General features: G+C 60.9%; 54 protein-coding genes and 1 other RNA gene (1 of these 55 cut by a window edge). 20 read left to right on the top strand and 35 right to left on the bottom strand.

Features of this window, described 5'->3' with window-relative positions; genetic code table 11:
- Positions 1-317, top strand: the 3' portion of a protein-coding gene (locus VNV36_RS11010) for a TetR/AcrR family transcriptional regulator (RefSeq protein ID WP_325717777.1). The gene continues 310 nt to the left of window position 1, outside the view; 317 of the gene's 627 nt are visible here — the last part of the coding sequence; the start codon falls outside the window, past its left edge; its stop codon occupies positions 315-317.
- 137 nt (positions 318-454) lie between these two features.
- Here the strand turns inward: VNV36_RS11010 and VNV36_RS11005 are convergent, their stop codons facing one another.
- The 8 genes from VNV36_RS11005 to VNV36_RS10970 all read right to left on the bottom strand — a co-directional run bounded on the left by VNV36_RS11005 (position 455) and on the right by VNV36_RS10970 (position 7,817).
- Positions 455-670, bottom strand: coding sequence for a TOBE domain-containing protein (locus VNV36_RS11005; RefSeq protein ID WP_003229256.1), 216 nt, complete (start codon positions 668-670; stop codon positions 455-457).
- 106 nt (positions 671-776) lie between these two features.
- Positions 777-1,583, bottom strand: coding sequence for an aliphatic sulfonates ABC transporter ATP-binding protein (gene ssuB / locus VNV36_RS11000; RefSeq protein ID WP_325717776.1), 807 nt, complete (start codon positions 1,581-1,583; stop codon positions 777-779).
- The gene (gene ssuC / locus VNV36_RS10995; RefSeq protein ID WP_011336451.1) at positions 1,580-2,362 is read right to left on the bottom strand and encodes an aliphatic sulfonate ABC transporter permease SsuC; all 783 of its coding nucleotides are present in this window, start codon (positions 2,360-2,362) and stop codon (positions 1,580-1,582) included. Before ssuC ends, ssuB begins: the two co-directional genes overlap by 4 nt.
- Before the next feature lie 9 nt (positions 2,363-2,371).
- Complete coding sequence (gene ssuD / locus VNV36_RS10990; RefSeq protein WP_133335804.1) at positions 2,372-3,520, bottom strand: FMNH2-dependent alkanesulfonate monooxygenase; 1,149 nt, start codon at positions 3,518-3,520, stop codon at positions 2,372-2,374.
- Between the two features lie 25 nt (positions 3,521-3,545).
- Positions 3,546-4,520, bottom strand: a complete 975-nt coding sequence (locus VNV36_RS10985; RefSeq protein ID WP_325717775.1) for a sulfonate ABC transporter substrate-binding protein — start codon at positions 4,518-4,520, stop codon at positions 3,546-3,548.
- A gap of 88 nt (positions 4,521-4,608) precedes the next feature.
- The gene (ssuE, locus tag VNV36_RS10980; RefSeq protein WP_186648022.1) at positions 4,609-5,202 is read right to left on the bottom strand and encodes an NADPH-dependent FMN reductase; all 594 of its coding nucleotides are present in this window, start codon (positions 5,200-5,202) and stop codon (positions 4,609-4,611) included.
- A gap of 282 nt (positions 5,203-5,484) precedes the next feature.
- The gene (locus tag VNV36_RS10975; protein WP_325717774.1) at positions 5,485-6,123 is read right to left on the bottom strand and encodes a peroxiredoxin; all 639 of its coding nucleotides are present in this window, start codon (positions 6,121-6,123) and stop codon (positions 5,485-5,487) included.
- Positions 6,124-6,416: 293 nt separating this feature from the next.
- Complete coding sequence (locus VNV36_RS10970) at positions 6,417-7,817, bottom strand: OprD family porin (RefSeq protein ID WP_325717773.1); 1,401 nt, start codon at positions 7,815-7,817, stop codon at positions 6,417-6,419.
- A gap of 364 nt (positions 7,818-8,181) precedes the next feature.
- Here VNV36_RS10970 and tauA point away from each other — a divergent pair, with 364 nt between their 5' ends.
- Positions 8,182-9,171 (top strand): taurine ABC transporter substrate-binding protein, encoded by a 990-nt coding sequence (gene tauA / locus VNV36_RS10965; protein ID WP_325717842.1) that lies wholly within the window; start codon positions 8,182-8,184, stop codon positions 9,169-9,171.
- A gap of 99 nt (positions 9,172-9,270) precedes the next feature.
- On the opposite strand, the gene argA is transcribed toward tauA, so the two are convergent.
- A complete protein-coding gene (gene argA, locus VNV36_RS10960) occupies positions 9,271-10,572 on the bottom strand; it encodes an amino-acid N-acetyltransferase (RefSeq protein WP_016772647.1) in 1,302 nt (433 codons plus the stop codon).
- Between the two features lie 255 nt (positions 10,573-10,827).
- Positions 10,828-11,973: an acetylornithine deacetylase gene (gene argE / locus VNV36_RS10955; protein WP_325717772.1), complete on the bottom strand. Its 1,146-nt coding sequence runs from the start codon at positions 11,971-11,973 to the stop codon at positions 10,828-10,830.
- A 156-nt stretch (positions 11,974-12,129) separates the two neighbouring features.
- Between argE and VNV36_RS10950 the strand changes: the two genes are divergently transcribed.
- Positions 12,130-13,500 carry a CYTH domain-containing protein gene (locus VNV36_RS10950; RefSeq protein ID WP_325717771.1) on the top strand — a complete coding sequence of 457 codons (1,371 nt, stop codon included), beginning with the start codon at positions 12,130-12,132 and terminating at the stop codon, positions 13,498-13,500.
- Positions 13,501-13,593: 93 nt separating this feature from the next.
- Here the strand turns inward: VNV36_RS10950 and VNV36_RS10945 are convergent, their stop codons facing one another.
- Entirely contained in the window at positions 13,594-14,058 is a 465-nt protein-coding gene (locus tag VNV36_RS10945) for an Lrp/AsnC family transcriptional regulator (RefSeq protein ID WP_325717770.1), read from the bottom strand.
- Positions 14,059-14,184: 126 nt separating this feature from the next.
- Between VNV36_RS10945 and VNV36_RS10940 the strand changes: the two genes are divergently transcribed.
- The 3 genes from VNV36_RS10940 to VNV36_RS10930 all read left to right on the top strand — a co-directional run bounded on the left by VNV36_RS10940 (position 14,185) and on the right by VNV36_RS10930 (position 16,788).
- Positions 14,185-14,523 (top strand): ACT-like domain-containing protein, encoded by a 339-nt coding sequence (locus tag VNV36_RS10940; protein WP_325717769.1) that lies wholly within the window; start codon positions 14,185-14,187, stop codon positions 14,521-14,523.
- Between the two features lie 92 nt (positions 14,524-14,615).
- Entirely contained in the window at positions 14,616-16,400 is a 1,785-nt protein-coding gene (gene tfpB / locus VNV36_RS10935) for a type IV pilus assembly ATPase TfpB (RefSeq protein WP_325717768.1), read from the top strand.
- 67 nt (positions 16,401-16,467) lie between these two features.
- Entirely contained in the window at positions 16,468-16,788 is a 321-nt protein-coding gene (locus VNV36_RS10930) for a DUF2388 domain-containing protein (protein WP_172667868.1), read from the top strand.
- A 66-nt stretch (positions 16,789-16,854) separates the two neighbouring features.
- Here the strand turns inward: VNV36_RS10930 and gcvH are convergent, their stop codons facing one another.
- From gcvH to VNV36_RS10890, 8 genes are all read right to left on the bottom strand, one after another.
- Positions 16,855-17,238, bottom strand: coding sequence for a glycine cleavage system protein GcvH (gene gcvH / locus VNV36_RS10925; RefSeq protein WP_085689882.1), 384 nt, complete (start codon positions 17,236-17,238; stop codon positions 16,855-16,857).
- A gap of 49 nt (positions 17,239-17,287) precedes the next feature.
- Positions 17,288-18,370: a glycine cleavage system aminomethyltransferase GcvT gene (gene gcvT, locus VNV36_RS10920; protein ID WP_325717767.1), complete on the bottom strand. Its 1,083-nt coding sequence runs from the start codon at positions 18,368-18,370 to the stop codon at positions 17,288-17,290.
- Between the two features lie 423 nt (positions 18,371-18,793).
- Positions 18,794-20,407, bottom strand: coding sequence for an ABC transporter permease (locus VNV36_RS10915; protein WP_325717766.1), 1,614 nt, complete (start codon positions 20,405-20,407; stop codon positions 18,794-18,796).
- Between the two features lie 141 nt (positions 20,408-20,548).
- Positions 20,549-21,553, bottom strand: a complete 1,005-nt coding sequence (locus tag VNV36_RS10910; protein WP_325717765.1) for an extracellular solute-binding protein — start codon at positions 21,551-21,553, stop codon at positions 20,549-20,551.
- Between the two features lie 239 nt (positions 21,554-21,792).
- A complete protein-coding gene (locus tag VNV36_RS10905; protein ID WP_325717841.1) occupies positions 21,793-23,010 on the bottom strand; it encodes a 2-octaprenyl-3-methyl-6-methoxy-1,4-benzoquinol hydroxylase in 1,218 nt (405 codons plus the stop codon).
- A gap of 108 nt (positions 23,011-23,118) precedes the next feature.
- A complete protein-coding gene (gene ubiH, locus VNV36_RS10900; protein ID WP_325717764.1) occupies positions 23,119-24,306 on the bottom strand; it encodes a 2-octaprenyl-6-methoxyphenyl hydroxylase in 1,188 nt (395 codons plus the stop codon).
- Positions 24,303-25,637 carry a Xaa-Pro aminopeptidase gene (gene pepP / locus VNV36_RS10895; RefSeq protein ID WP_325717763.1) on the bottom strand — a complete coding sequence of 445 codons (1,335 nt, stop codon included), beginning with the start codon at positions 25,635-25,637 and terminating at the stop codon, positions 24,303-24,305. Before pepP ends, ubiH begins: the two co-directional genes overlap by 4 nt.
- Positions 25,638-25,664: 27 nt before the next feature.
- On the bottom strand, positions 25,665-26,225 hold the full coding sequence (locus VNV36_RS10890) for a YecA/YgfB family protein (RefSeq protein ID WP_325717762.1): 561 nt from the start codon (positions 26,223-26,225) through the stop codon (positions 25,665-25,667).
- Positions 26,226-26,350: 125 nt separating this feature from the next.
- On the opposite strand from VNV36_RS10890, the gene VNV36_RS10885 reads away from it, so the two are divergent.
- From VNV36_RS10885 to VNV36_RS10870, 4 genes are all read left to right on the top strand, one after another.
- The gene (locus VNV36_RS10885) at positions 26,351-26,560 is read left to right on the top strand and encodes a TIGR02449 family protein (RefSeq protein ID WP_007911197.1); all 210 of its coding nucleotides are present in this window, start codon (positions 26,351-26,353) and stop codon (positions 26,558-26,560) included.
- The gene (locus tag VNV36_RS10880; protein WP_325717761.1) at positions 26,557-26,874 is read left to right on the top strand and encodes a cell division protein ZapA; all 318 of its coding nucleotides are present in this window, start codon (positions 26,557-26,559) and stop codon (positions 26,872-26,874) included. The genes VNV36_RS10885 and VNV36_RS10880 overlap by 4 nt, the downstream gene beginning before the upstream one ends.
- Positions 26,875-26,904: 30 nt before the next feature.
- Positions 26,905-27,083: non-coding RNA, 6S RNA (ssrS, locus tag VNV36_RS10875), on the top strand.
- 80 nt (positions 27,084-27,163) lie between these two features.
- Positions 27,164-27,769 carry a 5-formyltetrahydrofolate cyclo-ligase gene (locus VNV36_RS10870; protein ID WP_325717760.1) on the top strand — a complete coding sequence of 202 codons (606 nt, stop codon included), beginning with the start codon at positions 27,164-27,166 and terminating at the stop codon, positions 27,767-27,769.
- A gap of 35 nt (positions 27,770-27,804) precedes the next feature.
- Here VNV36_RS10870 and VNV36_RS10865 read toward each other — a convergent pair whose 3' ends face one another.
- Positions 27,805-27,960 (bottom strand): hypothetical protein, encoded by a 156-nt coding sequence (locus VNV36_RS10865; protein WP_007911192.1) that lies wholly within the window; start codon positions 27,958-27,960, stop codon positions 27,805-27,807.
- Positions 27,961-28,157: 197 nt separating this feature from the next.
- Here VNV36_RS10865 and VNV36_RS10860 point away from each other — a divergent pair, with 197 nt between their 5' ends.
- Positions 28,158-28,607, top strand: coding sequence for an EVE domain-containing protein (locus VNV36_RS10860; protein WP_325717759.1), 450 nt, complete (start codon positions 28,158-28,160; stop codon positions 28,605-28,607).
- 85 nt (positions 28,608-28,692) lie between these two features.
- On the opposite strand, the gene VNV36_RS10855 is transcribed toward VNV36_RS10860, so the two are convergent.
- Positions 28,693-29,100, bottom strand: coding sequence for a flagellar basal body-associated protein FliL (locus VNV36_RS10855; RefSeq protein ID WP_325717758.1), 408 nt, complete (start codon positions 29,098-29,100; stop codon positions 28,693-28,695).
- 150 nt (positions 29,101-29,250) lie between these two features.
- On the opposite strand from VNV36_RS10855, the gene VNV36_RS10850 reads away from it, so the two are divergent.
- Positions 29,251-30,228, top strand: coding sequence for an NADPH:quinone oxidoreductase family protein (locus tag VNV36_RS10850; RefSeq protein ID WP_325717757.1), 978 nt, complete (start codon positions 29,251-29,253; stop codon positions 30,226-30,228).
- 309 nt (positions 30,229-30,537) lie between these two features.
- Positions 30,538-31,887 carry a glycerol-3-phosphate transporter gene (gene glpT / locus VNV36_RS10845; RefSeq protein WP_039757430.1) on the top strand — a complete coding sequence of 450 codons (1,350 nt, stop codon included), beginning with the start codon at positions 30,538-30,540 and terminating at the stop codon, positions 31,885-31,887.
- On the opposite strand, the gene VNV36_RS10840 is transcribed toward glpT, so the two are convergent.
- The 7 genes from VNV36_RS10840 to VNV36_RS10810 form a co-directional block, all read right to left on the bottom strand.
- Positions 31,863-32,531, bottom strand: a complete 669-nt coding sequence (locus VNV36_RS10840; protein ID WP_325717756.1) for a gamma-glutamylcyclotransferase — start codon at positions 32,529-32,531, stop codon at positions 31,863-31,865. The genes glpT and VNV36_RS10840 overlap by 25 nt on opposite strands.
- Before the next feature lie 196 nt (positions 32,532-32,727).
- Positions 32,728-33,696, bottom strand: a complete 969-nt coding sequence (locus VNV36_RS10835) for a CDP-6-deoxy-delta-3,4-glucoseen reductase (RefSeq protein ID WP_325717755.1) — start codon at positions 33,694-33,696, stop codon at positions 32,728-32,730.
- Positions 33,696-35,162: a 4-hydroxy-3-polyprenylbenzoate decarboxylase gene (gene ubiD / locus VNV36_RS10830; RefSeq protein ID WP_039757427.1), complete on the bottom strand. Its 1,467-nt coding sequence runs from the start codon at positions 35,160-35,162 to the stop codon at positions 33,696-33,698. Before ubiD ends, VNV36_RS10835 begins: the two co-directional genes overlap by 1 nt.
- Before the next feature lie 80 nt (positions 35,163-35,242).
- Complete coding sequence (locus VNV36_RS10825) at positions 35,243-37,204, bottom strand: acyltransferase family protein (protein WP_325717754.1); 1,962 nt, start codon at positions 37,202-37,204, stop codon at positions 35,243-35,245.
- Positions 37,205-37,342: 138 nt separating this feature from the next.
- Positions 37,343-38,602: a transcription termination factor Rho gene (gene rho / locus VNV36_RS10820; protein ID WP_003229334.1), complete on the bottom strand. Its 1,260-nt coding sequence runs from the start codon at positions 38,600-38,602 to the stop codon at positions 37,343-37,345.
- Between the two features lie 247 nt (positions 38,603-38,849).
- Positions 38,850-39,179, bottom strand: coding sequence for a thioredoxin TrxA (gene trxA / locus VNV36_RS10815; RefSeq protein WP_003206727.1), 330 nt, complete (start codon positions 39,177-39,179; stop codon positions 38,850-38,852).
- Positions 39,180-39,299: 120 nt separating this feature from the next.
- Positions 39,300-40,004 (bottom strand): FadR/GntR family transcriptional regulator, encoded by a 705-nt coding sequence (locus VNV36_RS10810; RefSeq protein ID WP_325717753.1) that lies wholly within the window; start codon positions 40,002-40,004, stop codon positions 39,300-39,302.
- Positions 40,005-40,260: 256 nt separating this feature from the next.
- On the opposite strand from VNV36_RS10810, the gene VNV36_RS10805 reads away from it, so the two are divergent.
- From VNV36_RS10805 to ppx, 5 genes are all read left to right on the top strand, one after another.
- Positions 40,261-41,046, top strand: a complete 786-nt coding sequence (locus VNV36_RS10805; protein WP_325717752.1) for a transporter substrate-binding domain-containing protein — start codon at positions 40,261-40,263, stop codon at positions 41,044-41,046.
- Positions 41,047-41,067: 21 nt separating this feature from the next.
- Complete coding sequence (locus tag VNV36_RS10800; protein WP_325717751.1) at positions 41,068-41,736, top strand: amino acid ABC transporter permease; 669 nt, start codon at positions 41,068-41,070, stop codon at positions 41,734-41,736.
- Positions 41,733-42,383: an amino acid ABC transporter permease gene (locus tag VNV36_RS10795; protein ID WP_325717750.1), complete on the top strand. Its 651-nt coding sequence runs from the start codon at positions 41,733-41,735 to the stop codon at positions 42,381-42,383. The genes VNV36_RS10800 and VNV36_RS10795 overlap by 4 nt, the downstream gene beginning before the upstream one ends.
- Positions 42,370-43,107, top strand: coding sequence for an amino acid ABC transporter ATP-binding protein (locus VNV36_RS10790; RefSeq protein WP_129396004.1), 738 nt, complete (start codon positions 42,370-42,372; stop codon positions 43,105-43,107). Before VNV36_RS10795 ends, VNV36_RS10790 begins: the two co-directional genes overlap by 14 nt.
- Before the next feature lie 205 nt (positions 43,108-43,312).
- Positions 43,313-44,815 (top strand): exopolyphosphatase, encoded by a 1,503-nt coding sequence (gene ppx, locus VNV36_RS10785; protein WP_325717749.1) that lies wholly within the window; start codon positions 43,313-43,315, stop codon positions 44,813-44,815.
- A gap of 162 nt (positions 44,816-44,977) precedes the next feature.
- Here ppx and ppk1 read toward each other — a convergent pair whose 3' ends face one another.
- Complete coding sequence (gene ppk1 / locus VNV36_RS10780; protein WP_325717748.1) at positions 44,978-47,203, bottom strand: polyphosphate kinase 1; 2,226 nt, start codon at positions 47,201-47,203, stop codon at positions 44,978-44,980.
- An 18-nt stretch (positions 47,204-47,221) separates the two neighbouring features.
- Positions 47,222-48,235, bottom strand: coding sequence for a porphobilinogen synthase (gene hemB, locus VNV36_RS10775; protein WP_325717747.1), 1,014 nt, complete (start codon positions 48,233-48,235; stop codon positions 47,222-47,224).
- A 207-nt stretch (positions 48,236-48,442) separates the two neighbouring features.
- Here hemB and VNV36_RS10770 point away from each other — a divergent pair, with 207 nt between their 5' ends.
- Both VNV36_RS10770 and elbB read left to right on the top strand, forming a co-directional pair.
- The gene (locus tag VNV36_RS10770; protein ID WP_325717746.1) at positions 48,443-49,102 is read left to right on the top strand and encodes a DedA family protein; all 660 of its coding nucleotides are present in this window, start codon (positions 48,443-48,445) and stop codon (positions 49,100-49,102) included.
- A gap of 168 nt (positions 49,103-49,270) precedes the next feature.
- On the top strand, positions 49,271-49,939 hold the full coding sequence (gene elbB / locus VNV36_RS10765; RefSeq protein WP_325717745.1) for an isoprenoid biosynthesis glyoxalase ElbB: 669 nt from the start codon (positions 49,271-49,273) through the stop codon (positions 49,937-49,939).
- 105 nt (positions 49,940-50,044) lie between these two features.
- On the opposite strand, the gene VNV36_RS10760 is transcribed toward elbB, so the two are convergent.
- The 5 genes from VNV36_RS10760 to VNV36_RS10740 form a co-directional block, all read right to left on the bottom strand.
- Positions 50,045-50,500: a YaiI/YqxD family protein gene (locus VNV36_RS10760; protein ID WP_325717744.1), complete on the bottom strand. Its 456-nt coding sequence runs from the start codon at positions 50,498-50,500 to the stop codon at positions 50,045-50,047.
- A 134-nt stretch (positions 50,501-50,634) separates the two neighbouring features.
- Positions 50,635-52,533 (bottom strand): FTR1 family protein, encoded by a 1,899-nt coding sequence (locus VNV36_RS10755; protein WP_325717743.1) that lies wholly within the window; start codon positions 52,531-52,533, stop codon positions 50,635-50,637.
- 161 nt (positions 52,534-52,694) lie between these two features.
- Positions 52,695-53,327: a LysE family transporter gene (locus VNV36_RS10750; RefSeq protein ID WP_325717742.1), complete on the bottom strand. Its 633-nt coding sequence runs from the start codon at positions 53,325-53,327 to the stop codon at positions 52,695-52,697.
- 145 nt (positions 53,328-53,472) lie between these two features.
- Positions 53,473-54,054: a mechanosensitive ion channel domain-containing protein gene (locus tag VNV36_RS10745; RefSeq protein WP_325717741.1), complete on the bottom strand. Its 582-nt coding sequence runs from the start codon at positions 54,052-54,054 to the stop codon at positions 53,473-53,475.
- Complete coding sequence (locus tag VNV36_RS10740; RefSeq protein ID WP_325717740.1) at positions 54,054-55,964, bottom strand: ATP-binding cassette domain-containing protein; 1,911 nt, start codon at positions 55,962-55,964, stop codon at positions 54,054-54,056. The genes VNV36_RS10745 and VNV36_RS10740 overlap by 1 nt, the downstream gene beginning before the upstream one ends.
- Positions 55,965-56,020: the final 56 nt, after the last annotated feature.

Raw genomic sequence — 56,020 nt, 5'->3', positions numbered from 1 at the left:
AGATCTATGATGAAGATGCCGCCGCACGGCAATTGATTCTCGCCCAGCACGGGCTGACCGAAGTGACCCAGGCTGACCGCCAGCACGATCTGGAACTGGGCGCCCTGATGCACAAATTGTTCGACCAGCATTTCGAACTGCCGAGGCTGCCGGACGATGTCGATGTGTTTGCCCTGGCGATGGAACTGGGCGACCGGGTTTATGCGCGTTCGGTGCAGCAGCACGGGCAAATCACCCCGCGCATGGCTGAAGAAGGGATGCGGGTTTTTGATGCCTACATTGGCCTGTATTTACCGCCCTATCTACCTAAACGCTAAAAGATCGCAGCCTTCGGCAGCTCCTACAGGGGGAATGCGTTCCAACTGTAGGAGCTGCCGAAGGCTGCGATCTTTTGATCTTCAAAAAAAGAAACCCCGAAGGGCTCACCCTCCGGGGTAGTTTTTGGTTCACCGGCTTACAACTTGGCGATCGACACCTCGGTGGACTTCACAAAGGCGATCACCTCGCTGCCGACCACCAGTTCCAGCTCCTTGACCGAACGGGTGGTGATCACCGAAGTGACGATGCCCGAAGCGGTTTGCACGTCGATTTCCGACAGCACGTCGCCGAGGACGATTTCCTTGATCGAGCCTTTGAACTGGTTGCGCACGTTGATGGCTTTGATAGTCATGATATTTCTCCTGAGGTCGAAATAAGCGGCAAACGGCAAGCTTCAAGCGGCAAGCAAAAGCACATCGCCTCTACTTGCAGCTTGTAGCTTGAAGCTCGCAGCTGCTTCATTGCGCCCAACGCAGTTGCGTAGGCAGGGGTGAAACGGGTTCCGGCGCCGGTGGTTCGCCGGGCAGGGACAGCACACGGTTGAGCACTTCGGTTTCCAGCGCGGCGAGGCGATGCGAGCCACGAACCCGAGGCCGCGGCAGCTCGACGTGCAGATCAAGGCCGACTTCGCCGTTCTCGATCAGGATCACTCGATCGGCAATCGCCACCGCTTCACTGACATCGTGGGTCACCAGCAGCACGGTAAAACCATGTTGCTGCCAGAGCCGTTCGATCAGTTGCTGCATCTCGATGCGGGTCAGCGCATCCAGCGCGCCGAGTGGTTCGTCGAGCAGCAACAGACGCGGCTGATGGATCAGCGCGCGCGCCAGCGCGACGCGCTGCTTCTGGCCCCCGGACAAGGCTGCCGGCCATTCATTGGCGCGATCCGCCAGGCCCACTGCTTCCAGTGCATCCAGCGCTTGCTGGCGCCAGTTGCCCTTGAGGCCGAGGCCGACGTTGTCGATGATCTTGTTCCAAGGCAGCAGGCGCGCTTCCTGAAACATCAGTCGCGTATCGTCCCGCGCTTCGCTGAGCGGCGCAGAGCCGGCGAGCAGGTCGCCGCCAGTGGGTTGATCGAGGCCGGCAAGCAAACGCAAAAAGGTACTTTTGCCACAGCCGCTACGCCCGACCACGGCGACGAATTGCCCTGCGGGAATATGTAGATCGATATCGCGCAGCACCTGGCGCGAGCCAAAGGTTTTCTGCAGGTTGCGCACCGCCAGCGGAATCCCGCGCAGCAGGCGTGGAGGTTGTTGAGCGGTCATGCCGCACCTCCCTTGGCGACCTGATAGGCCGGGTGCCAGCGCAACCACACACGTTCCAGTCCACGGGCGGCGAGGTCGGCGAGTTTGCCGAGCACGGCGTAAAGCAGGATCGCCAAAACCACCACGTCGGTCTGCAGAAACTCACGGGCGTTCATCGCCAGATAGCCGATGCCGGAGCTGGCCGAGATGGTTTCGGCAACAATCAGCGTCAGCCACATAAAGCCCAGGGCGAAGCGCACGCCAACCAGAATCGACGGCAGCGCGCCAGGCAGAATCACCTGCCAGAACAGGCTGAAACCGCTCAGGCCATAACTGCGCGCCATCTCCACCAGCGCCGGGTCGACGTTGCGGATGCCGTGGTAAGTGTTGAGGTAGATCGGGAACAACGTACCCAGCGCCACCAGAAAAATCTTCGCCGACTCGTCGATGCCGAACCACAGGATCACCAGCGGAATCAGCGCCAGATGCGGCACGTTGCGGATCATTTGCACCGAGCTGTCGAGCAAACGTTCGCCCCACTTCGACAGGCCGGTAATGAAACCCAGCACCAGACCAATGCTGCCGCCGATGGTGAAACCGAGTGCCGCGCGCCAGCCACTGATTGCCAGATGGGTCCAGATCTCGCCGCTGCGCACCAGACTGACGCCGGCCTCGATCACCGCCACTGGCGCCGGCAGAATCCGCGTCGACAACCAGCCCGCCGACACCGACAACTGCCACACCGCCAGCAACAACACCGGCAACGCCCAGGGCGCGAGGCTGTGGATAAATTTCTTCATGACCGCGCCTCAGCTCTGCGACGCGGCTTTGGGTAGAATGTCGTTGGCAACCATCTCGCCGAACGGGCTGACATATCCCGCGCTCTTCGGCAGTTCCGGGCGCTCGACGTCAAGATGCGGGAACAGCAGCTCGGCCACCCGATACGACTCTTCGAGGTGTGGATAACCGGAGAAAATGAACGTATCGATGCCCAGATCGGCGTATTCCTTGACCCGCGCCGCCACGGTCGGGCCATCGCCGACCAGCGCCGTACCGGCACCGCCGCGCACCAGGCCGACACCGGCCCACAGATTCGGGCTGACTTCGAGATTGTCGCGGCTGCCGCCGTGCAGGGCGGCCATGCGTTGTTGACCGACCGAGTCGAAACGCGCCAGCGAGGCCTGGGCGCGTTGGATGGTGTCGTCGTCCAGATGCGAGATCAGCCGGTCTGCCGCTTGCCAGGCTTCGGCGTTGGTTTCACGGACAATCACATGCAGGCGAATACCGAAGCGCACGGTGCGCCCGAGCCTGGCGGCTTTGGCGCGAACCTGCGCAATCTTCTCTGCCACTGCTGCCGGCGGCTCGCCCCAGGTCAGGACCATCTCCACTTGTTCGGCGGCCAGATCCTGCGCCGCTTCCGATGAGCCGCCGAAGTACAGTGGCGGACGTGGTTGCTGAATCGGTGGGTAAAGCAGCTTGGCGCCTTTGACGCTGATGTGCTCGCCGTCGTAATCGACGGTTTCGCCTTCCAGCACGCGGCGCCAGATGCGGGTGAACTCCACCGAGGCCTGATAGCGTTCTTCATGGTTGAGGAACAGACCATCGCCAGCCAACTCTTCCGGATCGCCACCGGTGACCAGATTGAACAGCGCACGGCCGCCGGACAAACGATCCAGCGTCGCTGCCTGCCGCGCCGCGACCGTCGGGGAAATGATCCCGGGGCGCAGGGCGACGAGGAATTTCAAACGCTGGGTCACCGGAATCAGCGAGGCCGCCACCAGCCACGAGTCTTCGCAGGAGCGCCCGGTGGGAATCAGCACCCCGCCAAAACCCAGACGATCCGCCGCTTGCGCGACCTGTTGCAGGTAACCGTGATCAACCGCGCGAGCGCCCTCAGCGGTGCCAAGGTAATGGCCGTCGCCGTGGGTAGGCAGGAACCAGAAGATATTGAGGCTCATGGAGTGGTCTCCTTGTAGATTCGAATTACTGGGCTTGAGAGCTTTGGGCCACAGCGGCCGGCGGGGTCCAGATCACATCCTTGATGCTCAACGGCTTGGGAATCAGCTTGAGCTGGAAGAACGTGTCGGCGATTTTCTGTTGCGCGGCGACCACTTCCGGGGTCAGGAACAGCGCGCCGTAACCCTGGCGCTTCACCGAGGTCAGGGTGATGTCTGCCGGCAGGCCGAGCAGTGGCGCGACTTGTTGGGTTACGTCTTCAGGATTGGCTCTGGACCACTCGCCAACGGCGCGCACTTCTTCGACGAGGGTCTTGATCACCTCGGGATTTTTCTGCGCGTAAGGTTTGGTTGCGAGATAGAACTGGTGATTGTCGACGATGCCTTTGCCGTCGCGCAGGGTATGCGCTTGCAGCTGTTTCTCGGCGGCAGCCTGGTACGGGTCCCAGATGACCCAGGCGTCGACACTGCCACGTTCGAACGCGGCGCGGGCATCGGCCGGCGGCAGGAACACCGTTTGAATGTCGCTGTACTTGAGGCCGGCGTCTTCCAGTGCGCGCACCAGCAGGTAATGGACGTTGGAGCCTTTGTTCAGCGCAACTTTCTTGCCCTTGAGATCGGCCACCGCTTTGATCGGCGAGTCTTTCGGCACGAGGATCGCTTCGCTGTTCGGCGCTGGCGGTTCGTAGGCGACGTAGAGCAGATCGGCACCGGCCGCCTGAGCAAAGACTGGCGGAGTTTCGCCGGTCACACCGAAGTCGATCGAGCCCACGTTGAGACCTTCAAGCAGCTGCGGGCCGCCGGGGAATTCGGTCCATTGCACATCGACGCCCTGCGCCGCGAGACGTTTCTCGAGTGTGCCCTTGGCTTTGAGCAGCACCAGAGTGCCGTACTTTTGATAACCGATGCGCAATGTCTCGGCCTGGGCTTGGGTGATGGCGCCGAAGGACACAGCCGCAGCAAACAGAGCGACCAGACCACGACGCAAAAATACAGTGCGCATAGCGCTCTCCTTTTTGCTGTTGGGTTTTGGCTGCACCTGCTTGCCCGTTGGCGGGCGAGTAAGGCCAGTACTTCAAATGTCGGTGGACTCAAATGCTCCAGCGAGCATTCAACAAGCGTTCGTTCAACAGGCCCGGCTCCAGCGGTTTCGGCCGGCGCGCCATGGCGCCGATGAACTGGTCCAGGGCCTCGTGCAATCGTTGCTCCAGTGCCGGCGCCAGTTGCGCGGCGGCACTGCCTTCGCCGTAAGCGATCTGGCTGTCCTCGGCGAAAATGCCCTGGAGCATTTCCTGGGCCTTGAGCGCCGACAGCACAGGTTTGAGGGCGTAATCGACTACCAGCATGTGGGCGATGCTGCCGCCGGTGGCCATCGGCAAGACAATCTTGTGGTTCAAGGCACGTTCGGGCAGCAGATCCAGCAGGGTCTTCAGCGCGCCGGAAAACGAGGCCTTGTACACCGGTGTGGCGATCAGCAGGCCATCGGCGTTTTCAATCTGTTGCAGCAGGTCGAGGACCTTCGGACTGTCGAAGCGGGCGTGGAGCAGATCTTCGGCGGGGAAGTCCCGTACCTGATAACTCACCACTTCCACCCCTTGCTGTTGCAACCAGCGTTGCGAACGCTCCAGCAGCACCCCGGAACGGGAGCGCAGGCTGGGACTGCCACCGAGTGAGACGACCAGCATTGCAGATTCCTTTAAGCGTTACAGGCGATTCGCAGGCTGCGATCTCGCTTCAATGGCAGTGACCTTACCAGCTGATTTATATATCCATAAATCATATTTATTCATTTGGTTATGCATTTAAGAGATATGCAGATCAACAGAATTCAGGCGAAAAAAAGGGCCGTCGAAACGGCCTGAAATCCCCTGCTTTGTGGATGCCTCGAAAAGATCGCAGCCTGCGGCAGCTCCTACAGGGACCGGCATACTCCTGTAGGAGCTGCCGCAGGCTGCGATCTTTTGATCTTAACGATTCGGCTGTGGCGTCAGGCGCAGGTACGGCTTCACCGCGCGATAGCCTTTCGGGAAGCGTTGCTTGATCTCTTCCTCGTCCTTGAGTGACGGGACGATCACCACTTCCTCACCGTCCTGCCAGTTGGCCGGGGTGGCCACCTTGTAGTTGTCGGTGAGCTGCAGCGAGTCGATCACCCGCAGGATCTCGTGGAAATTGCGCCCGGTGCTCGCCGGATAGGTGATGGTCAGGCGGATCTTCTTGTTCGGATCGATCACGAACAGCGAACGCACGGTCAGCGTGTCATTGGCGTTCGGATGGATCAGGTCGTAGAGATCGGAGACCTTGCGATCGGCATCGGCCAGGATCGGAAAATTGACGATGGTGTTCTGGGTTTCGTTGATGTCTTCGATCCACTTGTGGTGCGAGTCCACCGGGTCGACCGACAGCGCGATCGCCTTGACCCCGCGCTGGCTGAACTCATCCTTGAGCTTGGCGGTGAAGCCCAGCTCAGTGGTGCACACCGGGGTGAAATCCGCCGGATGGGAAAACAGCACGCCCCAGCTATCGCCCAGCCATTCGTGGAAACGAATCTTGCCGGCGCTGGAGTCCTGTTCGAAATCGGGGGCGATGTCGCCGAGTCTGAGGCTCATGATGCTGCTCCTGATGAGGGATGGGAGACATCAACTGTAGCTCGGGATTGATCAGCGTGAAAAAGAATAAATAACTAGATATCTAGATCATTAATGAATATTAAAGATCTGTTCATTGGACACAGGCCGGGATCGCGACGAACATCGTTCGCAAGGTTCGAGAAGGCCTTGAGTTGCAGCAAAGAGGGACATCGGGGAAGGCTTACGGGGGTGAGCCGGACTCGAAACGCAAAAGCCCCGTCCGGCGCGATGCCGGACGGGGCTTTTTTTGTCTGCCAATCGAGCCGCGTTATTTACAGCAGCGGGATCGAGTAGCTGACGATCAGGCGGTTTTCGTCCTGGTCGCGTTGACCTGGGATGTCGTTGCGCCAGGTTGCGTTTTTCCACATCAGACCGAGGTTTTTCAGTGGACCTTCTGGTACGACGTAGCCAACAGTCAGGTCGCGTTCCCACTCGGAACGGCCAGTAGCGTTGACGCTGACCTGGTTGTAACCGACGCGACCGGTAGTGTCGATATTATCGCCACGCAGGTAAACCACACCGGCGGTCAGGCCCGGAATGCCCACCTTAGCGAAGTCATACGAGTAGCGTGCCTGCCAGGTACGCTCGCCAGCACGGGCGAACTTCTGGATTTGCATGTCGGTGATGGTGTAGTTGGACGAACCGTCACCCTGGTTCAGCCACGGGAAGTCACTGTTGCCGTTGCTGACCTGATAACCGCCACCGAAAGTGTGGCCTGCAACGGTGTACAGGAACAAGCCACTGTAAAGGTTGTTGTCGACCTTGCCTTTCGTGACGCCAGTGCCGTAGTCACCGGAGGTGAAGTAGTTGGCATCGTGACCGTTGGCACCGTCGTCACGGCTGTTGAAGTAACGGAAGTCCGACTTCAACACGCCCGGGCCGATTGCCCAGTTATGAACCAGGCCGAGGAAGTGTTGTTTGTAGAACTGATCCAGATTGCCGTAGTAGTACTGAGCAGTCAGGTCTTTGGTGATCTTGTAGTCACCACCGGCGTAGATGAACTTATTGCTGTCGCGACCATTCGCGGTACGGCCGTTGGCACCGGCGATGGACAGTTCTTCGTTGTTGCTGGAGTTACGACCTTTCACGTGCTCGATCTGGCCGCCAACAAGGGTCAGATCCTTGATCTCGCCCGAAGTAATCTGGCCGCCCTGGAAGGTTTGCGGCAGCAGACGACCATCGTTTGTGATGATCACCGGGTTTTTGGGTTGCAGAGTCCCCAGCTTCAGTTCGGTCTGAGAGATCTTGGCCTTGGCAGTCAGACCCAGGCTGGAGAAATTATCAACCGCTTCACCATTGGATTTGCTTGGGAAAACAGTGCCGCCATAGGAACCGTAGTTCGTCGCGGTCGCAGGGGAAGCACCGTTAGTGCCACCACCCGAATCCAGACGCACGCCCAGCAGGCCGATAGCATCGATACCAAAACCTACGGTGCCTTGGGTGTAACCGGAGATAAAGCGCAGATCGAAGCCTTGGCCCCATTCTTCTTGCTTGCTCTGAACACCTGCACGCTTGTTGGCAGGAGCGTTGACGTCGCCGTCGCGGTTGTCAGTGTTGATATAGAAGTTACGCAGACCCAGAGTAGCCTTGCTGTCTTCGATGAAACCGGCGGCGCCTGCCTGCTGCGCCATAACCCCAACGGCCACAGCCAGGGCCAAGGTGGACTTGTTCATGTATCGCTCCTCTCGTTCTAATTCTTGTGTTCCTGGTTCGGGGTCGATTTGCCCTGAATCCTAAGATGCGCGATTAGCGCCAGACCGTGACTGACAAGTCAATCGTAACCTTGTATGTCTACGACCATCGTCTAATCGCAAGTGATTTGGTCCCTGCAGCGTAAAGACTTCCTGATAATCCCAAAAAGAATTTATTCATTCTTTTTCATACCATTCGGGTATATGGCCCATTAATGGCCATCCGCGCCGGGAAACAGCGTATCGGCGCCTAAGCTCATTCCTAAATGGTATTTGTTGACCTTTTTTTAGATCGATTAGCTTTGCCGTACTCCCAACACGTCAAATCCCATCGAAAAGGCGACGCATCATGGCGAAACGCGCACTATCTAGTCAATTTGTTACAGTTTGTGTGTCGGCATTATTTTCTTTTTCCGCACACGCCGCCGGTCTGACCGTCGGCTATCAGACCGGCATTGATCCGAGCAAAGTACCGCAGGCCGACGGCGTCTACGAGAAAACCATCGGCGAGAAAATCGACTGGCGCCGCTTCAACAGCGGCCCGGAAGTAGTGACAGCCATTGCTTCGGGCGATGTGCAGATCGGCAACCTTGGTTCGAGCCCGCTGGCTGCGGCGGCCTCGCGCAATCTGCCGATCGTGGCGTTCATTGTTTCGGCGCAGATCAATGCCGCCGAAGCCTTGGTGGTGCGCAACGGCAGCGGCATCGACAAACCGCAGGATCTGGTCGGCAAGACCATCGCCACGCCGTTCGTATCGACCTCCCATTACAGTCTGCTTGGGGCGCTGAAGCACTGGGGCCTGAGTACTTCGCAGGTCAAAGTGGTCAATCTGCAACCGGCGGAAATCGCCGCCGCGTGGAAGCGTGGCGACATTGATGGCGCGTTCGTCTGGTCGCCGGCACTGGGCGAGATCCGCAAGACCGGCAAGACCCTGACCGACGCCGCACAAGTCGGCCAGTGGGGTGCGCCGACCTTCGAGGTGTGGGTAGCGCGCAAGGATTTTGCCGAGAAGCATCCCGACGTCGTGGCGAAATTTGCCAAGGTCACCCTGGACTCGTTCGCCGATTATGCGGCGCACAAAGACAGCTGGACGGCCGATTCGGTGCCCGTACAGAAAATCGCCAAATTGACCGGCGCCAATGCCGCCGATGTGCCGGAACTGCTCGCCGGCTCGGCTTTCCCGGATGCCAAGGCGCAACAAACCACAGCGTTGCTGGACGGCGGCACCGCGAAAGCAATTGCTGAAACGGCGAAGTTCCTGAAGGAACAGGGCAAGGTCGAGACGGTGCTGCCGGATTACTCGCCGTACGTCAGCGCCAAATTTGTAGCTCAATAAAAAGCTTCGCGAGCAGGCTCGCTCCCACATTGGAATGCATTCCCCTGTGGGAGCGACGGTGCGACGATTCGACCTGCTCGCGAATGGTGCGACACGGTTTCACAAAGTCTTTTCGAAGATCTTCGAGTTGCGCTGGTAGTTGTACAGCGAAGCCCGCGCCGCTGGCAGGCGTTCGACGCTGCTCGGTTCGAACCCGCGCTCGCGGAACCAGTGCGCAGTGCGAGTGGTAAGCACGAACAGGGTTTTCAAACCCTGCGCCCGCGCACGGGTTTCGATGCGCTCGAGCAACTCATCCCCGCGACCGCCATGGCGGTACTCCGGATTCACCGCCAGACACGCCAGTTCACCGGCATCGGAATCGGCAATCTGATACAGCGCCGCACAGGCGATGATCATGCCTTCACGCTCGACCACGCTGAATTGCTCGATCTCGCGCTCCAGCACTTCGCGCGAGCGACGCACCAGAATCCCCTGCTCTTCCAGCGGACTGATCAAGTCGAGCAGGCCGCCGACATCTTCAATCGCCGCCTCGCGCACCAGTTCGAATTGCTCTTGCGCCACCAGCGTACCGCCACCGTCACGGGTGAACAGTTCGGTCAGCAGCGCGCCATCTTCGGCATAACTGACGATATGACTGCGCGCTACGCCGCCACGGCAGGCTTCGGCGGCAGCATCGAGCAACTCCGCTTGATAGTTGCTCATGCCCAGACGCTGCAAATGTGCCGGCACTTGTTGCGGGCGCAATTCGCGCACCAGTTTGCCGTTCTCGTCGATCAGGCCGAGCTCGGCACCGAACAACAGCAGCTTGTCCGCACCCAGATCTATAGCGGCGCGGGTGGCAACGTCTTCGCAGGCGAGGTTGAAGATCTCACCGGTCGGCGAATAACCCAGCGGCGACAGCAGCACGATCGAACGTTCGTCGAGCAGACGGTTGATACCCTTGCGATCGACCCGACGCACTTCGCCGGTGTGGTGATAGTCGACGCCTTCGAGTACGCCGATCGGCCGCGCCGTGACGAGGTTGCCACTGGCCACGCGCAGGCGTGAGCCCTGCATCGGCGACGAAGCCATGTCCATCGACAGCCGTGCTTCGATGGCGATGCGCAATTGGCCGACAGCGTCGATCACACATTCCAGGGTCGCAGCATCGGTGATGCGCATGCCGTGATGGTAATGCGGAGTCAGGCCACGGGCGGCGAGGCGGGTTTCGATCTGCGGGCGCGAACCGTGCACCAGCACCAGACGCACGCCCAGACTGTGCAGCAAAACCAGGTCATGAACGATGTTGCCGAAATTCGGGTGCTCGACGCCGTCGCCGGGGAGCATGACGACGAAGGTGCAATCGCGGTGGGCATTGATGTAAGGAGACGCGTGGCGAAGCCAATTGACGTATTCGGGCATGAACCTGGGCCTGTAATAAAGAGCAGCCGAAAAAAGGGGCGAAACGAAAACGCACAGCGGGCTGATGGTTATCGTCGGAACAGGCTTGGTGACACGCGCGCTCTCCTTATGAATACGGGTTGGGTTCCCGCTAATTTAACTGTGCCCTGTAGGAGCTGCCGAAGGCTCGGGCCGCGTTCGGACGATCTTTTGATCTTGATGTCCAAAGCAACATCAAAAGATCGCAGCCTTCGGCAGCTCCTACACGGAATGCGTTCAATCCTTCAGGCAGTAATGTTCAATCAACTGCCGAATCAGATGCACGGTAGGCTGCAAACGTGACATTTCAAGGTACTCGCCGGGTTGATGCGCGCAGGCGATGTCGCCGGGGCCAAGCACAATGGTTTCGCAGCCAAGGCGCTGAAGATAAGGCGCTTCGGTGCCGAACGCCACTGCTTCGGCGCGATGGCCGGTGAGCTGTTCGGCGATGCGCACCAATTCGGCGTCTGCGGCCTGCTCGAACGGCGGCACTTCCGGGAACAGCGGCCGGTAATCGATCCTGACCTTATGTCGCTCGGCTACCGGGTTGAGCTTGCGCAGGATTTCCGCGCGCAGCAGGCTCGGGTCCATGCTCGGCAACGGCCGCAGGTCGAACTCCAGCGAGCATTGACCACAGATGCGATTGGGATTGTCGCCGCCATGAATGCAGCCGAAATTCATCGTCGGCTGCGGCACGCTGAATTGCGGATTGTTGAACTCGCGTTGCCACAACAGGCGCAGGCCGCGCAGTTCGCCGATCGCATCGTGCATCGCTTCAAGGGCGCTGTGGCCCAGACGCGGGTCAGACGAGTGACCGCTCTGCCCGAGAATGTCGATGCGCTCCATCATGATGCCTTTGTGCATGCGGATCGGCTTAAGGCCGGTCGGCTCGCCGATCACTGCCGCACGGCCCAACGGTTGCCCGGCCTCAGCCAGCGCACGGGCGCCGGACATCGAGCTTTCTTCGTCGCAGGTGGCGAGAATCAGCAGCGGTTGCTTGAACGGATGCTCAAGCAGCGGCTGCACGGCTTCGATGATCAGCGCGAAGAAGCCTTTCATGTCGCAACTGCCCAAACCCACCCAGCGGCCATCGACTTCGGTGAGCTTCAGCGGGTCGGTCTGCCACAACGCGTCGTCGTAGGGCACTGTGTCGCTGTGCCCGGCCAGCACCAGGCCACCGGGGCCACTGCCGAAACTGGCGAGCAGATTGAATTTGCCGGGGCTGACCTGCTGGATATCGCAGCTGAAACCCAGGTCGCCCAGCCAACCGGCGAGCAGATCGATGACAGCGCGGTTGGATAGATCGAGGTTCGGTTGGGTACAGCTGACCGAAGGCGCGGCAATCAGCGCGGCGAACTGGTCTTGCATGGACGGCAATGGCATCACTGGCTCCAACTCCCGGATTGAGGCCCACTATAGAACCATCCGGCGCGCGGAATAAACCGCCGCAGGGCGTAGGAAGTTTGACTCCTGTACACTGCACGGCCTTGGCAGCCACACATTCCCCCGGCTGCGCTCCCGATTCTGGATGTTCCGGCCATGCAAAAAGAAACCGAAATCAAACTCCGCGTCAGCCGCGAAACCCTCGCCGCCCTGCGCGAGCACCCGCTGCTGAAAAAACGCAACAAAAGTGGCTGGGAACGCCGTGAGTTGATGAACCAGTACTTCGACACTCCTGAGCGCGACCTGGCCCAGGCGAAAGTCGCCCTGCGCCTGCGCAAGGACGGTGACGAAGTGATTCAGACCCTCAAGACCCGTGGCCACAGCGTCGCCGGTCTGTCCGAGCGTAACGAGTACGACTGGAAGTTGCCCAAAGCCAGACTCGACGTGAAAAAACTCGACGGCGAATGCTGGCCCGAGGCGCTCGCCGAGCTGGACAAGAAAACCCTCAAACCGATCTTCACTACCGATTTCGTCCGCGAGCGCGCGGAAATCGCCTGGGGCCGTGGCAAGAGCAAAGTGGTCATCGAAGCCGCGCTGGATCTCGGTCACGTGGTGGTTGGCAAGCAGAAAGAAGAAATCTGCGAGCTGGAACTGGAGCTGCGCGAAGGCGAGCCGACCGCACTGCTGGAGCTGGCTGCGGAACTGGCCGAAACCCTGGCGCTGATGCCGTGCGACATCAGCAAGGCTGAGCGCGGTTATCGTCTGCATGACGCCAACAGCTATTCGCTGAGCCTGCCGGCGCCGCAACTGACTGCAGAAACCCGCCTGGACGACGCCTTCGCCGCGCTGAGCTGGCACTTGCTTGGCAGCAGCCAGCGGTTGGCCGAACAGTACCGCTTCAACGGCCACTGGCGCCTGTTGCAGGACTGGGTCGAGAACCTTGCAGAAATGCGCGCCCTGCTCAGCAGCCTCGGCCAGGCCGCGCCGCGTCAGTCGACCCACGATTTGCGCGTCGCCCTCGATGCCTTGCTGGAAGATTGGCGCCCACTGGTGCAGGTCGGTATCGAAGACGAAGACGTGCGCAAAGCCGCGCCGGAGCAATTCCTCGAAGAGCTGGAAGATCCGCGCTGGGGCCAGTTCTCGTTGAACGCTTCGCGCTGGCTGCTGGCCCGCACCTGGACCGCCGACCGCAACACCCGCGGAAACCGTCAGGGGGACGCGCAATTGCACAGCTGGTTGCCGCGCCTGCTGGGCGAAGAAGCCACGGCCCTGCAATTGCAGCGCTATCAGCAGCAGCCAGAAGATCTGGCTGAGCAACTGCCGCGTATCGAGCGCATTCAGGTGTGGCTGCACCACGCGCGCAACGTGCTGGATATCCCGGAAATGGATCGCCTCTACGGTGAACTGAACAAACTCGCGCAACTGGCCAACGAGCCGACCATCACCGACGAACTGCTCGATGCGCGCAAACATCAGGCGATTGCGGTGTATCAGAATCGTGCCTGGAAAATGCTCCTGCGCATGTAATACCGCTAAAAGATCGCAGCCTTCGGCAGCTCCTACATTTGGAATTCATTCTCCTGTAGGAGCTGCCGAAGGCTGCGATCTTCTGCTTTTTTGTTAGACCGGCAGGCTCGTGGTGGACTTGATCTCCGACAGCGCCACAATCGAATTCACTTCCTGTATCCCCGGCACCAGCGACAGCTTCTCGAAGAAGAACCGCTCGTACGCCTCGATGTCCGCCGCGACAATGCGCAACAGAAAGTCCACCGCGCCCATCAGCACATAACACTCCAGCACTTGCGGAAAACCACGAATCGCCTCGGTGAACTCGGTGAAATTCGAACGCCCGTGGGCATTGAGTTTGATCTCGGCGAAGATCTGCGTGTTCAGGCCGATCTTCTTGCGATCAAGCAACGTCACCTGACCGCGAATGATGCCCTCCTCCTTCATCCGCTGAATCCGTCGCCAGCACGGCGATTGCGACAGGCCCACCCGCTCGGCAATCTGCGCGCTCGACAGCGAAGCGTCTTCCTGGAGCAAGGCAAGGATCCTGCGGTCATAGGCGTCCAGCTCGCTGTGCATAAAAAATCCTCAAAGATTGATTCTTGTGAATTAACGTGTTCGAAAAACCGCCAATACAGTCGATCATAGCCAAGAAATACCTCACTCCGGATGTAAAAATTTCTCCAGTAATTTTGGAGACCTACCATGCCGCACCTTGAAGCCGTAAACGCCACACCTGCTCGCGCCGATGTCTGGAACATCAATAACGCCCATTGCCTGGCGCAGTACCAAATCCTCGCCGAGGCCGAGCCGGACGTACTGGTGCGGGTGCTGAATCTGTTCGCACTGCAATTTCTTACCCCGGAGCAGGTGAGCGTGCAGCGGCGGGACGATCTGCTTGCCATCGATCTGGTCATGAGGGGCCTGAGCTGGCATCGCGCACAAGTCATCGCGGCAAAACTTCGTAACCTGATCAGTGTGTGCTCGGTAGATCTGCACAACGCCGACGCGGCGTGGAAGACGCCCGCGCAAGCCGCTGGCTGACAAACCCGGCAACGGCTTCGTCGGGTAGTGGCCCAACGGTCAGTGGGGCCACGACTATCCTTTTGTGCATGTCGCTCAAAAAGGAAAGCCGCATGTCCGTTCAATTTGTCACTCAGGACCGCTGGCTCGACCTCAATGATGTGCTGCGTGAGCTGGTTGCCCAAGGCTTCATAGACCAGGACGCGGCGGAACAGGCGCTCAATGCGCGCCGTCGCCATGCCGCCCACGGCCAGATGCATCCGCTGGAATTCATCGCCAGTCAGCAACTCGACGACCTCAGCCGTCCGGGCAAACATCTGGATCTGGAAAGCCTGACCCTGTGGCTGGCGCAGCAGGCAGGTCAGCCGTATTTGCGCATCGATCCGCTGAAGATCAACGTCGCGGCGATCACCCCGCTGATGTCGTATGCCTTCGCCCAGCGCCACAGGATTCTCGCCGTCGCTGTGGATCGCGACGCCGTCACGGTGGCCAGTGCCCAACCCTATGTCACCGGCTGGGAGGCCGACCTGACCCATGTACTGAAATTGCCGATCAAACGGGTCGTGGCCAACCCGGCGGATATCCAGCGTTTCAGCGTCGAGTTCTTTCGTCTGGCCAAATCGGTCAGCGGCGCCAGCAATGCCGACGCGCAGGGCGGCAACCTCGGCAACTTCGAACAACTGCTCAACCTCGGCGCCAGCGATCAGGAGCCGGACGCCAACGACGCGCACATCGTCAACATCGTCGACTGGCTGTTCCAGTATGCGTTTCAGCAGCGCGCCAGCGATATCCACATCGAACCGCGCCGCGAACACGGCACCGTGCGCTTTCGCATCGACGGCGTGCTGCACAACGTCTACCAATTCCCGCCGCAGGTGACCATGGCGATCGTCAGCCGCCTGAAAAGCCTGGGCCGCATGAATGTCGCAGAAAAACGCAAACCCCAGGATGGCCGGGTCAAGACCAAGACCCCCGATGGCGGCGAAGTGGAACTGCGCCTGTCGACCTTGCCAACGGCATTCGGCGAGAAAATGGTCATGCGGATTTTCGATCCGGAAGTGCTGCTGAAGAATTTCGACCAGCTCGGTTTCAGCGCTGACGACCTGCGCCGCTGGCAGGACATGACCCGCCAGCCCAACGGCATCATTCTGGTCACCGGGCCCACCGGTTCGGGCAAGACCACCACGCTCTACACCACGCTGAAAAAACTGGCGACGCCGGAGGTCAATCTCTGCACCATCGAAGACCCGATCGAAATGGTCGAGCCGGCGTTCAACCAGATGCAGGTGCAGCACAACATCGAACTGACCTTCGCCGCCGGGGTGCGCGCGCTGATGCGGCAGGACCCGGACATCATCATGATCGGCGAGATCCGCGACCTGGAAACCGCCGAAATGGCGATTCAGGCCGCGCTCACCGGGCATTTGGTGTTGTCGACGCTGCACACCAACGACGCGCCGAGCGCCATCAGCCGTTTGCTCGAACTCGGCGTGCCGCATTACCTGATCAAGGCCACGGTGCTGGGTGTCATGGCCCAACGTCTGGTGCGCACCTTGTGCCCGCACTGCAAGGCGCCGCTGACGCTGGAGGATGCCGACTGGCAAACCCTGACCCGACCCTGGCAGGCGCCGCTGCCAGGCAATGCGCAGCGGGCGATCGGTTGCCTGGAATGCCGCGACACCGGCTATCGCGGCCGCGCCGGGGTCTACGAAATCATGCAACTGAGCGACAGCCTGAAGGCGCTGATCACCCCGGACACCGACCTCACGGCTATCCGCCGCCAGGCGTTCAAGGAAGGCATGCGCAGCCTGCGCCTGTCTGGCGCGCAAAAAGTCGCGGCAGGGTTGACCACCGTGGAGGAAGTGCTGCGGGTGACACCACAAAGTGAGTTGAAATAATTCGGCACGGAACCGGATTGGGGGATTGGCAATCCAACGCCCTAGTCAATCCCCCAGGAGTCACCTCATCATGCGTCTCAAACTTGCTGTCGCCACCTTGGCCCTGCTGTCGCTTCCCGTTGGTTCGGCCATGGCGGACAGCTTTTGGCGTAACGTCATTTCTTCCGGCGCCACCACCGGTTCGACTTACCTGACCTTCAAGGATCACAAGCTGATCGTCGCTGCTCAGGACGACGCCGGCAGCTTCGTTGCCAGTGACGGCGGCATCCGCGGCCCGTATCTGGAAGCGGCTATGCAGAAAGTCCGCGCCGACAACCCGGGCCTGCAGGCCTCGGACATGGAACTGGCGAACGCGATTCTGGCGAAGAATGCCGTGGCTTCCGAGTAAGCCTTGCCCCATGAAAAATGCCGCTCGATTGAGCGGCATTTTTTTGCCCGGATTTCAGCCAGCGAACTACTCGCCGATGGCAGCCTTGTACGCCGCCGCATCCAGCAGCTTGTCCAGCTCGGCCTTGTCGCTTGGCTTGAGCTTGAAGATCCACGCAGCGTACGGATCGTTGTTCAGCTCTTCCGGCGAACCGGCCAGGTCTTCGTTGACGGCAATCACTTCGCCACCGACCGGGGAATAGATGTCGGAAGCAGCCTTGACCGACTCGACGACACCGGCAGCATCACCGGCAGCGAACACCTTGCCCACTTCTGCCAGCTCGACAAACACCACGTCGCCCAGCGCTTCCTGCGCGTGATCGCTGATGCCCACGGTGACGGTACCGTCGGCTTCCAGACGCGCCCATTCATGACTTTCGGCAAAACGCAGTTCGGCAGGGATATTGCTCATCTTCGGTGTCCTCAGAATTAGGTCAGCGGTCATGCCCGCCGGAAACAGGTTAGATCAAGGTTTTGCCATGGCGCACGAAGGTCGGCTTGACCACTCGCACCGGGTACCACTTGCCACGGATTTCCACTTCGGCGCGGTCGGCAGTCGCCATCGGCACACGCGCCAGGGCAATCGACTTGCTCAGCGTAGGAGAGAAACTACCACTGGTGATCTCCCCTTCGCCAACATCAGCGATGCGAACCACTTGATGAGCGCGCAAAACCCCGCGCTCCTCCAGCACCAGACCGACCAGTTTGTGCGTCACGCCGGCGGCTTTTTCCGCCTCCAGCGCAGAGCGACCAATGAACTGCCGCGAGGCCGGCTCCCAGGCGATGCTCCAGGCCATGTTCGAGGCCAACGGCGAAACGTCCTGGTGGATGTCCTGACCGTAGAGATTCATCCCGGCCTCGACCCGCAAGGTGTCGCGGGCGCCGAGGCCGATCGGGGTAATGCCGGCGCCGACCAGGTCGTTGAAGAAACCCGGCGCCTGATTCGCCGGCAGGCAGATTTCCAGACCGTCCTCACCGGTGTATCCGGTACGCGCGATGAACCAGTCGCCGTCGATGGCGCCTTCGAAAGGTTTGAGTTGCTGGATGAGCGTGGCACGCGACTGGGTCACCAGCTCGGCAATCTTGTGCCGGGCCTGCGGGCCTTGGATGGCGAGCATCGCCAGCTCGGAGCGCTCGTGCAGTTGCACGTCGTATTCGCCGAGCTGGGCGTTCATCCAGGCCAGATCCTGATCGCGGGTGGAGGCGTTGAACACCAGTCGGTACGCGTCATCGAGGCGGTAGACGATCATGTCGTCGACGATGCCGCCGCGCTCATTGAGCATGGTGCTGTACAACGCCCGGCCGGGGCTGTGCAGGCGTTCGACGTCGTTGGCCAGCAAATGCTGAAGCCAGGCCTTGGCCTGGGCGCCGGTAACGTCGATCACGGTCATGTGGGAAACATCGAACACCCCGCAATCGCGGCGCACTTCGTGGTGCTCCTCGACCTGCGAGCCGTAATGCAGTGGCATGTCCCAACCGCCAAAATCGACCATCTTCGCGCCGAGCGCGAGGTGCAGGTCATACAGAGGCGTACGCTGTCCCATGGGTTTCTCCTTCCGGGCGTGGCGAAGGTGCGGACCGCCGCTATACGGCTGAAAGCCTTGCTGGATAAGGCTTTCAGCCGATCCCAGCGCACGGATCTGTCAGACGAACCGCACCGAATGCCGCGCATTGTAGCCGCATGATGTAGGACTCACTACTACGGGGGCGTTCTCAATTGGTTTCCCCACCGCGTTGTCGCCTAAAAGCGAGCCAGGCAAGGCGCAGGCCGCTGGGAATGGTATTCCCTTTTCAAGGCCTGCAACGCAGGCTGGCTCGCTTTTAGGCACAACCCGGAGGGCCGGGCCTGCTGTTGTGCAGGGCTGCGTTGCTCGAAGCTTATTTGGAACAACCAAACCACGCTTCTCGCGTCTTGCCCTGCACAACAGCAGACCCGGCGCGGTGGGGAAACCAATCGAGAACGCCCCCTAGTTTCTGTGCGCTGAACGTCGGATCAGCCCGATGACCGGCAACAGCCCGACCAGCACCAGGGTCAGCGCAGGCAAAGACGCCCTCGCCCATTCACCTTCACTGGTCATTTCAAAGATGCGCACCGCCAGCGTGTCCCAGCCAAACGGACGCATCAGCAGGGTCGCGGGCATTTCCTTGAGCACATCGACGAACACCAGCAACGCGGCGCTCAACGTGCCGGGCAGCAACAGCGGCAGATACACTTTGAAAAACAGTCGCGGCCCACTGACACCCAGGCTACGCGCCGCTTCGGGCAGAGATGGCCGTATACGCGCCAGACTGCTTTCCAGCGGCCCGTAAGCGACAGCGATAAAGCGCACCAGATAAGCCATCAGCAAGGCCGCCAGACTGCCGAGCAGCAAGGGTTTACCGGCGCCGCCGAGCCAGGCGGAAAGTGGAATCACCAGCTCACGATCCAGATAACTGAAAGCGAGCATGATCGACACCGCCAGCACCGAACCGGGCAAGGCGTAGCCGAGATTGGCCAGGCCGACGCCAGAGTTGATGGTTGGGGTCGGCGCCAGGCGCCGGGCGAATGCCAGCAGCAGCGCAACGCTGACGGTGATCAGCGCTGCCATCGCGCCGAGGTACAGCGTGTGCAGGATCAGGCCGGCATAGCGCTCGTCCAGGTCGAAGCGCCCGCGCTGCCAGAACCAGACGAGCAGCTGCAGCACCGGAATGACGAAGGCGCAGGCGAACACCAGTCCACACCAGCTCGTCGCCGCGAACGCCTTGATTCCCCGCAGGTGATACAGCGCTTTCACCCGTGGGCGCTCATTGCTGGCCCGATTCGCCCCGCGCGCGCGGCGTTCGCCGTACAGCACCAGCATCACCACCAGCAGCAACAGACTGGCCAGTTGCGCGGCGCTGGGCAGGCTGAAGAAGCCGTACCAGGTTTTGTAGATTGCCGTGGTGAAAGTGTCGAAATTGAACACCGAGACCGCGCCGAAATCCGCGAGGGTTTCCATCAGGGCCAGCGCCACTCCGGCGCCGATCGCCGGACGCGCCATTGGCAGCGCAACCCGCCAGAACGCCTGCCACGGCGATTGCCCGAGCACCCGCGCCGCTTCCATCAGGCCTTTGCCCTGAACCAGGAACGCGGTACGCGCCAGCAGGTAAACATAGGGATAGAAGACCAGCACCAGCACAATAATCACTCCGCCGGTGGAACGCACCCTTGGCAGGCGCAGGCCCGTGCCGAACCAGTCGCGCAACAGGGTTTGCACGGGACCGGCGAAATCGAGCAGGCCGACGAAGACGAACGCCAGCACATAAGCCGGGATGGCGAACGGCAACATCAGTGCCCAGTCGAGCCAGCGCCGGCCAGGGAATTCGCACAGGCTGGTGAGCCAGGCCAGACTGACGCCCAGCAAGGTCACGCCGACACCGACGCCGAGGATCAGCGTCAGGGTATTGCCGAGCAGACGCGGCATCTGGGTTTCCCACAGGTGCGACCAGATCTGCTGATCGATGGTCTGCCAGGACAGCAGCAGAACGCTCAGCGGCAACAGCACCAGCGCAGCGATGGCGAAGACGATGGGGTACCAGCGGCGTTGGGCGGGGTGGGCCACTTTTGAGTCTCGCGGATAGGTCGTGGAGTGTAGAGACAAAAGCAAAAAGATCGCAGCCTTCGGCAGCTCCTACATTTGAAACGCGTTCCCCCTGTAGGAGCTGCCGAAGGCTGCGATCTTTTGCGCTTTAAGACAGCAGAATCAGTTCCACCCCGCCCGATCCATCATCCGGATCGCCTCGGCCTGGCGCTTGCCCGCTACCTCAACCGGCAAGGTATCGGCAACGAACTTGCCCCACGCCGCCACTTCTTCCGATGGCGCCACCGCCGGATTCGCCGGGAACTCCTGGTTCACGTCGGCAAAAATCTTCTGCGCCTCAGGCGTGGTCATCCATTCAACCAGAGCCTTGGCCGCTTCCGGGTGCGGTGCGTGTTTGGTCAGGCCGATCCCCGACAGGTTGACGTGCACGCCGCGATCGGCCTGGTTAGGCCAGAACAGTTTCACCGGCAGCTGCGGTTTCTGCTTGTGCAGGCGCCCGTAGTAGTAAGTGTTGACAATGCCGACGTCGCACTGCCCGGCGTCGATCGCTTCGAGCACCGCAACGTCATCGGAGAATACGTCGGTGGACAGGTTGTTCACCCAACCCTTGAGGATCTGCTCGGTCTTCTCGGCGCCGTGCACTTCGATCATGGTCGCGGTCAGTGACTGGTTGTAGACCTTCTTCGCCGTACGAAGGCACAGGCGCCCTTCCCAGTTCTTGTCGGCCAGTGCCTCGTAGGTGGTCAGCTCGCCCGGTTTCACCCGCTCGGTGGAATAGGCGATGGTCCGCGCGCGCAGGCTCAGGCCGGTCCAGGCGTGAGTGGACGAGCGATACTGCTGCGGGATGTTGGCGTCGATGACTTTCGAGGTGAACGGCTGGAGAATGCCCATCTGCTCGGCCTGCCAGAGGTTGCCGGCATCGACCGTGAGCAGCAGGTCGGCGGTGGCGTTCTCGCCTTCGGCCTTGATGCGCTGCATCAGCGGCGCTTCCTTGTCGGTGATGAACTTGATCTTCACCCCGGTCTTGGCGGTGTAGGCATCGAACACCGGCGTGATCAATTCATCGATACGCGACGAGTACACCACTACTTCATCGGCGGCCTGGGCAGTGGTGCTGCCTATCAGGGTCAAGGCCAGTGCGGTCAGAAGACGCTTGGGTGCCAACATGGGAGTGGTCTCTCGGTCGGGAAATGTGCGCCAAATGATAAGGACTCACATTTACCACCACAATCGAACACTGGGGGAAGGCGTTACCAGATGTTGCACAGGCTGAATTCACCACACCTTGTGGCGAGGGAGCTTGCTCCCGCTGGAGGCCGAAGGACTCCCGTTTCAGTCATTACCAAATTTGGGGCCGCTACGCAGCCCAGCGGGAGCAAGCTCCCTCGCCAGAGGGTCGTGTAAATTCAGGGCTTTGCCAGGGTCGGGAGATCCCCGGTCAACCCCAGCGCCTCGCGCACAAACAACGCCTTGGCCTCGGGCATCTGCTCCACCAGCTTCAACCCGGTATTGCGCAACCAGCGCAGCGGCAGCGGATCGGCCTGGAACAACCGTTCAAAGCCCTCCATCGCCGCCATCAGCGCCAGGTTATGCGGCATGCGCCTGCGTTCGTAGCGGCTCAGCACTTTCACGTCCGCCAGCCGCTCGCCACGCTCATGCGCCTGCAGCAGCACTTGCGCCAGCACGGCGGCATCGAGGAAACCGAGGTTCACCCCCTGCCCCGCCAACGGGTGAATGGTGTGCGCTGCGTCGCCGATCAAGGCCAGACCTTCAGCGACATAGCGTTTGGCGTGACGCTGACGCAGCGGCACGCACAAACGTGGATCGGCACTGATGACCTCACCGAGCCGTCCTTCGAAGGCCCGCTCCAATTCGGAGCAAAACCCAGCGTCGTCCAGTGCCAACAAGCGCTCGGCTTCACTCGGCGTGGTCGACCAGACGATCGAACACCAGTCCTGCTGACCGTCGCGCTCCAGCGGCAAAAACGCCAGCGGCCCGTGGTCGGTAAAGCGCTGCCATGCCGTTTTGCGGTGCGCCTGGCTGCAGCGCACGCTGGTGACGATGGCGTGATGCAGGTAATCCCATTCCCGGGTCGCCACGCCGGTGAGTCGGCGCACAGCAGAATTGGCACCGTCCGCTGCGATCACCAGCGGCGCGCGCAACGTGCGGCCGTCGGCGAGCGTCAGCAGCCAGTCGTCACCGGAGCGACGCATCTGCTCGAGCCGCGCGTTGGCGAGCATGCCCAGATCACAGTCGTGCAAGCGCTCGAGCAAAGCGTCCTGCACCACGCGGTTTTCAACGATGTGGCCGAGCACCTCGGCATGCACGCTGCTCGCCGAGAAATGGATCTGCCCGGTACCGCTGCCGTCCCAGACGTGCATATCGGTGTACGGGCTGCTGCGCCGCTGGGCGATGCCGTCCCAGACGCCGAGGCGTTCGAGAATGCGCTGGCTCGCCGCCGACAACGCGCTGACTCGCGGTTCAAAAGGCGCATCGACATCGAACGGTTTCACGCTCAACGGGCTACCGTCGAGCAGCAGCACTTCCAGCCCGCTGTCCTGTAGCGCCAGCGCCAGGGCGCTGCCGACCATTCCGGCTCCGACAATCAGCAGATCTGCGCGCATTTCCATGCTTAGGCCTGTCTCGCTTGCGGGTTGCGCCGCACATAAAGGGTTTTACCAAGCGCGTCAGATGACGGCGCGCGCCTGAAAGTGAAAGTGCCGGCCCGCCACTCAAGCATTCGGCCGCGTCCCCAGCCCCATGGCCTGGCGGGCGAACCAGCGTTTGGCCGGCGGCAGCAGGTCGAGGCCGAGCAGGCCGATGTTGCGCCCCAACGACACCAGCGGCTGCGTACTGCCGAACAGGCGCGTGACCTGATCGGAGAAGCCGACGGTAAGATCCTGATCCAGACGCTGGCGTTCACGATAGGCCTGCAACGTAGCGAAATCTCCCGGCGCCTTGTCGCTCGCCAGCAGCGCGACAGCCAAGGCATCGGCATCACGCAGCGACAGATTGAAACCCTGCCCGGCGATCGGGTGCAGGCTGTGCGCCGCGTTGCCGAGCACGGCCAGATGCGAACGCACCTGCTCCTCGGCCTCAACCAGTGACAGCGGATACAGATGCCGCGCGCCGACCTGTTTCAAGGTGCCGAGGCGGTAGCCGAACACGCCTTGCAATTCGCTGAGAAACTCGCGCTCGCTCAACTCGGTCAGGCGCTGGGCGTCCATCCCCAGCCGCGTCCATACCAGCGCACAACGGTTGTCCGGCAGCGGCAGCAGAGCCATCGGCCCTTCGTCGGTGAAGCGCTCGAAAGCCATGCCGTTGTGCGCTTCGCTCGGGGTGATGTTGGCGATCAGGGCGCTCTGGTTATACGGACGCTTGCGCACGTTGATGCCCAGCTGTTCGCGCAACCCGGAACGGCCACCGTCGGCGAGCACCGCGAGATCGCATTCGAGCGTGGTTTCATCGTTGAGGGTCAGGCGATAGCCATCGGCCAACGGCTCCATGCGCGTGACTTCCGCCGGGCAGCGCCAGCTGATCACTTGTTTGTCGAGGTGTTGCCACAGGCACTGGCCGAGCCAGGCGTTTTCCACCACGTAACCGAGCGCCGGCACGCCCTCTTCCATTGCCGACAAGCGTGCAGTGGAAAAGCGGCCACGGTCGGAGACGTGAATCTGTTTGATCGGCTCGGCGCGGCGAGAGATTTCCTGCCACACGCCCAGGCGCTGATAAATCTGTCGCGAGCCGAATGACAGCGCCGAAGAACGTGCATCGTAGCTCGGCTGCCAGCTGTCGCCGGGGGCGAACGGTTCGATCAGGACGATGTTCCAGCCACGGGCCTTGGCCCCGGCCTGCAGCGCCAACGCCAGACTGGCGCCGACCAGACCGCCACCGATGATTGCCAGATTGACTCGACTCATGCCGCGTGTGTCCGTGCCTGCGCCATCAGCGCTTCGATTTCAGCGACGCTTTTCGGTACGCCGCCGGTAAGAATTTCACAGCCCGTTCTGGTCACTACCACGTCATCCTCGATGCGCACGCCAATGCCGCGCCATTTCTTCGCCACGTTCTGATTGTCCGGGGCGATGTAGATGCCCGGCTCCACGGTCAGCGCCATGCCGACCTCCAGCACGCGCCATTCACCGCCGACCTTGTACTCGCCGACGTCATGCACATCCATACCCAGCCAGTGACCGGCGCGGTGCATATAAAACGCTTTATAGGCTTCGCTGGCGATCAGTTCGTCGACGTCGCCCTGCAACAAGCCGAGCTTGACCAGACCCGAGGTGATCACTCGCACCGTGGCTTCGTGCGCCTGGTTCCAGTGCTTGTTCGGTGCAATCTCGGCAAACGCCGCTTCTTGCGAAGCCAGCACCAACTCGTAAATCGCCTTCTGCTCCGGCGAAAACTTGCCGTTGACCGGCCAGGTACGGGTGATGTCACTGGCATAGCAGTCGATCTCGCAACCGGCGTCGATCAAGACCAGATCGCCATCCTTGAGCAGCGCGTCATTCTGCTGGTAATGCAGGATGCAGCTGTTGCGTCCGGCGGCGACGATCGAACCGTAGGCCGGCATCTTCGCCCCGCCCTTGCGGAATTCGTAATCGAGTTCGGCTTCGAGGCTGTACTCATAAAGCCCCGGACGACTGGCCTGCATTGCGCGGATATGCGCCTGCGCCGAGATCCGCGCGGCCTCGCGCATCACTTTCACTTCTGCCGCCGATTTATACAGGCGCATGTCGTGCAGCAGATGATCCAGGGCAACGAACTCATTCGGCGGCTGCGCACCGAGGTGGGCCTTGGAGCGGATGACGTTGATCCACTCCATCAGGTGCCGATCGAACTCCGGGTTGCTGCCCATCGCCGAATACACCCGGTCGCGGCCTTCGATCAGACCGGGGAGGATGTCGTCGATGTCGGTAATCGGGAAGGCATCGTCGGCGCCATAATCGCGAATCGCGCCTTCTTGCCCTGCGCGCAGGCCATCCCATAACTCACGCTCGGCGTTGCGTTCACGGCAGAACAGCACGTATTCGCCGTGCTCGCGCCCGGGCATCAAAACGATGACGGCTTGTGGTTCGGGGAAACCGCTGAGGTACTGGAAGTCGCTGTCCTGACGGTAGACGTGCTCGACGTCGCGGTTGCGGATGGCGACCGCGGCGGCGGGCAGGATTGCGATGCTGTTGGGTTCCATCTGCGCCATCAGGGCCTTGCGGCGACGGCTGTATTCCGCTTTCGGGATATGGGTCATGGGCAGATGGCTTTCCCTGGCACGCGATTAATGCAGCGACGGCCTGGCGGCGGGCGGCACGTCGGCTTTCTTGGTTTCCGAGAACAGCAGCAACGGCGCGACGCGCAGATACTCCATGACTTCCATGTAATCGGATTCGCCGTCCTCGGACTCTTCCAGCGCATCCTGCACCTGGGATATCGCCGTCAGATCCTGCAGCACTTCGGTGGCTTCGGTGCTGAGCATGCTGCTGTCGCGGCAGTTAAGGCCGAAACCGCTGAGGAAGCCCTGACACCACTGGCCCAAGGCAGCGGCGCGGTCGGCCAGCGGCGCATCGTCAGTTGGCAGCAGCAGGACGACGGTGACGTCGTCACCGGTCAGCTCGCCTTTGACCATCTCCTGCAGGCCGATCAAGGCGTTGCGGACATTGTCCTGGATATCGCCTTCGAGCAGTTCGGCGGCATCGATCAGCCACTCTTCGGCATTGAAGCCGGCACCGGCGCAACTGCGTCCGAGCAGCAGGCCGTGCAGTTCGGCAGGCGAGACGTTGTGGCCGCTGGCAGTCAGCAGGGTGGCAAAGGCTTGATACGGGGAATTGGCAATGGTCATGGGCAGCTAGGCGCCAGACGGCGCTATGTCTAGAATGAAGGCCTTGTATCCTACATCGACAGACCCGCCAAGACCATTAAAGGCTGTCCGCCAGCTATCACCCATCAGACGAACACGTGAACCCAATGGAAGACACCGACCTGCAAGCGCTGATGGCCAGACTCGAACTGCTGATTGGCCGAGTCGAGCAACTAAAGAGTCAAAATGCACTCTTACTAGCTCAGGAAAAGACCTGGCGCGAGGAACGCGCTCACCTCATTGAAAAAAACGAAATCGCCCGGCGTAAGGTCGAATCGATGATTTCGCGCCTCAAGGCCCTGGAGCAAGACTCATGAGTTCAAGCAATAGCGTTACCGTGCAGATCCTCGACAAAGAGTATTCGATCATCTGCCCGCCGGAAGAACGCAGCAATCTGGTCAGCGCCGCCCGCTACCTGGACGGCAAGATGCGCGAGATCCGCAGCAGCGGCAAAGTCATCGGTGCCGACCGCATTGCCGTGATGGCCGCTCTGAACATCACCCACGACCTGTTGCACAAAGAAGAGCGCCCGGACGTACAGGCCAGCGGTTCGACCCGCGAACAGGTGCGCGACTTGCTCGATCGTGTCGATCTGGTCCTGGCCGACGACCAGAACACCGTCAAGGGCTGATTCGACTGGCAGCTTGAGGTATACTCGCGGCACTCCCTGGGGTGCTTGCCAGTTGACGATGTCCCGGAGCCGATTCGCACTACCCTGGAAGTTGCACGTTGGGCTGGTGTGCATGTCCGCTAGACGGAAAGCCTTAAAGTCTACTGCTTCTTCCACCTTGAACTTTCGGGTTCAAGGGCTGAGTTGACAGCGGTTCATCCGGGGAGCCTGATTCGAATCCGATGTCGGTTTATGCCGACATCGGATTTTTTATGCGTACGTTTTTGCATCCACCTGCCGAAGCCGAACCATGACTGAACCCGCCCTGCTGCCCCGCCCGCAACTCCGCCGCCTGCTGCGCAAGGCGCGCCGCGCGCTGACGCCGGGCGAACAACGTCAGGCTGCCAAAGGCCTGTTCCGGCAATTGGCCCAAGACCCGCATTTTCGCCGGGCGAAACATATCTCTCTGTATTTGCCCACCGACGGTGAAATCGATCCGCGCCTGCTGCTTCGCGAAGCCCAGCGGCGCGGCAAGGCGACGTATCTGCCGGTGCTCAGCGCCTGGCCGCGAACCAAAATGGTCTTCCAGCGGATTCGTCCCGGCGAAAAGCTCAGTCCCAATCGTTTCCGCATCCTCGAGCCATGTGCCAATCTGGCTCGGCAACGCAAGGTCTGGGCGCTGGATCTGGTGCTGTTGCCGCTGGTGGGGTTTGACGATGTCGGCGGGCGCTTGGGGATGGGCGGTGGTTTCTATGATCGCAGCCTCGCCTATCTGGCGCGCCGCAAAACCTGGCGCAAGCCGACGCTGCTGGGTCTGGCTCATGAATGTCAGAAGGTCGAGCGTCTGGCCCAGGCGAGCTGGGATGTACCGTTACAAGGCACGGTCACCGACAAGGCGTGGTATTTCGCAGAGTAGACGCCGCACAGTACAGCGGCGTCGCAGAGACAGGTTCAGCGTTTGAAAGCAGTCGACTGTTGCACCTGTTGCGCCACTTCAATCGGCGCGTCGGCCTTGTTGGCCCACAGGCTTTGCGCGTAACCGGTGGTCACCACGCCCAGGCCAAACAAAATTACCAAAGTCCATAGCAAATCCGGTTTGCGTTTCATCGATTGCCCCCCTCAAGGCATATCATCACGATGACAGCAGCGGTTTCCGTTCGTAGGCCGTGCAGCAGCGTCAAGCTTTAAAGGCCGGCATTTTGCGGCAACGTGAACCCGTGCGCAAATGCTGACGTCAACCGACTGTCGGTTTGTCATAAAATTGCCCGACAACCTGCCCAATGACCGTTTCAGGAGCATACGACATGGCCTATTGGCTGATGAAATCAGAGCCCGACGAACTTTCGATCAAGGGTCTGGAAAAGCTCGGCAAGGCGCGCTGGGATGGGGTTCGCAACTATCAGGCGCGCAACTTCCTGCGGGCGATGGCGGTGGGTGACGAGTTCTTTTTCTACCATTCCAGCTGCCCCGAGCCGGGCATCGCCGGAATCGGCAAAATAATTGCAGCGGCGTATCCGGATCCGACGGCGCTGGAGGCGGACAGTCATTACTTCGATCCAAAGGCCACGGCGCAGAAAAATGCCTGGAGCGCGATTGATGTCGAACATGTCGAGACGTTCGCTCAGGTGTTGAGGCTTGATTATCTGAAGCAGCAGACCGCGTTGGCCGAAATGCCATTGGTGCAGAAAGGGTCGCGGTTGTCGGTGATGCCGGTGACGGCTGAGCAGTGGGCGGCGGTGCTTGCCCTGCGCTGACGCGCAGAAAGATCGCAGCCTTCGGCAGCTCCTACATTGGAATGCGGTTCGCTGTAGGAGCTGCCGAAGGCTGCGATCTTTTGACTTACTGAATGATCAGGTTGTTGAACAACAGATCCTCGACCACCGGCTTGCCGGTCTCGTCATTCATCACTTGCTGGGTCTGCTTCAAGGCTTCCTGACGCAGTTTTTCCTTGCCTTCGATGCTGCCCATCGCCTCGGTGCTCTGCTGGGTAAACAGCGCCACCAGTTGATTGCGGATCAGCGGCTCGTTGGCCTTGACCAGTTTGGTCGCTTCTTCGCCGGTCACGCGCAGGGCCACGTCGGCCTTGTAGACCTTCAGCTTCGGCGTGCCGTCGAGACCGTAATTGCCGACAAACGGTGGGCTCAGGGTGATGTAATTGACCTTCGGCGCCTCGCCTTCTTTGGCTTCTTCGGCCGAGGCTGCCACAGGCAGAGACAGGGCCAGCAACAACATGATCCACGCTTTCACAATTCGCTCCTTATCCGGTTTGCGGCCTAGCATAACGACCCGCCGCGCAAGCACAAGCTTATGGCTGGCTATCAGGGTCGGGCATGCTCGTTGACCCGTTGATTCTCACACCTACACTTATCGGCCATCACTCCCAAAGGAATAGCCCTGATGAAAGCCGTGCTGTGCAAAGCCTTCGGCCCTGCCGAATCGCTGGTGCTGGAAGACGTCGCCAGTCCTGTCGCCAAGAAGAACGAAATCCTGCTGGACGTGCACGCCGCCGGGGTCAACTTTCCGGACACGCTGATCATCGAGGGCAAGTATCAGTTCAAGCCGCCCTTCCCGTTCTCCCCGGGCGGTGAAGCGGCCGGCGTGGTCTGCGCGGTCGGGGAAAAGGTCAGCCATCTCAAGGTCGGCGACCGGGTCATGGCCTTGACCGGCTGGGGCAGTTTTGCCGAGCAGGTCGCGGTGCCGGGCTATAACGTGCTGCCGATTCCGCCGTCGATGGACTTCAACATCGCCGCCGCTTTCAGCATGACTTACGGCACTTCGATGCACGCGCTCAAGCAGCGCGCCAACCTGCAACCGGGCGAAACCCTGCTGGTTCTTGGCGCCTCAGGGGGCGTGGGCCTCGCTGCCGTGGAGATCGGCAAAGCCATGGGCGCTCGTGTGATTGCCGCCGCCAGCAGCGCTGAAAAACTCGCAGTGGCCAAGACTGCCGGCGCCGATGAGTTGATCAACTACAGCGAGACCAGTCTCAAGGACGAAATCAAGCGCCTGACCGATGGTCAGGGCGCCGACGTGATTTACGACCCGGTTGGCGGCGACCTGTTCGACCAGGCCATCCGCGCCATCGCCTGGAACGGCCGCCTGCTCGTGGTCGGCTTCGCCAGCGGACGCATTCCGGAGTTGCCGGTCAACCTCGCCCTGCTCAAAGGCGCAGCGGTGCTTGGGGTGTTCTGGGGCTCCTTCGCCCAGCGTCAGCCACAGGACAACGCGGCGAACTTTGCGCAACTGTTCGGCTGGTTTGCCGAAGGCAAGCTCAAGCCACTGGTGTCGCAGGTGTATCCGCTGAGCAACGCCGCGCAGGCGATCGATGATCTTGGCCAGCGCAAGGCTGTGGGCAAGGTAGTCGTTCAGGTGCGTTGAAAACCACACAGCGATCCGGGTCGATGACCCGAATCGCTTTAATCCTCAGATCCATCAGCTGTAGGGCGTCCTGTTTCAGCGCAGGACGTTTCCCGACGCCCGTCCCGCATTCAATCCGAAAAACCGCAGAAACCCGCCTGGGTAACTATTCCCACAACGCCCTCTTCTTATGTCTGAGCGACATGTTCATAAAGGAACGCCCGACTGCCCAAATTTCCGCTGTTTAGCCGACGTGAACCGGTGCTATTTTCGGTAACGAAACTGTAACATTCGCATCCGCAGTCAAAACAAGAAAACTGGAGCTCTTGAATGTTTGCTTTCTTTCGTCCTGCCGCACATCAGGCTCCATTGCCTGAAGAAAAAATAGACAGCACCTACCGACGCCTGCGCTGGCAGATCTTCGCCGGTATCTTTATCGGCTACGCGGGTTATTACCTGCTGCGCAAAAACTTTTCCCTGGCCATGCCGTACCTGATCGATGAAGGCTACAGCCGTGGCGACCTCGGCCTGGCCATGTCGGCGATTGCCATCGCTTACGGTTTGTCGAAATTCCTCATGGGCCTGGTGTCCGACCGTTCCAACCCGCGCTTTTTCCTGCCGTTCGGCCTGCTGGTCTCGGCGGGAGTGATGTTCATTTTCGGTTTCGCGCCGTGGGCGACGTCCAGCGTGACGATGATGTTCATCCTGCTGTTCATCAACGGCTGGGCCCAGGGCATGGGCTGGCCGCCAAGCGGGCGGACGATGGTGCACTGGTGGTCGCAGAAGGAACGCGGCGGCGTGGTTTCAGTGTGGAACGTAGCGCACAACGTCGGTGGCGGTCTGATCGGGCCGCTGTTCCTGATCGGCATGGGCCTGTTCAACGACTGGCACGCAGCATTTTATGTTCCGGCCGCGGTAGCCTTGGGCGTGGCGGTGTTCGCGTTCATCACCATGCGTGACACCCCGCAATCGGTCGGCCTGCCGCCGATCGAGCAGTACAAGAACGATTACCCGGAAGGCTACGATGCCAGCCATGAAGACGAATTCAGCGCCAAGGAAATCTTCGTTAAATATGTGCTGCGCAACAAAATGCTCTGGTACATCGCCATGGCCAACGTCTTCGTCTACCTGCTGCGCTACGGCGTGCTGGACTGGGCGCCGACCTACCTGAAGGAAGCCAAGGGTTTCACCGTGGACAAAACCTCGTGGGCCTATTTCTTCTACGAGTGGGCGGGTATCCCCGGCACGCTGCTGTGCGGCTGGATGTCGGACAAGATCTTCCGTGGCAACCGTGGCCTGACCGGCATGGTGTTCATGGCTCTGGTGACGGTCGCGACTCTGGTTTACTGGCTGAATCCGGCCGGCAATCCAATGGTCGACATGATCGCCCTGCTGTCGATCGGCTTCCTGATCTACGGTCCGGTCATGCTGATCGGCTTACAGGCACTGGAACTGGCGCCGAAGAAAGCCGCCGGCACCGCAGCGGGCTTCACCGGTCTGTTTGGTTATCTGGGTGGTTCGGTCGCGGCCAGTGCGGCGATGGGCTACACCGTTGACCATTTCGGTTGGGATGGCGGCTTCGTCCTGCTGGTGGGCGCTTGCCTGCTGGCGATGGCCTTCCTGGCGCCGACGCTATGGCACAAGCAGGTGGCCAGTCAGAGCCGTGAAGCGGTCGCCTGATCGCTGTGTGATTTACAGCGCTTGAGCCGCGCCTCCAGATTCCGGTCTGGCATGGCGTGGCTGCGCAGGGCGTGCGCGGTCTGCTCGACATAATCGCGAGTGGTGCCATAACGCCCGCTGGCGCTGGCGAACACCTGGCTGAGCACATGATCCGGCAGATTGCCGGCATAGCTCGGCAGGTGCCGCTCCAGAACAAATCCCAAGGCCTGTACCTGGGTGCCATCTTCGAGCCGGCAGTTGAGCCAGTGCGGGCGATAGGAGGGGAAAGGCATCTCGCGTTTCCAGAGCGCATACAGTGCGGTATCGAGATTGTCTTCCGGCAAGCGGTAGGCAAAGCCACTGCATGAACCGCCACGATCCAGACCGAAGACCAGACCGGGCATTTCCGGCGTACCCCGGTGTTCGTGGGACCACAGGTACAAGCCGCGATGGTAGCCATGCACGCGACCGCGCTTGCGCTCCACCGCCGTGCATTCCGGGCGCCAGATCAGCGAACCATACGCGAACAGCCATACCGGCCCGCCCTTGTGGCGCGCCATGGTTGATTGCATGGAAGCGAGAAGTTGTTCGTGCGTCAGCTGCGGCCCAAGATCGAGCCGCGGAGGGTAAGCCAGATTCAGAATTGCGTTTTCAATGGCGCTCATGGCGAATAGCGTTCAGCTCCCCGCGGGTGAAGAATTACTTAATAGAACGCACCGCTGTAACAATAAGGCACATATGTTTCGAGGCAAATTAAGTGCCATGCCACTGGCGGTGATTAATTGCCCCGATTGATATATAACCTAGCGGTATTTACGCAATTACATAAATACCGATCGGCTATATACCAAGTTATAAGTATCAGCCGCGCGGAGCATACGCGAACACGTCGGCGCGCATTTGATGCGCATCCATGCCCGCCTCGACCAGCGCGTCCAGCGTGCCATACACCATCGCCGGCGAACCGCTCGCATAAACGTGCAGCGGCTTCAGGTCCGGGAAATCCTCGCAGACCGCCTCGTGCAACATACCGCAGCGCCCTTCCCAGCCGCACTGATTGCTGACGACCTTGTGCAGAAACAGATTGGACAGCTTCAGCCATTGGTTCCAGTGCTCGATCTGATAGAAATCTTCCGGGCGGCGCACGCCCCAGTACAGATGCACCGGATGCCTGAAACCTTCTGCGCGGCAATGTTCGATCAGGCTGTGAATCTGACCCATGCCGGTACCGGCGGCGATCAACACCAGCGGGCCGTCGGGCAGTTCGGCCAAATGCGTATCGCCGAACGGCAGGTCCACGCGCACCATCGGGTTGCGTTGCAGTTGCTCGATCAGGCTCAACGCACTGGCTTCGCGCGCCAGCACATGGATTTCCAGATCACGCCCGCCATGCGGCGCCGAGGCCATGGAAAACGCTGATTTCTCGCCGCTCTCGCGCTCGATCATCAAATACTGCCCGGCGTGATAACGCGGCGGCTTGCCCGCCGGTGCACGCAGACGCACGCGCCAGGTGTCGCCGCCCACCTCGCGGCATTCGATGACCTGACACGACAGACTGCGCACCGGCAGCTCGCCCCGCGCCAGCACGCCATCCCACAACAGCACGCAGTCTTCCAGCGGCTCGGCGATGCAGGTGTACAACTCGCCGTGGTCGTGGACTTTTCCGGCCTGTTCGACGCGGCCTTCGACCAGCAGCGCTGCACACACATGGCAGTTGCCATTGCGGCAGCTTTGCGGGCAGTCATAGCCCAGGCGCCGCGCACCGTCGAGAATCCGCTCACCGGGGTGGATCTCGAGCACGGCTCCGGAAGGCTGCAGGGTTACACGCATCAATCTATTCCTAACTGATTCCAGATGGCATCGATCCGCTGGGTGACGGCGTCGTCCTTGACGATCACGCGCCCCCACTCGCGAGTGGTTTCGCCCGGCCACTTGTGGGTGGCATCCAGGCCCATTTTCGAACCCAGGCCGGAGATCGGCGAGGCGAAATCCAGATAGTCGATCGGCGTGTTGTCGATCATCACCGTGTCGCGTTTGGGGTCCATGCGCGTGGTGATGGCCCAGATCACGTCGTTCCAGTCGCGGGCGTTGATATCGTCGTCAGTGACGATAACGAACTTGGTGTACATGAACTGTCGCAAAAACGACCAGACGCCGAGCATCACGCGCTTGGCATGCCCCGGATACGACTTCTTCATCGTCACCACGGCCATGCGGTACGAGCAGCCTTCGGGCGGCAGGTAGAAGTCGGTGATCTCCGGGAATTGCTTCTGCAGGATCGGCACGAATACTTCGTTCAGCGCCACGCCGAGAATTGCCGGCTCATCCGGCGGCCGGCCGGTATAGGTGCTGTGATAGATCGGTTTGATCCGGTGGGTGATGCGCTCGACGGTGAACACCGGGAAGCTGTCGACTTCGTTGTAGTAACCGGTGTGGTCGCCATATGGGCCTTCGTCGGCCATCTCGCCCGGATGGATGACACCTTCGAGGATGATCTCGGCAGTGGCCGGCACCTGCAGGTCGTTGCCACGGCATTTGACCAGTTCGGTGCGGTTACCCCGCAACAGACCGGCAAAAGCGTATTCGGACAGGCTGTCCGGCACCGGGGTGACTGCGCCGAGAATCGTCGCCGGATCGGCGCCCAGGGCCACCGAAACCGGGAATGGCTGGCCCGGATGCTTCTCGCACCACTCGCGAAAATCGAGGGCGCCCCCGCGGTGGCTGAGCCAGCGCATGATCACCTTGTTGCGGCCGATCACTTGCTGACGGTAGATGCCGAGGTTCTGGCGTTCCTTGTTCGGGCCCTTGGTGACGGTCAGGCCCCAGGTGATCAACGGGCCGACGTCGCCGGGCCAGCAGGTCTGCACCGGCAGCATCGCCAGATCGACGTCATCGCCTTCGATGACCACTTCCTGACACACCGCGTCTTTGACGACTTTGGGCGCCATCGAGATGATCTTGCGAAAGATCGGCAGTTTCGACCACGCGTCCTTCAAGCCCTTCGGCGGCTCCGGTTCCTTGAGGAAGGCCAGGAGCTTACCGATTTCTCGCAGCTCGCTGACCGACTCGGCGCCCATGCCCATGGCCACGCGCTCGGGGGTGCCGAACAGGTTGCCGAGCACCGGGATGTCGTAACCGGTGGGTTTTTCGAACAGCAGCGCCGGGCCTTTGGCCCGCAACGTGCGGTCGCACACCTCAGTCATCTCCAGCACCGGCGAGACGGGAATCTGGATGCGTTTCAACTCTCCGCGCTGCTCAAGCTGCTGCACGAAATCCCGAAGATCCTTGAATTTCATTGACGATGGCACCCTCAAAATAGGCGTACATCCTACCTGCTCTGACGGGCAAACAGCAGCCCGTCAGTGCCCGGCATCGCTCAATTGTGGCTCGCACCCAGCAGCATCGGCGCAAACAGCGGACTGAGTCTGGCGCTGCCGGCGTCGGAAAGATGGTCGGCGTCCTTGTACTGCGAATGGCCGTCGACATCGATCATGCACAGACCGTCCTTGCACATCAGCGGCGTCGGGTCGATGACGTGCACGCCGGGATCGGCAGCATTCATCGAACTGAACAGTTCAGTGAAAAACTGCTGGCGAGCCAGATGCTCACTGAGCGGGCGCCCCAATCCTTCGGCCGAGCGGCCAATACGCGCCAGACTGGTCAAACGGCTGATGTAACTCTTGTGCTGCAGCGGCACTTCCTTGAATAGCCAGACCCGCACGCCGGCCTCGCGCAATTCGCTGACCTGAGCCTTGATCGCCGCTGCCATGCGCTTCTCCGATTGCGCAACATCGCGTGAAGGGTCGAGCAGGAACTGCTTGTCGCCGTCCCCGTCCTCACGCCCGTAGACGTACAGGCTCCAGTTTGCCGCCAGGACCACATCCTTGATGCCCAGATCGCGGACCAATTGCATATTGCGCTGGTTGAATTGCTTGCACTGCGCGCGCAGGGCGTCGTCGATGATCGGTGGGCATCCGGTCAGGCTGTACAGCCAGACCGGCTGGCCGTCACGCTGGCTATTGCCTTCGATGGCGGGCAGCAGCGCAGCGGTATGGCTGTCGCCCCAGAACATTTTCGTCGGCGCAATTTTCTGATCGCCGCCCACGCGACACGCCTTGTCCAGGGTCTTGTCCTTGCTCATGTGCATGCATTGCATCTGCCCGGCGTTCCATTCCTGAGACTGGGCATATTCCAGAGCCTTGCCGCTCAGGCGCTCGGGCACACCGTCCGCCGAACGGATGGCCGAACCGACCACCGCCAGAACGGCGATCGACACCAGGCCGCCCACCAGCACAGAGTTACGACTGGCGAACACGCGCTTCTCGCGAAACGGCAATTCGACCAAGCGCAGACTCAGCCACGCCAGGGCGACCGCCAGAGCAATCCAGCCAAGCGCTTCAAGAGGCTGGATGCCGTCGATGGAAATGGCGTTGGCATACACGTAGATCGGCCAGTGCCACAGGTACAGCGAGTAGGACAACAGGCCGATCCATACCATCGGCCGCAGGCTTAGCAATTGACCAGCCACGGTCGGGCCGCGTGCGCCCGACCAGATCAGTGCCGTGGTACCCAGTACCGGCAGCAGGGCCGCCCAACCGGGAAACACTGTGGACTTGTCAAAGGTGAACACCGCCAGCAGCACCGCCGCCAGTCCGCCCAGACCGACCGTCTGCCGAACCCAGAGCCGCGGCGCATGTCTGGCCGCCGGCAACACCGCGAGCATGGCGCCGCAGAGCAATTCCCAGGCGCGGGTCGGCAGAGAGAAGAAAGCGAACTCCGGCCGCCGTTCGATGTAGACGATGTTCAGCCCGAACGACACCAGCAGAACGGCGAACAGCATCCAGCGCCAATGCCGGACATAACGCATCAACAACACCATCATCAGCGGGAAGAAGATGTAGTACTGCTCTTCCACGGCCAGAGACCAGGTATGCAGCAACGGCTTCAGGTCCGACGCCGGCTCGAAGTAGCCGTCTTCGCGCATGAACAGGATGTTGGAAATGAACAGTGACTGGTAACGAATAGTCCGCCCCAGATCGGACAGATCCTTGGCGGTCAGCAACAGCCAGCCCAGCGCAAGGGTGACCACCACGACCAGTGTCAATGCCGGCAGGATGCGCCGGGCGCGGCGGCCCCAGAAATCGAGAAAACTGAAGCGCTGGGCGCTGATTTCGCGAAACAGGATCGAGGTGATCAGAAACCCGGAGATGACGAAGAAAACATCCACGCCGACAAAGCCGCCGCTGAACGTATTGAATCCGAAATGAAACAGCACGACGGGAAGAACCGCGAGCGCGCGTAAACCGTCGATATCACGGCGATTGCCAAACGTGTGCATGAAAAACCTTACCTGTTCTGGATACAGAATCCCTTGAAGGCGCGACGTTAGCAGCCGCGCAAACTTCAATCCAGATACAAATAATCGCGGGCAAAAAAAAGCGCCCCTCGCGGGACGCCTTTTTTACAGCGCAAAATATTACTTGCGCTTCATCGACAAGAAGAACTCGTCGTTGGTCTTGGTCGTTTTCAGCTTGTCGACGAGGAACTCGATGGCAGCGACTTCGTCCATCGGGTGCAGCAGCTTGCGCAGGATCCACATGCGCTGCAGTTCGTCGTCGGCAGTCAGCAACTCTTCGCGACGGGTGCCGGAACGGTTGATGTTGATGGCCGGGAACACACGCTTCTCGGCGATCTTGCGATCCAGAGGCAGCTCCATGTTGCCGGTACCCTTGAACTCTTCGTAGATCACTTCGTCCATCTTCGAGCCGGTTTCAACCAGCGCGGTGGCGATAATGGTCAGCGAGCCGCCTTCTTCGATGTTGCGCGCGGCACCGAAGAAACGCTTCGGTTTCTCCAGGGCGTGGGCATCGACACCACCGGTCAGGACCTTGCCGGAGCTCGGGATCACGGTGTTGTAGGCACGGGCCAGACGGGTAATGGAGTCGAGCAGGATTACCACGTCTTTCTTGTGTTCGACCAGGCGCTTGGCCTTCTCGATCACCATTTCGGCGACCTGCACGTGACGGGTCGGCGGCTCGTCGAAGGTCGAGGCCACCACTTCGCCGCGCACGGTGCGCTGCATTTCGGTCACTTCTTCCGGACGCTCGTCGATCAGCAGTACGATCAGGTGAACTTCAGGGTTGTTACGGGCGATGTTCGCTGCGATGTTCTGCAGCATGATCGTTTTACCGGCTTTTGGCGGTGCCACGATCAGACCACGCTGGCCTTTGCCGATCGGCGCGCACAAGTCAATCACGCGACCGGTCAGGTCTTCGGTGGAACCGTTACCGGCTTCCATCTTCATACGCACGGTGGGGAACAGCGGAGTCAGGTTCTCGAAGAGAATCTTGTTTTTCGCGTTCTCCGGACGATCGAAGTTGATCGTGTCGACCTTGAGCAGGGCGAAATACCGCTCGCCTTCCTTTGGAGGGCGAATCTTGCCAACGATGGTGTCACCGGTGCGCAAGTTGAAGCGGCGGATCTGGCTCGGCGAGACATAGATGTCGTCAGGGCCGGCGAGGTAGGAAGCGTCTGCGGAGCGCAGGAAGCCGAAGCCGTCCTGGAGAATCTCCAGCACGCCATCACCGGAGATTTCCTCGCCGCTTTTCGCGTGCTTTTTGAGCAGGGAGAAAATCACGTCCTGCTTGCGCGAACGGGCCATATTTTCTATGCCCATCTGTTCGGCCAATTCGAGCAGTTCGGTAATCGGCTTTTGCTTGAGTTCAGTCAGATTCATATAGGAATGACGTAATCATTTATGGAGGGGGGAAATTAAGCTTTTGGCTTAATGAGGCCGCGCCGCGGAGAAGGCGACAGGATCGCGAACTAATTCGAAAAGGAGTGCGTCGGCGACGGCTAGCAGGGGGCATTGGAGAAACCAGTGCGGGGCCGAATGTACCACCTGAGTTTCGGAGCGTCTAGCCCTGAATACGCAAAAAGCCCCGCGAATTGCGGGGCTTTTTTTCAGCGTTTTACTGCGACGCTCAGATGTTGGCGTCGAGGAAAGCCGCCAGTTGCGACTTCGACAGTGCGCCGACCTTGGTCGCTTCAACGTTGCCGTTCTTGAACAGCATCAGCGTAGGGATACCACGCACGCCATGCTTGGCCGGGGTTTCCTGGTTTTCGTCGATGTTCAGTTTGGCGACGGTCAGCTTGCCTTTGTAGGTCTCGGCAATCTCGTCCAGAACCGGTGCGATCATTTTGCAAGGGCCGCACCATTCAGCCCAGTAGTCGACCAGGACAGCGCCTTCGGCCTTGAGTACGTCGGCTTCGAAGCTAGCGTCGCTAACGTGTTTGATCAGATCGCTGCTCATGGAATTCTCCAGGTTGTAAGCAAAAAAACGTGGCCCATCATAGCCGCCCTTCCCTTGTTCAGGAAGCCGCAGATGATTGAGTGTTGCTATGGCCCTTGATGAGTTTGGGTATGGCGCAAGTCAAGCCGTAGCGGGAGCAATGAAGGCGATACCGGTGCGCAGGGCCGCGTTGCGCACGTGTTCCTGCATGGCTTTCTGCGCAGCACCCGATGCGCGGCGCGCCAGTGCGCGGAGAATCTTGCGGTGTTCCTGCCAGGTTTCCATGGCGCGCTCGGCGCGGATGAACGGTAGTTTCTGGCTTTCGAGGAAGATTTCGGCGCTGGCGGTGAGGATGCTCAGCATCGCCTGATTGCCGCTGGCCAGCAGAATGCGCCGATGGAATTCAAAGTCGAGTTTCGCCGCCGCTTCGAAGTCGCCGCCGCGCAATTGCTCGCGCATCGCCGCGACATTGTCCTCCAGAGCGTCCAGATCAAAAGTACTCAACGTGGTTGCTGCAAGGCCGGCGGCAAAGCCCTCCAGTGCATAGCGCAACTGGAAGATGTCCAGCGGCGACGCTTGCGCCGCAAACGGCCAACCCGGCGCTTCGCCATGTGGCAGCTCGACCGGCGCCTGCACGAACACGCCCTTGCCCGGCTGAATGCTGACCACGCCCAATGCGCTCAGCGACGACAGCGCTTCACGCAACGATGCCCGACTGACGCCCAGTTGCAGTGCCAGATCCCGTTGCGAAGGCAAGGCATCGCCGGCGCCGAAGCCCTGTTCGGTGATCAGTTTGCGGATCGCTTGCAGCGCCACTTCGGGTACGGCGCGGGAGATCGAATTCATGGTGAGCGGACGCGTCAGGGCCAGGGTGCGGCTAGTTGTAAAGCTATTCTCCGAGTCCGGCAAGTCGTGCCCCAGCGGGGTTCGGCGCGCGTGACCGATGCGCCATCGCAGTGCGAAAAGCGGGTTGACTGTTCAGACCAGTAAGACCGAACGAAGCCGCTGATACCGCGGCCTGCCGAGACGGATTCCGGCTCTTGGCACGGCCCGTGCTCTGTCCGATCGCAGTTATCACTTCCCGCCGATCCGGAGATTGTCCATGACCCAGCGTTACAGCGCCCTCCTCGCTTCCCTGTTTGCCGGCCTGCTGCTGTGCCAGACTCCCGCACACGCCGACGGTCTGGATGATGTGGTCAAACGCGGCACGCTGAAAGTCGCCGTGCCCCAGGACTTCCCGCCATTCGGCTCGGTCGGCCCGGACATGAAACCCCGTGGACTGGATATCGACACGGCGAAACTGCTCGCAGACCAGCTCAAGGTCAAACTCGAGCTGACTCCGGTTAACAGCACCAACCGTATCCCGTTCCTCACCACCGGCAAGGTCGATCTGGTGATTTCCAGCCTCGGCAAAAACGCCGAGCGCGAGAAAGTCATCGATTTCTCCCGCGCCTACGCGCCGTTCTACCTTGCCGTGTTCGGCCCGCCAGACGCCGCCATCAGCAGTCTCGACGACCTCAAGGGCAAGACCATCAGCGTCACCCGTGGCGCCATCGAAGACATCGAATTGAGCAAGGTCGCCCCCGAAGGCGCAACCATCAAGCGCTTCGAGGACAACAACTCGACCATCGCCGCTTACCTCGCGGGGCAGGTCGATCTGATTGCCAGCGGCAATGTGGTGATGGTGGCGATCAGCGAGAAGAACCCGAAGCGCGTGCCGGCGCTGAAAGTGAAGCTCAAGGATTCTCCGGTCTACGTGGGTGTGAACAAGAACGAAGCGGCCTTGCTGGCCAGGGTCAACGACATCCTGACTACGGCCAAGGCTGACGGTGCGCTGGAAAAGAATTCGCAGACCTGGCTGAAAGAGCCGCTGCCGGCCGACCTCTGATCGACTGCGCGGGAGACTTTCATGGCTTATCAGTTCGATTTCCTGCCGGTGGTGGAAAACACCGACGTGCTGTTGCGCGGCGCGCTGTTCACCCTTGAGCTGACTGCCATCGGCGCTCTGCTCGGAGTGGGCGTGGGCATTGTCGGGGCGTTGGTGCGGGCGTGGCACATCCGTCCGTTCTCGGCGATCTTCGGCGTCTACGTCGAGTTGATCCGCAACACGCCGTTTCTGGTGCAACTGTTCTTCATCTTCTTCGGCCTGCCGTCGCTGGGCGTGCAGATTTCCGAGTGGCAGGCGGCGGTGCTGGCGATGGTGATCAACCTTGGCGCCTATTCGACCGAGATCATTCGCGCCGGCATCCAGGCAATTGCACGCGGGCAACTGGAAGCGGCTGCGGCACTGGCGATGACGCGTTTCGAAGCGTTCCGCCACGTCGTGCTGCTGCCCGCGCTGGGCAAGGTCTGGCCGGCGCTGAGCAGCCAGATCATCATCGTCATGCTCGGTTCGGCAGTGTGTTCGCAGATCGCCACGGAAGAATTGAGCTTCGCCGCCAACTTCATTCAGTCGCGCAACTTCCGCGCCTTTGAAACCTACGCGCTGACCACGCTGATCTACCTGTGCATGGCGCTGCTGATCCGTCAGTTGCTCAATTGGTTTGGCCGCCGGTTCATTGCAAGGAGCAGCCAATGAGCGATTTCACCTTCTGGGACATCCTGCGCAACCTGCTCACGGGTCTGCAGTGGACGCTGGCGCTGTCGCTGGTGGCGTTCATTGGCGGCGGTCTCGTTGGCCTGCTGATTCTGGTGCTGCGCATTTCGAAAAATACGTTGCCAAGCAGCATCGCCCGCACCTGGATCGAGTTGTTTCAAGGCACACCATTATTGATGCAGCTGTTTCTGGTGTTCTTCGGCGTCGCACTGGCCGGACTCGAAATCTCGCCGTGGATGGCCGCCGCGATCGCTTTGACCTTGTTCACCAGCGCTTATCTGGCAGAGATCTGGCGCGGCTGCGTCGAGGCGATACCGAATGGTCAGTGGGAAGCCTCGTCGAGTCTGGCACTCAATCCGCTCGAACAGCTGCGCTACGTGATCCTGCCGCAAGCGTTGCGCATCGCCATAGCGCCGACCGTGGGCTTCTCGGTGCAAGTGGTCAAAGGCACGGCGGTGACCTCGATCATCGGTTTCACCGAACTGACCAAGACCGGCGGCATGCTCGCCAATGCCACCTTCGAACCGTTCATGGTCTACGGTCTCGTCGCCCTCGGCTACTTCCTGCTCTGCTACCCCTTGTCCCTCAGTGCGCGCTACCTGGAAAGGAGACTGCATGCCTCTGCTTAGAATTTCCGCCCTGCATAAATACTATGGCGATCACCATGTACTCAAAGGCATCGACCTGAGCGTCGAGGAAGGCCAGGTGGTAGCGATCATCGGCCGCAGCGGCTCGGGCAAATCGACTCTGCTGCGCACCCTCAATGGCCTGGAATCGATCAACGACGGCGTGATCGAAGTCGATGGCGAATACCTCGACGCCGCCCGCGCCGATCTGCGCAGCCTGCGGCAGAAAGTCGGCATGGTCTTTCAGCAGTTCAACCTGTTCCCGCACCTGACGGTCGGCGAGAACGTCATGCTCGCGCCGCAGGTGGTACAGAAAGTGCCCAAGGCCAAGGCGGCGGAGCTGGCGCGGGCAATGCTGGAGCGGGTCGGGCTCGGGGAAAAATTCGATGCCTTCCCGGATCGCTTGTCCGGTGGCCAGCAGCAGCGCGTGGCGATTGCCCGGGCATTGGCGATGTCGCCGAAAGTGTTGCTGTGCGATGAGATCACCTCGGCGCTGGACCCGGAGCTGGTCAATGAAGTGCTCAGCGTCGTGCGGCAACTGGCCCGTGAAGGCATGACGCTGATCATGGTCACCCACGAGATGCGCTTTGCCCGGGAAGTCGGCGATAAACTGGTGTTCATGCACCATGGCAAGGTGCACGAGGTGGGCGATCCGAAGGTGCTGTTTGCCAATCCGCAGACGGCGGAGCTGGCGAACTTTATTGGCACGGTGGAAGCGACAGCCTGAAGATCTTCTGAGGCAGTGATGCCCTCTTCGCGAGCAAGCTCGCTCCCACATTGGAATGCGCTCACCTGTGGAAGCGAGCTTGCTCGCGAATGGCCGCGCCGCAGCCTCAAGGTTATGCACTGAATCAAGGCATTGCGCCATGCGCGTTGGCGCCAGCGTTTGATCGTGGCACGATGTCGGGGTTATCGACCGAGACCACCAGACCATGCCGCAATCCCAAGCCAAGAATCTGTCCCTGATCGCCGCAATCGACTTGGGCTCCAACAGCTTTCATATGGTCGTGGCCAAGGCCCGGAATGGCGAAATCCGCATCCTTGAGCGCCTCGGCGAAAAAGTCCAACTGGCCGCTGGCATCGATGATGCGCGTCAGCTCAACGAGGAATCGATGCAGCGCGGCCTCGATTGTCTCAAACGCTTTGCCCAACTGATCAACGGTATGCCACTGGGCGCTGTGCGCATCGTCGGCACCAACGCCCTGCGCGAAGCACGCAACCGTGGCGAGTTCATCCGCCGCGCCGAGGAAATCCTCGGCCATACCGTCGAAGTCATTTCCGGCCGTGAAGAAGCGCGGCTGATTTACCTCGGCGTATCGCACACCCTCGCCGACACTCCGGGCAAACGTCTGGTCGCCGACATCGGCGGCGGCAGTACCGAATTCATCATCGGCCAGCGCTTCGAGCCGTTGCTGCGCGAAAGCCTGCAAATGGGCTGCGTGAGTTTCACCCAACGCTACTTCAAGGACGGCAAGATCACTCCGGCCCGCTACGCCCAGGCTTATACCGCAGCGCGACTGGAGATCATGAGCATCGAGCACGCCCTGCATCGCCTGACCTGGGATGAAGCCATCGGCTCCTCGGGCACCATCCGCGCCATCGGCCTGGCGCTTAAGGCTGGCGGCCATGGCAACGGCGAAGTCAACGCCGAAGGCCTGGCCTGGCTCAAGCGCAAGCTGTTCAAGCTGGGCGACGCCGACAAGATCGATTTCGAAGGCATCAAGCCTGATCGCCGGGCAATTTTCCCGGCGGGCCTGGCGATTCTTGAGGCAATCTTCGACGCCCTCGAACTGCAACGCATGGATCACTGCGAGGGCGCACTGCGCGAAGGCGTGCTCTATGATCTGCTCGGTCGCCATCATCACGAAGACGTACGCGAGCGCACCCTGACGTCGCTGATGGAGCGCTATCACGTTGATCTGGAACAGGCAGCGCGGGTCGAGCGCAAAGCCTTGCACGCGTTCGATCAGGTCGCTGTGGACTGGGAGCTGGACGACGGCATCTGGCGCGAACTGCTCGGCTGGGCGGCGAAAGTGCACGAAGTCGGCCTCGACATCGCTCACTATCACTACCACAAGCACGGTGCCTACCTGATCGAGCACTCGGACCTTGCCGGTTTTTCCCGCGAGGACCAGCAGATGCTCGCGCTATTGGTGCGCGGCCACCGCCGAAACATTCCCAAGGACAAATTCGCCGAGTTCGGTGATGACGGCATCAAGCTGATTCGTCTGTGTGTGCTGCTGCGGTTCGCGATTCTGTTTCACCATATCCGCGGAACCCAGGCGATGCCGCAGGTGGCGCTGCACGCCAACGGCGACAGCCTGGACGTGGAATTCCCCGAAAACTGGCTCGAGGAAAACCAGCTGACCCAGGCGGATTTTGCGCTTGAGGCGGAGTGGCTGGCGCGGGTGGGGATTGTCCTCACCGTTCACTGATCTCCCCTGTAGGAGCTGTCGAGTGCAACGAGGCTGCGATCTTTTGATTTTTTAAGATCAAGATTAAAAGATCGCAGCCTCGTTGCACTCGACAGCTGCTACAGGGCATTCCAGGCACAAAAAAGGCGATCCCGAGGGATCGCCTTTTTATTGGGCTGAGGGTCAGCTGCTCACCGGCAAAATCGGGCTGCCCAACCGCTCGAGCAATGTCGCCTGCGCACTGCGCGGGTTCTGGTTGCCGGTCGGTGTGTTGCGGATGTAGCGGCCGTCCGACTGCAGACTCCAGCTGTGGGTGTTGTCGGTCAGGTACAACTCCAGCTCTTTCTTCACCCGGGTCAGCAACTTCTTGCCCTCCACCGGGAAGCAGGTCTCCACGCGTTTATCGAGGTTGCGCTCCATCCAGTCGGCGCTGGAGAGGAACATCTGTTCATCGCCGCCATTGAGGAAATAGAACACCCGCGTGTGTTCGAGGAAGCGACCGATGATCGAGCGCACGTGAATGTTGTGCGAGACCCCGGCGATGCCCGGACGCAGGCAGCACATGCCGCGCACCACCAGATCGATGCGTACGCCCGACTGGCTGGCCTTGTACAGCGCGCGGATGATCTTCGGATCGGTCAGCGAGTTGAACTTGGCAATGATGTGCGCCGGTTTGCCTTCGAGGGCGAACTGGGTTTCGCGGGCAATCATGTCGAGCATGCCTTTCTTCAGGGTGAACGGCGCATGCAGCAGCTTTTTCATGCGCAGCGTCTTGCCCATGCCGATCAACTGGCTGAACAGTTTGCCGACGTCTTCGCACAACGCGTCGTCCGAGGTCAGCAGGCTGTAGTCAGTGTAAAGCTTGGCGTTGCCGGCGTGGTAGTTGCCAGTGCCGAGGTGCGCGTAACGGACGATCTCGCCAGCCTCACGACGCAAGATCAGCATCATCTTGGCGTGGGTCTTGAAGCCGACCACACCGTAGATCACCACCGCACCGGCCGCTTGCAGACGGCTGGCCAGTTGCAGGTTGGATTCTTCGTCGAAGCGCGCGCGCAGCTCGATCACCGCCGTGACTTCCTTGCCATTACGCGCGGCGTCCACCAGCGCATCGACGATCTCGGAATTGGCGCCGGAGCGGTACAGGGTCTGGCGTACCGCCAGAACATGCGGGTCTTTCGCGGCCTGGCGCAGCAGGTCGACCACAGGAGTGAACGACTCGAACGGGTGCAGCAAGAGGATGTCCTGCTTGCTGACCACGCTGAAAATGTTTTCGCTGTTCTGCAGCAACTTCGGAATCTGCGGAGTGAACGGCGTGTATTGCAGCTCCGGATGGCTGTCCAGACCGGTAATGCTGAACAGTCGCGTCAGGTTGACCGGGCCGTTGACCTGATACAACTCTGTCTCGCTCAGGTTGAACTGCTTGAGCAGGTAGTCCGACAGGTGTTTCGGGCAGGTATCGGCGACTTCCAGGCGCACCGCGTCACCGTAACGCCGCGAGAACAACTCGCCACGCAGGGCGCGGGCAAGGTCTTCGACATCTTCGGAGTCGAGCGCCAGGTCGGCGTTTCGGGTCAGACGGAACTGGTAGCAGCCTTTTACCTTCATGCCCTGAAACAGGTCATCGGCATGGGCGTGGATCATCGACGACAGGAACACATAGTTGTCGCCGGGGCCGCCGACTTCTTCCGGTACCTTGATGATGCGCGGCAACAGACGCGGCGCCGGGATGATTGCCAGACCGGAGTCGCGACCGAAAGCGTCGATGCCTTCGAGCTCGACGATGAAGTTCAGGCTCTTGTTCACCAGCAGCGGGAACGGGTGCGTCGGGTCGAGGCCGATCGGGGTGATGATCGGTGCGATTTCGTCGCGGAAATAGCGGCGTACCCAGGTCTTGAGCTTGGTCGTCCAGTTGCGCCGACGGATGAAGCGCACCTGATGCTTTTCCAGCTCGGGCAGGAGGATGTCGTTGAGGATCGCGTACTGGCGATCGACGTGACCGTGGACCAGCTCGCTGATCCGCGCCAGCGCCTGATGCGGCTGCAAGCCGTCAGCACCAGCCTGTTCACGGGCGAAGGTGATCTGCTTTTTCAGCCCGGCGACGCGGATCTCAAAGAATTCGTCGAGGTTGCTGGAGAAGATCAGCAGGAACTTCAACCGTTCCAGCAACGGATAGGACTCGTCCAGCGCCTGTTCCAGCACGCGGATGTTGAACTGCAATTGCGAAAGCTCGCGGTGGATGTACAGGCTGCTGTCATCCAGGCCGGGAATGGCGATCGCCGGCACCGCCGCGGCGGTTTCGGCAACCGGCGCGGGTGGCGCAGGCTCCAGTTCCGGCGGGGTTTCGGTGATTTGCTCGACCACCGGCTGAGCTTCTTTTACGGCAACTTCAGTGAGTCCTTCGGTATTCATGGAATGTTCCTGGGAGGGCTATTTCTGCTCTCGTAACAATTGAGCGGCACGAACGGCAAAGTAAGTCAGGATGCCATCTGCACCGGCACGTTTAAAGGCGGTCAGTGATTCGAGAATCACTGCTTCGCTCAACCAGCCATTCTGGATCGCGGCCATGTGCATGGCGTATTCGCCACTGACCTGATAGACGAAGGTCGGCACCTTGAAGGCATCTTTGACCCGAAAAAGAATGTCCAGGTAGGGCATGCCCGGCTTGACCATGACCATGTCTGCGCCTTCGGACAAGTCCGCACCGACTTCGTGCAGCGCTTCGTCGCTGTTGGCCGGGTCCATCTGATAAGAAGCCTTGTTCGCTTTGCCAAGGTTCGACGCCGACCCCACCGCATCGCGGAACGGCCCGTAATAGGCGCTGGCGTACTTGGCGGAATAGGCCATGATGCGCACGTTGACGTGGCCGGCGATTTCCAGCGCTTCACGAATGGCCTGGATGCGGCCGTCCATCATGTCCGACGGCGCCACCACCTGAGCGCCAGCCTCGGCGTGGGACAAGGCCTGACGCACCAGCGCATCGACAGTGATGTCGTTCTGCACGTAGCCGTCTTCGTCGAGGATGCCGTCCTGACCGTGGGTGGTGAACGGATCCAGGGCCACGTCGGTGATTACGCCCAGTTCAGGGAAGCGCTCACGCAACGCGCGGGTGGCGCGCTGGGCAATGCCTTGGGGATTCCACGCTTCGGCGGCATCAAGGGATTTCAGTTGCGGTGGTGTGACAGGGAACAGCGCCAGCGCCGGAATACCCAACTCGACCCACTTCGCAGCTTCTTCAAGCAACAGATCGATCGTCAGCCGCTCCACGCCCGGCATCGAGGCCACAGCTTCGCGGCGGTTCTCACCGTCGAGCACGAACACCGGCAGGATCAGGTCATCGACCGTCAGCACGTTTTCTCGCACCAGCCGCCGCGAAAAATCATCACGGCGATTGCGGCGCAAGCGGGTGGCAGGGAACAGACGATTGGCAGGGGTAAAGCTCACGGCAGACTCCTGAGCCCGCGCAAACGGGCGAGCGTGACAGTTATAGACGGCCATTATGACCAACAGATGACAGTTATGTGTGCCCTGTGACAGGTAGCCGCATTCCATTGTCGGTGTAGGAAATGTTCACGTCGAGACACATTTGGACACTTTCATGAATGTGCCCGAAGGGTTAGGCTGCGCGTTCATTTCGCCAGCACCCAGACAATGCTCCAACAATTTCTGCATGACTTTGGCTACTTTGCCTTGTTCCTCGGCACGTTCTTCGAAGGCGAAACCATCCTGGTACTCGCAGGCTTCCTCGCGTTCCGTGGATACATGGACATCAACCTGGTGGTGGTCGTGGCGTTCTTCGGCAGTTATGCCGGCGATCAGCTGTGGTACTTCCTGGGGCGCAAGCACGGGCGCAAATTGCTCGCGCGCAAACCGCGCTGGCAGATGATGGGTGACCGCGCGCTGGAGCACATTCGCAAGCATCCGGACATCTGGGTCCTGAGCTTCCGCTTCGTCTACGGTCTGCGCACGGTGATGCCGGTGGCGATCGGCCTGTCGGGCTATCCACCGGGACGCTATCTGCTGCTCAACGGCATCGGCGCGGCGATCTGGGCCACCGCGCTGGCTGCGGCGGCCTATCACTTCGGTGCAGTGCTGGAAGGCATGCTCGGCAGCATCAAGAAGTATGAGCTGTGGGTGCTCGGTGCCTTGCTGATACTCGGGCTGGGCCTGTGGCTGCGGCGCCGCTTCAAGAACGCGCAACTGGCGAAGAAAATCTATCAGGACGAGCAGATCGCCAAAGCCGCCGAAACCGAGCAACTGCGTCAGGCCGAATCAGGCAATCCTGCCGAGCCGAAAACGCCGGCCGAATAGCTTTTGCGCCGACGGCTGCCACGGGCCGCCAAGGCAAATAATGAACACCCCGCCCTCGTTGCGATCCATTGAGAGAGCGCTCTGTCCCCGCGTGTCGCTGACCCTGAGCCTATGGCAACGCGCGACGATTTAGGGGACATTGAGCGCCATGAACCTGGAGAGAACCCCATGAGCAAAAAAGTTGCAGTGATCCTGTCCGGCAGTGGCGTGTACGACGGCGCCGAAATCCAGGAAAGTGTCATCACCCTGCTGCGCCTGGACCAGCGCGGCGCGCAGGTGCAGTGCTTCGCGCCGAACATCGCGCAATTGCATGTGATCAACCACCTCACCGGCGAAGAAATGCCCGAGTCGCGCAACGTGTTGGTGGAATCGGCGCGAATAGCGCGAGGCAACGTCAAGGATCTGCGCGACGCCGATGTCGAGGATTTCGACGCGCTGATCGTACCGGGTGGTTTTGGTGCGGCGAAGAATCTGTCGAACTTCGCCATCGAAGGCGCCAGCTGCACCGTGCAACCCGAAGTTCTGGCTCTGGCCGAGGCATTTGCCGAAGCGGGCAAACCGGTCGGGCTGATCTGCATCTCCCCGGCACTGGCGGCAAAAATCTACGGCCCCGGCGTGACCTGCACCATCGGCAACGATGCCGACACGGCTGCGGCGATGAACAAAATGGGCGCCACCCACGAGGAATGCGCGGTGACGGAAATCGTCGAAGACAAGGCGCGCAAACTGGTCACCACCCCGGCCTACATGCTGGCGCAGACCATCAGTGAAGCGGCCTCGGGGATCAACAAACTGGTCGACCGTGTGCTCGAACTGACCCACGAAAACGACGCCTGAAATCAAAAGATCGCAGCCTTCGGCAGCTCCTACAGATTCCGTGTCGCGCCGTGATAATGCAACATGCACCGCTCCTTGTAGGAGCTGTCGCAGGCTGCGATCTTTTCAGGGCTTGCGGATGAGCCGGGTCAGAATTCGATCCAAAGCATTGGCAAACGCCTGTTTCTCACGCTTGCCAAACGGTGCCGGGCCGCCGCTGACCTGGCCCTGCTCCCGCAGATCGGTAAACAGATTACGCACCGCCAGTCGCTCGCCCATGTTCTGCGCATCGAACTCCTTGCCGCGCGGATCCAGCGCTGCCACGCCCTTCTTCACCAGCCGATCGGCCAGCGGGATATCGCTGCAGATCACCAGCTCGCCCGGCACCGCGTGCTCGACCAGATAATCATCCGCCGCATCCGGCCCGCTCGGCACCACGATCAGTTTGACAATGGCCAGCCCCGGCTTGATCTGTGGCTGCCCGGCCACTAGCACCACTTCGAACCGGCGCTTGAGCGCGAACTTCACCACCAGGTCCTTCGCCGCCCGCGGACAGGCGTCGGCATCGATCCATACACGCATGTTCTAACCTCTTCAAAGCAGAAGATCGCAGCCTCCGGCAGCTCCTACAGAGTGCGCGTCGCGGTGTGATATTGCGACATGCACGGCCCCTGCAGGAGCTGCCGAAGGCTGCGATCTTTTCAGGGATCACTCCATCAAGCAGCCGAAACCCGGCGCTTCTCCGCCACCCAACTGCGCCCATACAACACAACAATCGCCACAATCGCCACCGCCTGCGCAATCAGTGAATAGGCATCGGCATGGATCCCCAGCCAGTCGAATTCAAAGAACGCCACCGGCCGCGTGCCGAAGATTCCGGCTTCCTGCAAGGCCTTCACGCCATGCCCGGCGAACACCACCGACAACGCGCACAGCAGCGCGGCGTTGATACTGAAGAACAGTGTCAGCGGCAGTTTCGCCGAACCGCGCAGAATGACCCAGGCCAGACCGACCAGCAGCACCAGCGCCGTGGCACCACCGGCAAGCACCGCGTTGTGCCCGGCCGGCCCGGCCTGCAGCCACAGGGTTTCGTAAAACAGGATCACTTCGAACAGCTCGCGATACACCGAGAAGAACGCGAGAATCGCAAAGCCGAAACGCCCACCGCCGCCGACCAGACTGCTCTTGATGTAATCCTGCCAGGCCGCCGCGTGACGCCGGTCGTGCATCCACACGCCGAGCCACAGCACCATGACGCTGGCAAACAGCGCGGTGGCGCCCTCCAGCAGCTCGCGCTGGGAACCGCTGACATCGATCACGTACGCCGCCAGTGCCCAGGTGCCCAAACCGGCCAGCAACGCCAGGCCCCAACCGATGTTGACGCTGCGTACCGCCGACTGTTGGCCGGTGTTGCGCAGGAACGCCAGAATCGCTGCCAGCACCAGAATCGCTTCCAGGCCTTCGCGCAGCAGAATCAGCAGGCCGGATATGTAGCTCAGCGACCAGCTCAGGCCATCGCTACCCAACAGGCCCGCGGAGTCCTTGAGTCTGGCCTTGGCCGCATCCAGACGCTGCTCGGCCTGCTCCACCGGGAGACCATCCTGTAACGACTGCCTATAAGCCATCAGCGACTTTTCGGTGTCCTTGCGCACGTTGGCGTCGACGTTGTCCAGCGAGCTTTCGACCAGTTCGAAGCCTTCCAGATACGCTGCCACTGACAGGTCATAAGCCTGATCATGTTCACCGGCGCGGTACGCCGCGAGACTTTTGTCGAGTGTGGCGGCGGTGTAATCGAGCAATTGCGCCGGGCCGCGCTTGACCTGCGGCGGTTGCGCGCGCTGGGCACGGAACGTCGCCGCGACCTCTGCGCCTTCAGTGGCCTGCACTTCGGCCGGGGTCTGGCGGGCCAGATCGGCAATGTTGTAGATCCTGTCGGACTTGGCCGCAGCCGCATCGGCGCTGAAACCGGCGATGTAGGTAGCCAGATCCCAGCGCTGGCGATCGTCGAGCTGATCGGCAAAGGCAGGCATATCGGTGCCTTCGACGCCCTGGCCGAGGGTGCTATAGATCGCGTACAGACTCAGATGATCCATCCGCGCGGCATCGCGCAGGTTGGCTGGCGCAGGCGTCAGGCCGACACCGGCCGGGCCGTCACCGGCCCCTGTATCGCCATGACACACCGAGCAGTTCTGCGCATACAGCGGCGCACCGCGCGTTGGGTCAGGGGTGATGATCGGGGCCTGGCTGACTTCATAGGCCACCGCCAGTTTCGCCCCCAGTTGTCGGGCCTGACGGGCGACATCGGCGCCGTCCTGCTTCGCGCTGATCGCAGCGTGCAACGTCTCGACGCCTTGCTCCAGTGCAGCTTTTTCCGGTTTGGCCGGCAGTGCGCTGATCAAGCCTTGCAGAACCTGAGTGAACTCCAACTGTTCACGGTATTCGCCGTTGTCGACGACCTTGCCTGCCGCAACGGTCGGCGGGTAGTCGGCGCTGATGTAATCGAGCAGGTGCAACGCTTGCGGCGCGCCTTCCACGGTATCGGCCAGCAGCGGCAAGCTGCTCAGGGACAATAACGGGAACAGCAGCCAGGCCAGCAATCGGGACGAGGCAGTCATGAACGAATCTCAAATGGAAATGCGAAGTTACATATTGTTCACTTCGCAGACGTTTCCCTCAAGCTTTGTCCGCGTTGAAACGAGGGCTCGATCCCGCTTTCCCCGTCTCAGGCACAAAAAAGGCGACCTGCAACAGGGCGCCTTTTTTGTGCCTGAGCGGTTTATGCAGCTGCTTTGCGCAACGTTGCCATAAACGCCGCCGCACCGATGAACAGCCCGGCAAAGGTGCGGTTCAGGCGCTGCTGCTGTTCCGGCGTGCGCAACAAACGCAGCACTTTCGACGCCAGCCCGGTGTAACCCGCCATGACGATCAGGTCGACAAAGATCATGGTCGCGGCGATCACCACGTACTGGATCAGCAGTGGCGCATGAGGATTGATGAACTGCGGCAACACCGCCAGCATAAACACCAATGCCTTTGGATTGCTGATGTTCACCAGAAAGCCACGGAACACCAAGGCCAGCGGCCGGCCGATCGGCCTTAACGCGGCGTCATCGCTCATGTCCATGGGCTGCGCGCGCCATTGCTTGATCGCCAGATAAACCAGATAGGCGACGCCGAACCATTTGATGGCGTGGAAGGCCGTGGCCGAAGCGGCCAACACAGCGCCGACGCCCGCTCCGACAATCGCGATCTGCACCGCCAGACCAATCTGCAGGCCCAGCGCGTTCCAGTAGCCGCGCCAGAATCCGTATTGCAGACCGCTGGACATCGACGCGATGGCGCCCGCGCCCGGGGAAAGGCTGATTACCCAGCAGGCGGCAAAAAATGCCAGCCATGTTTGAAGCTCCATCGCACACCTCGGCTCTGAATCGTGACAGACGCTCAAGCTAATGCGCTTTGGAATCAAAAGCAAAAGATCGCAGCCTTCGGCAGCTCCTACAGGAATCCCTGCAGGAGCTGCCGAAGGCTGCGATCTTTTGGTCTTGCTTGAAAATCTACTTCTCGAACCCGCTCGACGGAAACACGTCCGTCCCGCGCCAACGCCGCACCGAACGCTGGAAGAACAGGCTGTTCGGCACCTGCACCATGGCGCTGCCGGTGCCCAGTTCCTCAGCCTCGACCAATGTTGTGTAAAGCAGATTAATCGCCACCACGCGCCCTTTCACCCCGGGCTTGTCGGTGGTGTCCACCAGCTCAACCACATCGCCGAGGCGAAACGGCCCGACGGTGAAAATCAGAATCGCGCACAGCAGGTTCGATAACACGCTCCACATGGCGAAGAACGCCACCGCAGCTACCGCGACAAAACCCGACAGGGCCGTCCACAGCACCGTGGCCGAAACGCCGAGGCGCTCCAGCACGAAGAGCAGCGCGCTGCCCATGATCAACCAGCGCAAGACGCCGCGCAGCGGCATCAGCAACTGCGGCGGGAACGGATACCGCTCGCCCAGGCGAGTCAGGCCTTTGGCAACGAAACGCTGGGTCAGGTAACCGGCCAGCAGAATCAGCAGAATCTGCGCGGTGAACCAGATCGGCTCGACCCACACCGCCGAAAAGGGCAGCTTGAAAGCTTCCATCAGGACAACGCCTCCAGCTCCGCCTGCATGCTTTCCAGGGTTTCCAGCGCTTCCATCCACGCTTCTTCCAGCTCGGCTTCCCGAACCTTCAATTTCGCCTGTTCTGCCAGCAGATCACGCAATTCGTTCTTGCGCGCCGGCTCGTAGATATCGCTGTCACCGAGGCTGGCATCAACCTTGGCGAGTTTCTCGTGGAGTTTGCCCAGTTCGGCTTCAAGCTTGTCGGCCTCGCGTTTGTGCGGCGCCAATTGCTGACGCAACGCTGCCGCTGCCTGACGCTGAGCTTTCTTGTCGGTCTTGTCCGGATTGACCGGCGTATTGCTGACCGGCGCATTACGCTGACGGTATTCCACCAGCCAGCGCGCGTAATCTTCGAGATCGCCATCGAACTCTTCGACCTTGCCGTCGGCGACCAGATAGAAGTTATCGGTGGTGCTCTTGAGCAAGTGCCGATCGTGAGAGACCACCAGTACCGCGCCGCTGAATTCCTGCAGGGCCATGGTCAGCGCCAGGCGCATTTCCAGGTCGAGGTGGTTGGTCGGTTCGTCGAGCAGCAGCAGGTTCGGCCGTTCCCAAGCGATCAACGCCAGTGCCAGGCGGGCTTTCTCGCCACCGGAGAAATTCAGCACCGGTTCATCGATGCGCGCACCACGGAAGTCGAAGCCGCCAAGGAAATCGCGCAGGGTCTGCTCCCGCTCACTCGGCGCCAGGCGCTGCAAGTGCAGCAACGGGCTGGCCTTGGAATCCAGCGAGTCGAGCTGATGCTGGGCGAAATAGCCGACCACGGTGTTCTCGCCACGGGTCAGGCGCCCGGCCAGCGGTTCGAGCTCGCCGGCGAGGTTCTTGATCAGAGTCGATTTGCCCGCACCGTTCGGCCCGAGCAGGCCGATCCGCGCACCGGGGGTCAGTTGCAGCTTGACCTTTTCGAGGATGGTCTTGTCGCCATAACCGAGGCGCGCATCGGACAGGTCGATCAGCGGGCTGGAGATCCTGGTCGACTCGCGGAAGACGAAATCGAATGGCGAATCGACGTGGGCCGCCGACAATTCTTCCATGCGTTCAAGGGCTTTGATCCGGCTCTGCGCCTGACGGGCCTTGGTCGCCTGGGCCTTGAAGCGGGCGATGTAGCTTTCCATGTGCGCACGTTGCGCCTGCTGCTTCTCGTACGCCTGTTGCTGCTGGGCCAGACGCTCGGCACGGGCGCGTTCGAACGCTGTGTAGCCGCCACGGTACAGGGTCAGTTTGCGCTGATCGACATGGGCGACGTGATCGACCACTTCGTCGAGGAAATCACGGTCGTGGGAAATCAGCAGCAAGGTGCCCGGGTAGCTTTTCAGCCACTCTTCGAGCCAGATGATCGCATCGAGATCCAGGTGGTTGGTCGGCTCGTCGAGCAGCAGCAGATCCGAGGGGCACATCAAAGCCTGCGCCAGATTCAGACGCATCCTCCAGCCACCGGAGAAATCGCCTACCTGACGATCCATCTGCTCGTTGGTGAAACCGAGACCGGCCAGCAGCTTGCGCGCCCGCGCGTCAGCGGTATAGCCGTCGGCGCTGTCGAGTTCAGCGTGCAGTCGGGCCAGGGCGGTGCCGTCGTGGGCCTCCTCGGCGGCGGCAAGCTCGCGTTGCACCTCGCGCAGTCGCAGGTCGCCATCGAGCACATAATCGACCGCCAGGCGTTCGAGGGTATCGACCTCCTGGCGCATGTGCGCGATGCGCCAGTCGGCCGGCAGCAGGCAGTCACCCGAATCCGGGTGCAACTCGCCGCGCAGCAAGGCGAACAGGCTGGATTTGCCAGCGCCATTGGCGCCGATGAGGCCGGCTTTGTGGCCGGCGTGCAGGGTCAGCTCGGCGTCTTCTAGCAGACGTTGCGGGCCACGCTGTAAAGTCAGGTTCTGAAGTCGGATCATAATGGCGGCGGAGTCTACCAGCTTCGCTCACAACTGGCGCGAGTAGCACGATGTCC

Origin of the sequence: Pseudomonas sp. (assembly GCF_035554175.1) — a bacterium.
GTDB lineage: Bacteria > Pseudomonadota > Gammaproteobacteria > Pseudomonadales > Pseudomonadaceae > Aquipseudomonas.
The sequence above is the reverse complement of the archived record's forward strand: the minus strand, read 5'-3'. Positions and strand labels throughout refer to the sequence as shown.

Excerpts from the sequence above, each read along its gene's own strand:
- VNV36_RS11005 (WP_003229256.1), bottom strand. The coding sequence starts at position 670 with ATGACTATCAAAGCCATCAACGTGCGCAACCAGTTCAAAGGCTCGATC.
- ssuB (WP_325717776.1), bottom strand. The coding sequence starts at position 1,583 with ATGACCGCTCAACAACCTCCACGCCTGCTGCGCGGGATTCCGCTGGCG.
- ssuC (WP_011336451.1), bottom strand. The coding sequence starts at position 2,362 with ATGAAGAAATTTATCCACAGCCTCGCGCCCTGGGCGTTGCCGGTGTTG.
- ssuD (WP_133335804.1), bottom strand. The coding sequence starts at position 3,520 with ATGAGCCTCAATATCTTCTGGTTCCTGCCTACCCACGGCGACGGCCAT.
- VNV36_RS10985 (WP_325717775.1), bottom strand. The coding sequence starts at position 4,520 with ATGCGCACTGTATTTTTGCGTCGTGGTCTGGTCGCTCTGTTTGCTGCG.
- ssuE (WP_186648022.1), bottom strand. The coding sequence starts at position 5,202 with ATGCTGGTCGTCTCACTCGGTGGCAGTCCCAGCCTGCGCTCCCGTTCC.
- VNV36_RS10975 (WP_325717774.1), bottom strand. The coding sequence starts at position 6,123 with ATGAGCCTCAGACTCGGCGACATCGCCCCCGATTTCGAACAGGACTCC.
- VNV36_RS10970 (WP_325717773.1), bottom strand. The coding sequence starts at position 7,817 with ATGAACAAGTCCACCTTGGCCCTGGCTGTGGCCGTTGGGGTTATGGCG.
- argA (WP_016772647.1), bottom strand. The coding sequence starts at position 10,572 with ATGCCCGAATACGTCAATTGGCTTCGCCACGCGTCTCCTTACATCAAT.
- argE (WP_325717772.1), bottom strand. The coding sequence starts at position 11,973 with ATGCCATTGCCGTCCATGCAAGACCAGTTCGCCGCGCTGATTGCCGCG.
- VNV36_RS10950 (WP_325717771.1), top strand. The coding sequence starts at position 12,130 with ATGCAAAAAGAAACCGAAATCAAACTCCGCGTCAGCCGCGAAACCCTC.
- VNV36_RS10945 (WP_325717770.1), bottom strand. The coding sequence starts at position 14,058 with ATGCACAGCGAGCTGGACGCCTATGACCGCAGGATCCTTGCCTTGCTC.
- VNV36_RS10940 (WP_325717769.1), top strand. The coding sequence starts at position 14,185 with ATGCCGCACCTTGAAGCCGTAAACGCCACACCTGCTCGCGCCGATGTC.
- tfpB (WP_325717768.1), top strand. The coding sequence starts at position 14,616 with ATGTCCGTTCAATTTGTCACTCAGGACCGCTGGCTCGACCTCAATGAT.
- gcvH (WP_085689882.1), bottom strand. The coding sequence starts at position 17,238 with ATGAGCAATATCCCTGCCGAACTGCGTTTTGCCGAAAGTCATGAATGG.
- gcvT (WP_325717767.1), bottom strand. The coding sequence starts at position 18,370 with ATGGGACAGCGTACGCCTCTGTATGACCTGCACCTCGCGCTCGGCGCG.
- VNV36_RS10910 (WP_325717765.1), bottom strand. The coding sequence starts at position 21,553 with ATGTTGGCACCCAAGCGTCTTCTGACCGCACTGGCCTTGACCCTGATA.
- VNV36_RS10905 (WP_325717841.1), bottom strand. The coding sequence starts at position 23,010 with ATGCGCGCAGATCTGCTGATTGTCGGAGCCGGAATGGTCGGCAGCGCC.
- ubiH (WP_325717764.1), bottom strand. The coding sequence starts at position 24,306 with ATGAGTCGAGTCAATCTGGCAATCATCGGTGGCGGTCTGGTCGGCGCC.
- pepP (WP_325717763.1), bottom strand. The coding sequence starts at position 25,637 with ATGACCCATATCCCGAAAGCGGAATACAGCCGTCGCCGCAAGGCCCTG.
- VNV36_RS10890 (WP_325717762.1), bottom strand. The coding sequence starts at position 26,225 with ATGACCATTGCCAATTCCCCGTATCAAGCCTTTGCCACCCTGCTGACT.
- VNV36_RS10885 (WP_007911197.1), top strand. The coding sequence starts at position 26,351 with ATGGAAGACACCGACCTGCAAGCGCTGATGGCCAGACTCGAACTGCTG.
- VNV36_RS10880 (WP_325717761.1), top strand. The coding sequence starts at position 26,557 with ATGAGTTCAAGCAATAGCGTTACCGTGCAGATCCTCGACAAAGAGTAT.
- VNV36_RS10870 (WP_325717760.1), top strand. The coding sequence starts at position 27,164 with ATGACTGAACCCGCCCTGCTGCCCCGCCCGCAACTCCGCCGCCTGCTG.
- VNV36_RS10865 (WP_007911192.1), bottom strand. The coding sequence starts at position 27,960 with ATGAAACGCAAACCGGATTTGCTATGGACTTTGGTAATTTTGTTTGGC.
- VNV36_RS10860 (WP_325717759.1), top strand. The coding sequence starts at position 28,158 with ATGGCCTATTGGCTGATGAAATCAGAGCCCGACGAACTTTCGATCAAG.
- VNV36_RS10850 (WP_325717757.1), top strand. The coding sequence starts at position 29,251 with ATGAAAGCCGTGCTGTGCAAAGCCTTCGGCCCTGCCGAATCGCTGGTG.
- glpT (WP_039757430.1), top strand. The coding sequence starts at position 30,538 with ATGTTTGCTTTCTTTCGTCCTGCCGCACATCAGGCTCCATTGCCTGAA.
- VNV36_RS10840 (WP_325717756.1), bottom strand. The coding sequence starts at position 32,531 with ATGAGCGCCATTGAAAACGCAATTCTGAATCTGGCTTACCCTCCGCGG.
- VNV36_RS10835 (WP_325717755.1), bottom strand. The coding sequence starts at position 33,696 with ATGCGTGTAACCCTGCAGCCTTCCGGAGCCGTGCTCGAGATCCACCCC.
- ubiD (WP_039757427.1), bottom strand. The coding sequence starts at position 35,162 with ATGAAATTCAAGGATCTTCGGGATTTCGTGCAGCAGCTTGAGCAGCGC.
- VNV36_RS10825 (WP_325717754.1), bottom strand. The coding sequence starts at position 37,204 with ATGCACACGTTTGGCAATCGCCGTGATATCGACGGTTTACGCGCGCTC.
- rho (WP_003229334.1), bottom strand. The coding sequence starts at position 38,602 with ATGAATCTGACTGAACTCAAGCAAAAGCCGATTACCGAACTGCTCGAA.
- trxA (WP_003206727.1), bottom strand. The coding sequence starts at position 39,179 with ATGAGCAGCGATCTGATCAAACACGTTAGCGACGCTAGCTTCGAAGCC.
- VNV36_RS10810 (WP_325717753.1), bottom strand. The coding sequence starts at position 40,004 with ATGAATTCGATCTCCCGCGCCGTACCCGAAGTGGCGCTGCAAGCGATC.
- VNV36_RS10805 (WP_325717752.1), top strand. The coding sequence starts at position 40,261 with ATGACCCAGCGTTACAGCGCCCTCCTCGCTTCCCTGTTTGCCGGCCTG.
- VNV36_RS10800 (WP_325717751.1), top strand. The coding sequence starts at position 41,068 with ATGGCTTATCAGTTCGATTTCCTGCCGGTGGTGGAAAACACCGACGTG.
- VNV36_RS10795 (WP_325717750.1), top strand. The coding sequence starts at position 41,733 with ATGAGCGATTTCACCTTCTGGGACATCCTGCGCAACCTGCTCACGGGT.
- VNV36_RS10790 (WP_129396004.1), top strand. The coding sequence starts at position 42,370 with ATGCCTCTGCTTAGAATTTCCGCCCTGCATAAATACTATGGCGATCAC.
- ppx (WP_325717749.1), top strand. The coding sequence starts at position 43,313 with ATGCCGCAATCCCAAGCCAAGAATCTGTCCCTGATCGCCGCAATCGAC.
- ppk1 (WP_325717748.1), bottom strand. The coding sequence starts at position 47,203 with ATGAATACCGAAGGACTCACTGAAGTTGCCGTAAAAGAAGCTCAGCCG.
- VNV36_RS10770 (WP_325717746.1), top strand. The coding sequence starts at position 48,443 with ATGCTCCAACAATTTCTGCATGACTTTGGCTACTTTGCCTTGTTCCTC.
- elbB (WP_325717745.1), top strand. The coding sequence starts at position 49,271 with ATGAGCAAAAAAGTTGCAGTGATCCTGTCCGGCAGTGGCGTGTACGAC.
- VNV36_RS10760 (WP_325717744.1), bottom strand. The coding sequence starts at position 50,500 with ATGCGTGTATGGATCGATGCCGACGCCTGTCCGCGGGCGGCGAAGGAC.
- VNV36_RS10755 (WP_325717743.1), bottom strand. The coding sequence starts at position 52,533 with ATGACTGCCTCGTCCCGATTGCTGGCCTGGCTGCTGTTCCCGTTATTG.
- VNV36_RS10750 (WP_325717742.1), bottom strand. The coding sequence starts at position 53,327 with ATGGAGCTTCAAACATGGCTGGCATTTTTTGCCGCCTGCTGGGTAATC.
- VNV36_RS10745 (WP_325717741.1), bottom strand. The coding sequence starts at position 54,054 with ATGGAAGCTTTCAAGCTGCCCTTTTCGGCGGTGTGGGTCGAGCCGATC.
- VNV36_RS10740 (WP_325717740.1), bottom strand. The coding sequence starts at position 55,964 with ATGATCCGACTTCAGAACCTGACTTTACAGCGTGGCCCGCAACGTCTG.